Genomic DNA, 56,269 nt, shown 5'->3' on the forward strand with positions numbered 1-56,269 from the left:
GGGCAGAGCGTCGAGTGCAGGACGCACGACATGAACGTCGACGTGCTCGGGGCGGTCGGGGCCCTCAACGGGGTGCTGGGCAACGCGCTCGGTGGCGAGGGCGGCCCCGGCGCGCAGCCCACCCACCTGGGCTCCGGCATGCGCTGCGACAACACCGCGTTCTGAGCAACAGGCAGCCGCACAGCAGTCGCGACCCGAGGAGATGGCCGGACCGGAATGATTCCGGCCCGGCCATCAACCGTCTCAGAGCCCGAACGCGTCCGGGTCGCCCGCCAGCGCCCGGAAGCGCTCCTGCGGGTCGCTGATCAGCTTGCGCAGTGTGAGGTCGAGCAGTCCGCCGACCGCGGTGAGCTCCGCCGCGACCGTGCCGTCGACCTTCCGGATCGTCTGCTCGATCCGGAACGTCTTGCCCTTGCCCCAGACGAACGCGCAGCTCACATCGACCTCGTCACCCGCCACCAGCTCCCGCTTGTAGCGAATGGTCGTCTCCAGGGCGACCGGACCGATGCCCTGCTCCAGCAGATCGCTCTGGTTGATGCCCCCGGCGCGAAGCAGCGACCAGCGTGCGTGCTCCGCGTACTGCAAGTACACGCTCTGGTTGAGATGGCCCTGCGTGTCGGTCTCGTACCCGCGGACCTCGACACGTACCGAAAACGGATCTGCCACGACGTACCTCTCGACCCTCTCGACGGCGGGTGGCGCCGACCGTGCCGGCGTCTCGGCTGAGCGCTTGCTCGACCCGATCCAACCGCATCGTCCCCGGGGGGCATTCCGCAGCCCTCGGGGACGCGCCGTTCCCGCCGGTCTCAGGCCCCCGAGGCCGTCAGTTCGCGCTCCTGCGCACGGGCGGCGAAGGGGCACTGCCAGTCGGCGGGCTTGGGGCGGCCGGAGTAGCGGCGGGCTTCGGAGAGCTGCTCGTACTCGTGCAGGTTGGGGTTGATGTCACCCTGCAGTTTGATGTCCTGCTTGCGTATCTTGTCGGCCAGCCGGTCCCACATCCCGGCACCCTTGATCCGGTCGAACTGCTCGTGCGAGTTGAAGGCCAGCATCGGGAACGGCGGCCGCCGACCCCACCTGCGGTGGGTCTCGTGCAGGCCGATCACGAAGAAGGGGTGGCCGGCCACGCTGTACGCGAACTCCCCGGAGCCGGGATCCGAGGCATAGCCGTCGGCCCAGCGATGGGACTGCGCGTCCTGCTCGTGCAGCAGCTGCAACTGTTGCCAGAGGAGTTCCTCGAACCGCAGCTCATCCACCCCGCGAGGCTGCTCGAAGGTCGCGACGAAACTGGTGAACGTCCGGGCGCTCCAGTCCGCGGATCCCACGAACTCCGCAAGATCGAATGCCATGAGCCGAGCCGACTCCTCGCTCCCGAGGAGGTCGTAGTGCCGATGCGCGATACCGCCCCGGCGCCAGGCGGAGCGCCCCGCCAGACAGGAGAACCGATCCCCCAGGATGAACTCCTCGACTTCGCCGCGCGCATCCACCGTCATGGCCAGCCTTCCTTCCAACTACGTGCCTCCTCAGCAGAGAGATCGTTTCCTTCATGCCTCCGATGGCGCCCACCCCACAGCGGCGGCGCCCGGCCCCGCGGACGGCTGCGAACGTCTTGGCCGCACGCGGGCAGGACCGAGCCCGCGAAGAGACGGGGGAGGTCGCTCAGCGATTGTGACTGGCGGAAGCCGCACAACAAAAACCCGGGTCCGGTTCCGTCGCTTCCGTCACGGAGGGGTGCGTACGCGGGTGGATCGGGTGATCGGGTCGGCGTGGTGTCACGGCCGAAAACAGGTCATTACGGAAACTCGGAGCGACTCATCCGATCACTCACCGTAAGGACTCCGCTCATGATCCGTCGTCTCACCGTGGTCGCCGCGACCGCCCTCGTGGCCGCCTTCCTCGCCACCGGAGCCGCCTCCGCCGCCCCCGCCGACCACTCGCAACAGCTCACCCCGAAGGAGAAGGCCGGTCTGCGCGTTACCGAAGACGTGCTGGGCTCGCTCTTCGGCGCCGCCCCTTCCGATCTCGGCTTCTGAACGACTGCCGCGCGGCGACGGAGTTGCTGGGGGAGTAGTCGACGGTCCTGGAGTTCACCAAAACCGGAGCGGCGACCTCACGCCGGGCCCCCGCGCCGCCCGCGCTGCGGCGGCAGCGGGCGGGACGCGTGCGCCCCGGCGTTGTGGGGGATGTTGCGGGGAATACCGCACACCGTCGCATCCCACCGGCACCTGACCCAGCACCGAGCGCGGAGCCGCCCATGAGCGTCGTCATCTGGATCACCGAGGGCACCTGGCCCGCCTGCGTGGAGGCCGCACTCGCTCGCGCCGCCGCCGACGAGCAGATCGTCCTGCTGTACGTCATGGACGATGCCGTGGTCGAGACGGCGCACGGCGCGTTCGCCGGCCTCCTCGGCCGGGGCCACCCCGAACGCGACCCCGGACACCGGATCGAGGAGCTCTCCGAAGCCGCCGCGCAGGAACTGCTCACCGCAGCAGAGCAGTCGCTGGACCGGCCGGCCCACCGGGTGCTGGCACGCGGCCGGGTGGAACAGGAGGTGGTCCACGCCACCACCGGCGCGGACCTCCTCGTCTGCGCACGCGACGGCGACCTCGCCCGCCTCGGCCCGCGCAGCCTCGGTCACGCCACCCGCTTCGTCGTCGACCACGCCCCCTGCCCCGTCCTGCTGGTCTGGCCCGGCAACACCCCCAGCCCCGACCTGCCTCCCCCGCCCCCGCCCCACGGGCCTCCGCCCCCGCCGCCCGGGCCCGGCCGCCGCCCCTGAACCCAGCCTCCACCGGATCAGCCGTTGAGGTGCCTGCCCACCTCGAGGCCCGGGGAGATGAACAGGCGCCGGCCGTGGATGCCGCTGGCCATGAAGGAGCCGTACGGGTCGTTCGGGATCCACCACAGGTCGTGGTAAGAGAGTGTGGCCGGCGTGCTCGCGGGGGCTGCGGGGAAGCGGACCCGCCGGGGGTAGCCCTCCCGGATCGAGGTGCCGATGGTGGAGGCGACGGATTCCGCCACGATCTGCTGGTCGCCGACCGCGCCGCCGCAGCGAATCATCTCGCCGAGCCTCGCGATGTCGCGGGCGGTCGCGCTGAAGCCGCCGCAGGCGGACTCGGCGCCTGCGGAATCGATTTTCTGGACGCTTTGTACAGTAACTGCCTGACAGTCTGAAACGACAGGAGTGGGCGGATGACGCAGTCGGCAGAGATGTCCTCCTTGGCGGACCTCACCTGGGCCCGTGGCATCACCGATCCGGCCTTGGGTGCGACGGCACACGGTGTCGGGACGCGAGACGGTGCCGAGCCGCCGGGAGGGCGGCTCGCGGCCTACGGTGTGACGTCGAGGGCTCCCAGGGCGTCCGACGGCGCCAGTCCCGATGCCCACACCCGCCCGTATACCGACAGGTCCCGCAGGTGGCCGGTGGCCTCGGCGGCGCTGTAGCCCGTGTCGTTCTCCACCCACCACGTCAGTACGCCGATGAGCTCGCCCGTCCAGGCCCGGGCGATGATGTCGAAGGGGATGCGCGGGGTGACGCCGACCTGTTCGGCACGCTCACGAAAGACGCGCTCAACCCGGTCGCAGATGATCTCGGTGAATTCACGCAGCGCCCGGCCGTCGCCCTCGCCCCGGAGAATCACCTGGTAAACGGGCTTTTCCTGCGCCGCGTGCTGGAAGATGTAGAGCACCGGAAGGCCGGTGAACCCCTGCGCCTGGGCCTGCTCCACGGCGGGCAGCAGCCGCTCCCTGTCCGCGGCGAGTTCCCGGACGATGCCCACCAGCAGGTCTTCCTTGTCGCGGTAGTGCGCGTAGAAGGTCGCGCGGGCCACGTCGGCGCGCTCGGTGATCTCCTCCACCGTGAGGGCGTGGAATCCCTTGTCCAGGACGAGGTCCACGAGGGCCGACCGCAGGGCCTTGCGTGTGCGGCGGACGCGGCGGTCTTCGGCTGCATTCGGGGCGGGGGGCTTCATGGCCGGATCATTTCCTCTTCGTTCGAACCGTTGACCTGAGACTAGCGCCGCGTTTACGTTCCCGTACAGCAAGCTTGTTAACGAACAAGTCGTTCAGAAACTTTGCTCCCATGGAGTCGCGATGAACCTCGGACGCTACGTACGCCGGACAAGCAGCCATCAGCCCGACGCCCCAGCGGTGGTCTGCGGGCCGTCCAGGCTGACCTACGCGGAACTCGACGGGCACAGCGACCGGCTCGCGACCGCGCTGCGGGCCCTGGGCCTGCTGAAAGGCGACTGCGTGGCCACCCTCGCGGGCAATCGCGCAGAGCTGGTCGTCACCGAAGTGGCCCTCTACAAGGCCGGACTCGTGCGGGCCCCCATCAATGCCCGGCTCGGCGAGCGGGAAGTCGCGCATCTGCTGCGTGAGTCGGGGGCGCGGGCCCTGCTCGTCGACGCCGCCCACCTGGAAACCGTACGGGAGGCGCTGCCCGGCAGCGGAGTGCAGACCGTGATCGGCTACGACGGCCCGAGCGACCTCGGCTCCGGCTACACCGACCTCCTCGAAGCCGCCGCGGCCGAGATCGTGGACGTCGACTGCGCCGACGACGACATCGCCGTCCTGCACTTCACCTCCGGCTCGACGGGCAAGCTCAAGGCCGCGACCCAGACATACGGCAACCGGGCCGCTGCGATGCGCAAGATGGTCATGGGTCCGGACACCCGCGTCGGCCCTGGCGACAAGCAGATCCTGGCAGGCCCGGTGACCCATGCGTCCGGCATGCCGCTGATGGGCATCTTCTTCGCGGGCGGCTGCGCGATCGTCCTGCGCCGCTGGGATGCCGGGGAATTCCTCGACACGGTCCAACAGCACCGTGCGACACACGCGTTCGTCGTCCCGACCATGGTCAACACGGTGCTCGCGCTGCCGAACGCCCGGGACTACGACCTGTCCAGTCTGCGCCAGCTCATCTATGGCGCCGCACCCATGGCGCCGCAGCGTATCCGCGATGCCTGGGAGCTGTTCGGACCGGTGCTGTCACAGGGGTACGGCTGCGGTGAGACCACCTCGGGTGTGCTCTTCCTGTCGACCGAGGACCACCGGCGTGCCATCGAGGGCATGGACGAGGAACTGCTGCTGTCCTGCGGGCGCCCGCGGGCCGAGGCCGACGTCGCGGTCGTCGACGCCAGTGGAGCGCCGGTGCCCGACGGATCCATCGGCGAAATCGCCGTACGCGGCCCGGACGTCGTCCCCGGCTACTTCAACGAACCGGACTTCACCGCCGCGACCTTCCGCGACGGCTGGTTCCTCACCGGCGACCTCGCACGCCGCCGCAAGGACGGCTACGTCTTCATCGTCGACCGCAAGAAGGACATGATCATCTCCGGCGGTTTCAACATCTACGCCGTCGAGGTCGAGTCCGTACTCCATCAGCACCCCGACGTGTACGAAGCGGCTGTCATCGGCATCCCGGACGAGCAGTGGGGCGAGGCCGTCAAGGCCGTCGTCGTCCTGCGCGAGGGCGCCGCGCTCGGCGAGGCCGAACTCATCGATTTCTGCGCCGGCCACCTGGCTCGTATGAAGAAGCCCCGCTCGGTCGACTTCGTCGCCGCGCTGCCCCACAACCCCAACGGCAAGATCGACCGCCGTGCCCTTCGCGATCCCTACTGGGCGGGCGCCGAGCGCCGCGTCCACTGACGGCTGCCCGTCTCCTGCCGCAGGCCGCCGAAGCTCGCTGAACCTCGCCGGACATCACTGAACCTCGCTGAACGGAACACCCACACCATGTCCTTCACCCTCGAACCCTGCTACGACGACAACCCGCGCCTCCAGGGTCTCGTCGTCGACCTGCGCCGCTACCTCCACGAGGAGCTCATCCCGTACGAACGTGAACGCGGCCTCACCGCCGAGACCAAGCTGGACCGGCCGACCCTCGAGCGTGTCTGGAAACGCAGCAGTGAACTCGGCTTCTACGGCATCAGCCTGCCACCGGAGCTGGGTGGCGAAGGCCTGAGCCTTGTCGAACTCTGCGCACTGAAAGAGGAGTTGACCGCTTCCGGCGCCGTGCTGTCGCACTCCGTCCTGGGGGACATGGGCGGGCCGCTCCGTGCCGGCTCCGTCGTGAAGTACGCGACCGACTACCAGTTGGAACGCTATCTGCTGCCCGTCATCAGAGGCGAACGCGCCTGCTGCTTCTCCATCACGGAAGAGGACGCCGGCTCAGACGTGCGTCGCATGACCACCACCGCCACCCCGGACGGCGACTCGTACGTCCTCACCGGCCGCAAGGTGTTCAGCTCGGCCGCGCCCTTCGCGGACTTCGCCATCGTCGTCGCCCGCATGGCCCGGACCGGGGACGAGGAGGCCTACAGTGCGTTCCTCGTCGACCTCGACAGCCCCGGCTGCCAGGTTCTCGACGGTGCGGTACCCATGTCCGGGCAGCAGATGGAGGGCGACCTCGTCTTCGATGCATGCCGTGTCCCCGCCGCGAACCTCCTCGGCGAGATCGGCCAGGGCCTGCGTATCGGCATCGGCCGCATCACCCTCAACCGCCTGCTGCACTGCCCGTCACTCATCGGTGCCGCCCGACGCGCCTGGGACCTGTCCGTGGCGTACACCAAGAGCCGCACCGCCTTCGGACAGCCCCTGCTGGCACTCCAGGCCATCCAGCACAAGCTCGCCGACATGGCCACCGACATCTACGCCGCCCGCTCCACGGTCATGGCCACGGCCGCCCGGGCCGACCAGGGCGCGAACATCGGTGTCGAGGCGAACATGTGCAAGTTGCTCACCGCCGAGTCCTGCTTCCGCGTCGCCGACCAAGCCGTACAGATCCACGGCAAGACGGGGCTGACTCACGGCCACGAGGTCGAGCAGATCTTCCGGACCCTGCGGATGTTCCGCATCGTCACCGGCACCACCGAGATCCACAAGAACGCGATCGCCAAGTCGCTCGTGTGACGCGGCGTTCCGGGCGGTCCCCTTCCCCCTGCTCTCCCTGATCCCGCAGGAGTCACCCTTGGCACCGTCAGCATCGTCCGACCACCGCCGCGCCTGGCTGATCACAGTCATGATCGTGGCCTTCATGGTCGTCAACTACGCCGACAAATCCGTCCTGGGCCTTGCGGCTGTCCCGGTCATGGACGAACTGCACATCAGCAACAGCACGTACGGCCTGATATCCAGTTCCTTCTACTTCCTGTTCAGCCTCTCCGGCCTGGCCGTCGGATTCGTCTCCTCGCGCGTCTCCAGCCGGGCGCTGCTGTTCGCCATGACCCTGCTGTGGGCGGTGGCCCAGGTCCCGGTACTCGTCGTGGCCGCGCTTCCCACGCTCATCGCCGGCCGGGTCCTGCTCGGCGCAGCCGAGGGCCCCGCGGCTTCCATGTCCATGCACGCCCTGTACAAGTGGTTCCCACCCGAGCGGCGCGGGCTGCCCTCGGCGCTGCAGATCGGCGGAGCGGCGCTGGGCACCCTCATCGCCGCGCCGGTGGTCACCTGGCTCATCAGCTCCTTCGGCTGGCGTTCGGCCTTCGCCGCGCTCGCCGTGACGAGCGCGGTGTGGAGCGCGGTCTGGTGGAGGGTCGGACATGACGGCCCGTACGCTCCCGAACGCGAACTCCGCGCGGACGTCAAGGACGTCCCGTCCGTTGCCCGGCTACCGCTGCGCAGACTCCTGCTGACCGGCACGGTGCTGGGCAGCATAGCCAGCGCCTTCGGGGCCTCCTGGGCGCTCTCGCTCAGTCACGCATGGCTGCCCGCCTACCTCAGGACGCAGCTCGGCATGTCGGCGGAGTCCGCTGCGACCACCATCAGCGCGATCTCCGCGTTCAGTCTGGTGCTGCTGCTGACCGTCTCGCCGTTCGTCGACGCACTCAAGAGACGGGGTGTGCCCAGCCGTTGGTCGAGTGGTGCCCTGCAAGGGGCCGCGGTCTGTGTGGCGGGCACGGCCATGGCGGCCTTCCCCTTCGTCGGCGCGACCGCCCCCCGTGTCCTGCTGATCGGGCTGGCCTTCGGCGGTACGGCGGTGGCCTTCCCCCTGCACTACATGACGACGGCCGAGGTCATTCCCACCGCCCAACGCGGCGCCGTCTTCGGCATCGTGGCCGCGACCGGCACACTGCCCGGCCTCATCGCGCCCGCGCTCACCGGCCATTTCATCGACGCACTGGACAGCCCGGCCGCGGGGTACACCACGGCCTTTTTCGTCACCGCCGCCGTCATGCTCTGTGCCGGAGCGTTCGCCATCACGGCCATCCGCCCGGAACGCGACGTCCGACGACTCCGTCCCACTGCCGAAGGGCCCCTCGCATCCCCCCGTACGGACAGGGCTTCAGCGTCTGCCCGAAAACCGGCTTCGAAGCCGCCGACGTAAGCCCCGCCCGCAGCCGCGCAGCCGCGCAGCCGCTCGGTCGGCCGCCGGTCTTACAGGCCGGCTCCCTCTTCAGTGACGGAGGCCGTGGACGTGCGGGCTTCGGCTCCGAGGGCCCGGACCTCGGCCAGCAACTGGGCGTTGGTGGCGCCCTTGACGAGATATCCGGCCACACCGACCGCGGCCATCTCGGTGCGCGCCCCCTGGTCGCCGTAGGCGGAGAACACCAGGATGCGGACCCCCGGGACGGCCCGGATGATGTGCTGTGCGGTGTACGGGCCGCCGCCGGGAAAGCGCACGTCGAGCACCACGACGTGCGGCTGGTGGGCGGTGGCGAGCCGGATCGCCTCGTCGGCGTCGGTCGCGCTGCCGACCAGGGCGAGGTCGGGCTGGGCCCCGACGACCTCGGCCAGCGCCGCGCGCAGCAGGTCGTTGTCGTCGCAGATCAGCACCCGCAGGGCGCCCCCGGGCGCGGCGGGCTGGGTCATGACGGTCCCTGGAGGTCGGCCCGGGAGTCGAAGTTCCTGACGGGGGCGCCGGGCAGCGGTTCGTCCAGCAGGCTGCTCGGCAGGTCGGGCACCCAGAATTCCACGGTGGTGCCGGTGCCGGGCTCGCTGCGCAGCGTCCACCAACCGTCGGCGGTCTCGGCCCGCTCGCGCATCTCCATCAGCCCGAAGTGCTCGTGCAGCCGGTGTGTGACAGCCGGGTGCCCGGTACCGTCGTCGGCCACCCGGACCAGCAGGCCGCGGTCCTCGGTGGTGACGCTGACCCGTACGGTGCGCGCACGGGCATGCTTGCGCACGTTCAGCAGCGCCTCCTGCACGATACGGAAGATGGTGATCGCGGTCTCGGAAGCCGGTTCCTTCTCCAGGGCGTGGTCCAGGGAGAACTCGAGTCCCCAGCTCCCGACCGTGTCGTTGAGGTGCTGGGACAGCGACTCGATCAAGCCGTGCCGGTCGATGCCGGGCGGCTGGAGCCGGAAGGTGAGGTTGCGCAGCCGGCCCACCGCCTCACGTACCGACGTGTCGAGCTGGGCGAGTTCACTCCCGTAGGGCTCGCCGATCCGGTCGGCGAGGAGCTGAAGTCGCATACCGACGGCGACCATGGCCTGGATGGAGTCGTCGTGCACGTCCCAGGCGATGCGGCGGCGTTCCAGCTCCTGCGCCTGCACCAGGTGGGTGAAGAGGCGACGGCGTTCAGTGAGTGCCTGCTCGGCGGCGCGGCGCTCGGTCATGTCCCGGGTGACCTTGCCGAAGCCGCGCAGTTCGCCGGACTTGTCGAAGAGGGCGGTGATCACCACGTTGGCCCAGAAGCGGGAGCCGTCCTTGCGGATGCGCCAGCCCTCGTCCTCCAGCCGGCCGTCGGCGATGGCCGCCTCCAGCTCCAGATGGGGTTTGCGGGTGGCGATGTCCTCGGGCGGGTAGAAGACCGAGAAGTGCTTGCCGATGATGTCCTGGGCCCGGTAGCCCTTGATCCGCTCGGCGCCGGCGTTCCACGTGGACACGTAGCCCCCGGGGTCGAGCATGAAGATGCCGTAGTCCAGGACGCTCGAGACCAGCAGGGTGAACGCCGTCTCGGACGGGGCGGGGACGAAACTCTGCTCGGCGGGGCTGGTCCCGGTCACCGGAGGAGGCCTTCTCGGCGGGCCACGGCGACCGCCTCCAGTTGGGAGCGGGCGCCGAGCTTCTCCAGCACCCGCTGGACGTGGTTCCTGGCGGTGTTGAGGGCGACGCCGAGCCGCTGGCTGATCTCGGCGCTGCCCAGGCCGTCGCCGAGCAGCCCGAGGGTCTCGCGCTCGCGCGGGGTGAGGGTGCTGCCCAGGTCTGCGGTCCGGCCGGTCAGCCGGTCCAGCGCTCCGCTGAGCAGGCCCTTGCTGAAGGCCACTTCACCCGCCGCCACCAGGCGTACGCCGTCCTGGAGCTCGCCCAGTTCGCCGGCCTTGAGGATGAGCCCCGAACCACCGGCCTCAGCGACGCGGGCGGCCACCGCCGGGGTCGCCTCGCCGGTCAGCACCAGTACCCGGGTGCCGGGCGCGGCGGCCTTGAGCCGGCTGATGGCGGCGATGCCGTCACCGTCGGGCAGTCGCCGGTCCAGTACCACCACGGCGGGGCGCAGCCGGGCGGCGTCGGCCAGCGCGTCCTTCAGGGACAGGCTGCGGCCGACCACCTGCAGGTCGTCGGTGCGGTCCAGGGCGATGCGGATCGCCTCAGCCACCATGTCGTGGTCCTCGACGAGCAGGATGGTGATGCGCTCACCGGTGATGCGCTCACCGGTGATACGCGCCATCGGGCCCGGTGCGGTCTGTGATGTCGAAGGCATCAGACGGTCCTCGGTGGTAGACGGGCCACGCTGTCGGCGAACAGTTCGTCGGCGCCGGTGAGGGCGAACAGCCGGGCCACCTGCGCGCAGGCCCCCTCCACGCACAGCTCGGTGCCGATCCTATCCGCCGTGGCCTTGGCCTCCAGCAGCACGTTGCACCCCGAGCAGTCGCAGAAGCGCAGGCCCCACAGGTCGAGCACGACACGGTCGGACCGCCGTGCGAAGCAGTCGGCGAGGGCGGCTCGCAACTCCGCGGTACCGTCCAGGTCCAGCTCGCCGACGAGCCGGAGACGGGGCACGTCGCCGTCGGTTGCAGCGCTGACTTGGAACAACTGGCTTTCCACCGTTGTGTCTTCTCCCATGTTGCAACCCCCTGCCTGGTTGATGGGCACCAGCTCAGAGTAGTGAATCTGCACTAGAAGACAATCCATTCCCCGAACGGGTCACCCCACGCATGGGTGGATCAGCGCGAAAGCACGACCGCAGGGAACACGAATCCGTGAACGTCGGCTGGGTACGCTGCGGTGTAGAGCAAGGATCAGAGGACAGGCGCCCGGCAGCGCGACGTGGCCACAGGCAGCGGTGGGGCTCGGGCCGTGAAGCACTCGAGCTGTGCAGCATTCGGCGGAAGGGGAGTTGGGATGGAAATCCCGCCGTCCACTCCGCACGACGCCGGTCCTCCGGAGGTGTGCATGGACTTCGACGGTGCCCCCGGCTGCATCGCCGAAGCACGGGCAGCCGCCGTCGCCTTCCTCCGCCACCACGCCCCGCACGTCTGCCACACCTTTCACGTCGACGTCCTGCTGGTCGTCTCCGAGCTGGTGACCAATGCCGTCCGCCACGCTCCCGGTCCCCTCGTCCTGGAGCTCGGACTGCTTCCTGGCGGCATCGGGATCACCGTGCGGGACACCAGCCCCAGCCCCCCTTGCTCCCGGACCCCCGACCGGACCGGCGGACGCGGCTGGCCCATCGTCCAGAGCCTCGCCCACCGGGTGCGCGTCGTCCCCCGCCACAACGGCAAGGCGGTCCACGCGGAGCTGGCCTGGTAGCCCCCCCGCCGGGCAGGCCGTTGTCGGCTCCGGCGGATCCCGCAATACGGGTGCCCCGTAGCCAGATGCGCGGTCAGGAGAACTGTCAGCGCCGCGCTCGCGCCGACCTCGTTCATGGAGTTCCACTGCGCTTGTAGCCGACCCACAACCGGCCGCCGACCTGATCCAGCACCTCGTCCACGACTGCTGCGAGAGGCTCGATCCGCTCCGCCAGTACTTCCCGTAGGCCATCGCCCAGACGCAGGCTGAGACCCGGAGCTGTGGTCTCAAGACGGCGTGCCAGCCACTTCCCGCCGCCGCTCCAAGATCCGCCAGTGGCCAGCGCCAACTCGCCGATTCGCCGCACCAGTTCGGTGGCGATGAACAACCGTTCGCTCTGGACGGTGCTCCCCGCGAGGTCATCGAGGAGGTCGGTGATCGCGTAGCGGCAGTCATCGATCTCCTCATCCGACACAGGGGGTGGTCCGGCCGCGGTCAGCTTCCGGGCCTCAGCGGCGAGGTGCGCCCCGACTCCATCGGAGTCGAAGAGCAACAGCCCGTCGGAACACATCCACAGCAGCGGTGACCGGCGCTTGGGTACTTCTCGATCGATGTACGAGTGCCACGTCACTTCGGTTGGTGTTCTCATCTGCCGTCGGCAAGGAGCTCGACTCCACCAACGTTCGGAGAGCGTTCCGCGTAGCCATCAGGAAGGCGGCCGGAGTGGACGCGGATGAGTGGACGCCACGGGAGCTGCGGCACAGCTTCGTGTCTCTGCTGTCGGACAGTGGGGTGCCGCTCGAAGAGATCTCGCGTTTGGTCGGGCACTCCGGAACGGCTGTCACCGAGGGGTCTACCGCAAGCAGATCCGCCCAGTGATCCAGACAGGCGCGATCGCGATGGACGGCATCTTCAAGATCGATCCGGAACGGTAGACACGCAGTGAGACACTCACAACGAATCAGGGCCGGTTTCCTATGAAGGAAACCGGCCCTGACCTGGTGCTTAGCTGTCGGGGTGGCGGGATTTGAACCCACGACCTCTTCGTCCCGAACGAAGCGCGCTGCCAAGCTGCGCTACACCCCGATTGTCGCTCGCGTGGCGGCGACATCGTTTACTTTAGCGGACCCCGGGCCTGAGACGAAATCCGGTTTCGGTGGGCGGGTGCGGAGCGGCCCGGGAGAAGGGCGCTGCGACGGGCTCGCGGGCGGTGGGCTGGGTCAGTGGCGGGCTGTGAGGGTCAGGAGGGAGGCCTCAGGGGGGCAGGCGAAGCGGACCGGGGTGTAGCGGTTGGTGCCGCAGCCGGCGGATACGTGCAGGTAGGAGCGGTTGCCGTGGGACTCGTGGGCGGAGAGGCCCTTGACCCGGTCGGTGTCCAGGTCGCAGTTGGTGACCAGGGCGCCGTAGAGGGGGATGCACAGCTGGCCGCCGTGGGTGTGGCCGGCGAGGATCAGTGGGTAGCCGTCGGCGGTGAAGGCGTCCAGGGCACGGAGGTAGGGGGCGTGGACGACGGCCAGAGAGAGGTCGGTGCCCTCCTCGGGGCCGCCCGCGACCTGCGCGTAGCGGTCCCGTTTGATGTGCGGGTCGTCCAGGCCGGTGAAGGCGATCTCCATGCCGTCGATCTTGAGGCGACCGCGGGTGTTGCTGAGGTTCACCCAGCCTGCGGCGTCGAAGCCGTCGCGGATGTCCTCCCACGGGTTGTGGACGACGTTGGTCGCCGGGGCCTTGCCGTTCAGGCCGTGCTTGCCCTGGGCCTTCTCGAGGAGGTAGCGGGCCGGGTTGCGGAACGAGGGGCCGTAGTAGTCGTTCGAGCCGAAGACGTAGACCCCGGGGAACTCCAGCAGCGGGCCGAGGGCGTCCAGGACGTCGGGGACGGCCTCCGGGTCGGAGAGGTTGTCCCCCGTGTTGACCACGAAGTCGGGGCGCAGGCCCGCGAGGGACTGCAGCCAGCGCTGCTTCTTGCGCTGGCCGCGGACCATGTGGATGTCGGAGACCTGCAGGACGCGCAGCGGTCGGGCGCCGGGTGGGAGCACCGGCACGGTGACCCGCCTCAGGCGGAACGAGCGGGCCTCGAAGCCGGCGGCATAGGCGATGCCGGCCGCGCCAACGGCGGTGATTCCTGCGGTGACTTTGAGGGGGGTCCCGTAGCGTGCGCGCATGTCTCCATCGTCGCAGAAGACGGGGGAGCGCGAAATCCGCGGGCCGGGCCGGCGCCGTACCTGCGACACTTGGGCGCATGACCACGCTCAAGTCCAAGCTGCATGCAGAACTCACCGAGGCCATCAGGGCGCGCGACGAGCTGCGCTCCTCGACGCTCCGGCTGACCCTCTCCGCGATCACCAACGAAGAGGTCTCGGGGAAGTCGGCGCGCGAGCTCTCCGACGACGAGGTGATCAAGGTGATCGCCAAGGAGGCGAAGAAGCGCCGTGAGGCGGCCGAGGCGTTCGAGCAGGGTGGCCGCCCGGAGAGTGCCGCGCGGGAGAAGGCGGAGGGCGAGCTGCTCGCCACGTATCTGCCGAAGCAGCTGAGCGACGAGGAGCTGGGCGCGATCGTCGCGCAGGCCGTCGATGAGGCGAAGGCGGCGGGCGCGGAGGGGCCGAGGGCCATGGGCGCCGTGATGAAGATCGTGAACCCGAAGGTGGCGGGCCTGGCGGAGGGCGGCCGGGTGGCCGCCGAGGTGAAGAAGCGGCTCGCGGGCTGAGGCGGCGACGGCCGACGCGAGAACGGCCGACCCGATCATACGAGAGGGGCGCCCCGGTCGGACCGGGGCGCCCCTCTCGCGTACCGCCGCTCAGGTGCGGGGGAGGCGCCGGTTACCTGCCCGGCTTGCCGTTGTTCCCGCCGAAGAAGCCGGGCGGGAAGGAGATGCCGCCGGCGCCTCCGTTGCCGCCTCCGTTGTTGCCCCCGTTGGTGTTCCCGGCGGTGCCCCCGCCGCCGCCGGCGGCGCCGCCTCCGTTGTTGTTGCCGCCGTGGCCCTTGCCGCCCTTGTCGCCCTTCGTCTTGCCGCGCGGTACGTCGACGGCGTTGAAGTTCGGGGCGTCGGAGCCGAGTGAGCCGGTCATGGCGGTCCGCCAGATCGGGCCCGGCAGACAGCCACCGCACACCTTGTCGTAGTACTGCCCGCCAATGGTGATGTTGGACATCGGGATCTGGGGGCTGCCGTCGCTGCCGACCCAGACGGCGGTCGCGAGGTTCGGCGTGTAGCCGACGAACCAGGCGTTCCTGCGCTCATCGGTGGTACCGGTCTTGCCCGCGTTGTCCCGGTCGGTGAGGCCGGCCGCCTTACCGGTGCCGTCCTCGACGACACCCTTGAGCATCTGGCTGATGGTGTCCGCGGTGTGCTCGCTCATCGCCTGGTCACAGGTCGACTTCGGCACGTCGAGGGCCTTGCCGCCCGGCGCGGTCACCGACTCGATGGCGATCGGGGAGCAGTACGTACCGCGGTTGGCGAAGGTCGCGTAGACCGAGGCCATCGCCAGCGGGGTCGACTCCTGGCCGCCGAGGGTGGTGGACGCGGTGTTCAGCAGCGGCTTGTCGTCGCCGCGCTGGTAGCCGACCTTCTTCGCCATGGTGAGGGTCTCGCAGAGGCCCGTCTTCCGCTCCAGCGAAGCGAAATACGTGTTGATCGACTTGCCCAGCGCGCTGGTCATGTCGAAGGTGCCCTTCTCCGACTCCAGTTCGTTCTGCACGGACCAGGGCTTGTCGTCGGTGACCTGGCCGGAGCAGGAACGGAAACCGTCGGCCGGCAGCTTGATCGTCCGGGGCGTGGTGAAGGTCTGCGCCGGGCTGATGCCCTTCTCCAGGGCAGCCGCCGCGGTGATGGGCTTGAACGTGGAGCCCACCTGGAAGCCGTAGGAGCTGCCGCCCATCTTGTGGTCGACGGAGAGGTTCAGCACCGTCTGGTGTTTGGTCATGTCCAGGCCGTAGGGGCGGGACTGGGCCATCGCCAGGATCTTGCCGGTGCCGGGCTGGACCTGGACCACCGCGTCCGCGATCTTGTCGTCCTTGTTGACCCGGGAGGTGGCGGCCTTGTTGGAGGACGCCTGCGACTTCGGGTCGAGAGTGGTCCTTATGGTGAGTCCGCCGACCGCCCAGAGCTTCTGCCGCTCCTTCTCGGTCTTGCCGAAGGCCGGGTCGGAGAGGAAGACCTTGCGCACGTAGTCGCAGAAGAACCCCGCGCCCTGCACTGCCGTGATGCAGCCGCTCCTCGGCTGGGTGACCTTCAGCTTGATCGGGTCGGCCATCGCCTTGTCGGCTTCCGCCTGCGACACGTCATGGAGGTCGGCCATCCGCTGCAGCACCGTGTTACGGCGCTTGGTGGCCTCCTGCATGTCGTTCACCGGGTCGTAGCGGCTCGGCGACTGGACCATGCCGGCGAGCAGGGCGGACTCGCTGAGTGTCAGGTCCTTCGCGGGCTTGGAGAAGTAACGCTGGGCCGCGGCCTCGATGCCGTACGCCTGCTCGCCGAAGAAGGTGATGTTGAGGTAGTTCTCGAGGATCTTCTTCTTGCCGAGGGTCTCCTCGACCTGGATCGCGTACTTGAGCTCGCGGACCTTGCGGCCGAGGCTCTTCTGCTGCGCCTCGGCGACCTTGGTGGCGTCGTCGCCGGCCTCCTCGACGAAGACGTTCTTCACGTACTGCTGGGTGAGGGTCGACGCGCCCTGGGCGGCGCCGCCCTCCTGGGCGTTGCGGTTCAGCGCGCGCAGTACGCCCTTGAGGTCGACCGCACCGTGCTCGTAGAAGCGTGCGTCCTCGATGTCGACGATCGCCTTCTGCATGTACGGCGAGATGTCCGCGAGCTTCACGACCGTGCGGTCGCGCTCGTAGACCGTGGCGATCTGGCCGCCCTTGTTGTCGAGGATCGTGGTGCGCTGGCTCAGCGGCGGGGTCTTGAGGCTGGCGGGGATGTCGTCGAACCCCTGGACCGTGCCTTTGGCCGCGAGCCCGAACACCCCGGCTGCCGGCAGCGCGAGGCCCGCCAGTACAGCTCCGGAGAGCGCGGCGACACCGAGGAATTTGGCGGCCTGCTGGGTCGTGGAGAGACCTCCGCCGGAGCGCTTCTTTGGCATGGAGGCAGCCTACGTCGTCGAGAAGGAGCAGCCTCATTCGCCGGACACGCGTATATGTCTTGGCCTAAGCTGCACCTAACTGTCACAGCAGTGCGGTTCTGTATCAAGCCCCCCGGCATGACTTCGCTCTCCCCGAATGGGGCGAATCCGTGCCCGAATATGCCCCGATGTGTTGCCTGGCGCACCTTGTGGCGTTGATGAACTGTCCTGGATTGCCGGGATTGTTCGTAATGTCCTGCGCTCACTCCGTTGGGTGATCTGCCGCGTACGCATAGTCCGTTCGGGCCATTCAAGATTGGGCCCACCGGGGGTGTTGCGCTGTGCCTGCCTTCCGTAACGTCCTCAACTGGCAGCGGTGAATATGCCGCTACCGCCGTGGGGGAGCCTCGATTTCGGGAGAGGACGGCGCCGGCATGGGCTGGGTAACTGACTGGAGTGCGCAGGCAGCCTGCCGCACTACGGATCCGGACGAACTGTTCGTACAAGGGGCGGCGCAGAACAGGGCCAAGGCGGTGTGCACCGGATGTCCGGTACGCACCGAATGCCTGGCCGACGCGCTGGATCATCGCGTCGAGTTCGGCGTGTGGGGTGGCATGACCGAGCGGGAGCGGCGCGCACTGTTGCGCAGACGGCCCACCGTCACCTCGTGGCGCCGGCTGCTGGAGACGGCGCGCACCGAGTACGAGCGGAGCACGGGCATGCTGCCCGCGATCGTCGCGGACGACGAAGCGTTCGAGGAGACGTACGCCGCGGTGGGATAGACCGCGCGACGGGCCGGCCCGACCGGCCGTGACCAACGGGCCGCAGCGGCGGACCGTACGGGACTCAGGCCGAAGAACCACCGGTCGCGAGGCGATCACCGATGGTCCGGAGCCCTGCGAGGTCATGCACGTCGCCGGGGAGGGCGGCCACTTCGGCCACCGCTACTTCGGGGTGGAGAGCGGTGAAACGGTCGCGGGTGCGCTGCTCACGCGCGAGCACCCGCATCCGTTCGGCATGCAGGCGCAGCAGACCGGCGGTGAGGGCGTCGACGGTGGGTGCTGCGCTGACGGCGTCCACGGTGCTGTCGGGATCTGCGGTGCTGTCGGGGTCCACAGCGCTGTTGGGGTCCACAGCGCTGTCTGGATGGGCGGCGCTGACGGGGTCTGCGGTGGGTTCGGGAGGGGCGACCGTGGAGTCACGAACTGCTTCATTCCCGGCCTCCTGATCCACAATGCGATCGTCCTCAAGATTTTCTGCGGCGGCCAGTGCCCGCTCGGCCGACAGCCGGGCGGCCCCGCTGTGGTGCACCCGGTTGAGCACCAGACCGGCCAGCGGCATCTCCTCGGCGGCCAGGCGTTCCACGAAGTACGCGGCCTCGCGCAGCGCGTCCCGCTCCGGCGCGGCGACCACCAGGAACGCCGTCCCGGGTGCCTGGAGCAGCCGGTAGGTGGCGTCCGCCCGGGTGCGGAAGCCACCGAACATGGTGTCCATCGCGGTCACGAAGGTCTGCACGTCCCGCAGGAACTGCCCGCCGAGCAGCTTTCCGAGCGTGCCGGTCATCATCGACATGCCGACGTTGAGGAACTTCATCCCGGCCCGGCCGCCGACTTTCGCCGGAGCCATCAGCAGCCGGATGAACTTGCCGTCCAGGAACGACCCCAGCCGCTTCGGCGCGTCCAGGAAATCCAGTGCGGAGCGCGACGGCGGGGTGTCCACGATGATCAGGTCCCACTCGTCACGGGCCCGGAGCTGGCCGAGTTTCTCCATCGCCATGTACTCCTGGGTTCCGGCGAAGCCGGCGGAGAGCGACTGGTAGAAGGGGTTGCTCAGGATCGCGCGGGCCCGCTCGGCGTCCGCGTGCGCCTCGACGATCTCGTCGAAGGTCCGCTTCATGTCCAGCATCATGGCGTGCAGTTCACCGTCACCGGTGGCCTTGATGCCGTCCACCCGGCGCGGGATGTTGTCCAGCGAGTCGATGCCCATCGACTGGGCGAGCCTGCGCGCCGGATCGATGGTGAGCACCACCGCCCGGCGGCCGCGCTCGGCCGCCCGTACACCCAGCGCGGCCGCCGTGGTGGTCTTGCCCACGCCACCGGAGCCGCAGCACACGATGATGCGGGTCGCCGGGTCGTCGATCAGCGGGTCGATGTCGAGCAGTGGCACGGTGTCCAGAGTCATCGGCTGTCCAGGGTCATCGGCTGTCCGGAGTCATCGGCTGTCGAGAGTCATGCGCTCGTGTGCTTCCGCAGTTGCGTGGCCAGCCGGTAGAGCCCGGCCAGGTCCATGCCCTCCACGAGCAGCGGGAGCTCGTAGGTGGGCAGCTTCAGCTCGGCCAGCACCGCGCGTTGCGCGCGCTCCAGCTCCACCCGCTCGGCGTGGTCCGCGGCCTCCGCGAGCAGGGGTGCGACCAGCTTCGCCGAGCCGCTCACGCCGACCCGGGTGAGCGCCTTGGCGACGTCCCTGCGGCGGTCGCCCGACACCGTACGCACGGCCTGTTCGTCCAGCAGCGCGGGGCGCACCATGTTCACGATGACGTTTCCCACCGGGAGGTCGGCGGCGCGCAGTTCGGCGATGCCGTCGGCGGTCTCCTGCACCGGCATCTCCTCCAGCAGGGTCACCAAGTGGACGGCCGTTTCGGGGGACTTGAGCACGCGCATGACGGCCTGCGCCTGGTTGTGTATGGGTCCGATCTTGGCCAGGCCCGCCACCTCGTCGTTCACATTGAGGAAGCGGGTGATGCGGCCGGTGGGCGGCGCGTCCATCACCACGTGGTCGTACGCGTAACGCCCCTGCTTGTCCTTGCGGCGGACCGCTTCGCACGCCTTGCCGGTGAGCAGCACGTCGCGTACGCCGGGTGCGATCGTGGTGGCGAAGTCGATCGCGCCGAGCTTCTTCAGGGCGCGGCCGGCGCTGCCCAGTTTGTAGAACATCTGCAGGTAGTCCAGCAGGGCGCGTTCGGCGTCGATCGCCAGGGCGTGCACCTCTCCGCCACCCGGCGCCACGGCGATCTTCCGCTCCTCGTACGGAAACGCCTCCGTCTCGAAGAGCTGGGCGATGCCCTGTCTGCCCTCGACCTCGACGAGGAGCGTGCGCTTGCCCTCCGTCGCGAGGGCGAGCGCGAGTGCGGCGGCGACCGTGGTCTTTCCGGTCCCGCCCTTGCCGCTCACGACCTGAAGCCTGCTCACGTATGGGAGCCTAACCAGTCGGGCGGGGTACTACGCCGGAGACTGGCAGTGACAGCGGCTACAGTCGCCGTATGGCCAAATGGGAATACGCGACTGTGCCGCTTCTGGTGCACGCGACCAAGCAGATTCTGGACACCTGGGGCGAGGACGGCTGGGAGCTCGTCCAGGTGGTGCCCGGACCGAACAACCCCGAGCAGCTCGTGGCGTACCTCAAGCGGGAGAAGGCCGCATGAGCGGGGCAGTCGACGCCCGCCTCGCTGACCTGGGGCTGACGCTGCCCGAGGTGGTGCCACCGCTGGCCGCATACCAACCGGCCGTCCAGTCGGGGGTGTACGTGTACACCGCCGGCCAGCTGCCCATGGTGGACGGCAAGCTGGCCGTGGTCGGGAAGGTCGGCGCGGAGGTCACGGCCGAGGAGGCCAAGGAGCTGGCCCGCACCTGCGCGCTGAACGCACTGGCTGCGGTGAAGTCGGTCGCCGGTGACCTGGACCGCGTCGAGCGGGTCGTGAAGGTCGTGGGCTTCGTGGCCTCGGCACCGGATTTCACCGGGCAGCCGGCGGTGGTCAACGGGGCGAGCGAGCTGCTGGGTGCGGTCTTCGGCGACCGTGGGGTGCATGCGCGCAGTGCGGTCGGGGTGGCGGTGCTGCCGCTGGACGCGCCGGTCGAGGTGGAGATCCAGGTCGAGCTTCGGGACTGAGCGGCTGCGGTGGCCTACGGGGGATTACGGGGCTCGCGGGGGCGCGGGCCCCGGCGAAGCCGGTCGCGCCGCCGCTCGCCACCCGCCGACCTCGATACTCGCCGACCTCGAACATCGGCGCGAGACCGGTTAGCCTCGCGCGCATGCCCAACGGTCAGTGGTACCCCCCGGAATGGCCCGCTCGCATCCGCGCCCTGGCATCCGGCGACCTCACCCCCGCCCAGCCCCGTCGCGCAGCCACCGTCATGCTGCTGAGAGACCCGCCGCAGGGGGCCGCCGGCCCCACCGTCCACATGCTGCGCAGGCGTACCTCCATGGCCTTCGCCGGCGGCGCGTACGCCTATCCGGGCGGTGGCGTGGACCCCCGTGACGACGACCGGCTCGTCGGCTGGTCCGGGCCGAGCCGTACTGCGTGGGGCGAGCGGCTCGGGGTCGACGCGGCATCTGCTCAGGCCATCGTGTGCGCGGCCGTACGGGAGACGTACGAGGAGGCCGGCGTGCTGCTGGCCGGCCCGACCGCCGACACGGTGGTCGGCGACCTGTCCGGCGACGACTGGGAGGCCGACCGGGCGGCGCTCGTCGCCCGTGACCTCTCCTTCGCGGAGTTCCTGGACCGCCGGGGTCTGGTGTTGCGCTCCGATCTGCTGGGCGCCTGGGCCCGCTGGATCACCCCGGAGTTCGAGCCGAAGCGCTACGACACGTGGTTCTTCGTGGCCGCCCTGCCGAGCGGGCAGCGCACCCGCAACGCATCGACGGAGGCCGACCGCACCGTGTGGATCCGGACGGCGGACGCGGCCGACGGGTACGACAAGGGGGAGCTGCTGATGATGCCCCCGACGATCTCTACGCTGCGCTCGCTGCAGCCGTACGCGACCGTGGCCGAGGCGCTGGCCGGCGCGGCCGGGCAGGATCTCACTCCGGTACTGGCGCAGGCGCGACTGGAGGCGGGCGAGCTGGTGCTGAGCTGGCCGGGCCACGAGGAATTCACCCGGCGGCTGCCGGCCGCGGAGCAGGAGACCATGGATGAGTGACGCAGCGACCCTCCCCGGGCAGCCCAGGGGCACGGTCTTCTCCGGGCCGGCCACCGCGCGGGCGGTCAACGTCCTCGCACCGAACGCTTCCGCGATGACCCTCGACGGCACCAACACCTGGCTCGTTTCCGAGCCGGACTCGGAGTCGGCGGTCGTCATCGACCCCGGCCCGCTGCACGAAGGCCACCTCAGGGCCGTGATCGACACCGCTGAACGCGCCGGCAAACGGATCGCGCTGACCCTGCTCACCCACGGCCATCCGGACCACGCGGAGGGCGCGGCCCGGTTCGCGGCGCTGACGCGTACCGACGTGCGGGCGCTGGACCCGGCGCTGCGACTCGGCGAGGAGGGGCTCGCGGCGGGGGATGTGGTCACCACCGGCGGTCTGGAGCTGCGCGTCGTACCGACCCCCGGGCACACCGCGGACTCGCTCTGCTTCCACCTGCCTGCCGATCGCGCGGTCCTGACGGGCGACACGGTCCTGGGGCGGGGTACGACCATGGTCGCCCACCCGGACGGGCGGCTCGGCGACTACCTGGACTCGTTGCGCCTGCTGCGCTCGCTGACCGTGGACGACGGCGTGCATACGGTGCTGCCGGGGCACGGCCCGGTGCTCGACGACGCCCAGGGAGCGATCGACTTCTACCTGGCCCACCGGGCCCACCGACTGGCCCAGGTGGAGACCGCCGCCGAGCGGGGCCTCAGTACCGCCTCGGCGATCGTGGCCGAGGTGTACGCGGACGTCGACCGGTCGCTGTGGCCGGCGGCTGAGCTTTCGGTGCGGGCCCAGCTGGAGTACCTGCGGGGGCACGGCCTGATCTGAGCCCCGTGCGAGTGCCCGGGTGGTACGTGAAGAGGGCGCTCCCGCGGGTATGCGGGACGCCCCCTTCCACGTACGGGCAGGCAGCTGTCGGCGGCTAGCGAGACCGCTTGGCGAGGCGCTCGACGTCCAGAAGGATCACCGCGCGGGCCTCCAGACGGAGCCAGCCGCGGCCCGCGAAGTCGGCCAGGGCCTTGTTGACTGTCTCGCGGGAGGCGCCGACCAGCTGGGCCAGCTCTTCCTGGGTGAGGTCGTGCACGACGTGGATGCCCTCCTCCGACTGCACGCCGAAACGGCGCGACAGATCCAGGAGTGCGCGGGCGACCCGGCCGGGGACGTCCGAGAAGACCAGGTCGGACATCTGGTCGTTGGTCTTGCGCAGGCGGCGGGCGACGGCACGCAGCAGCGCCGTGGCCACCTCGGGGCGCACATTGAGCCAGGGCTGGAGGTCACCGTGGCCAAGGCCCAGGAGCTTGACCTCGGTGAGGGCGGAGGCGGTGGCGGTACGCGGGCCCGGGTCGAAGAGGGACAGCTCCCCGATCAGCTCGCCGGGGCCCAGGACCGCCAGCATGTTCTCCCGGCCGTCGGGGGAAGTGCGGTGCAGCTTCACCTTGCCCTCGGTGACCACATAGAGGCGGTCGCCGGGGTCGCCCTCGTGGAAGAGGGCGTCGCCACGGGCGAGCGTCACCTCACTCATCGAGGCGCGCAGCTCAGCGGCCTGCTCATCATCGAGCGCCGCGAAGAGCGGGGCGCGCCGCAGAACGTCGTCCACGAGTTCTCTCCTTGTCGACCTGCTCAGGGGACCGGCTGGACCCCATCATGCCGGACGGGTCAATCAGTGTGATCAGTCACAAGTTTGACGCACCGGCGTCGTGCCTTGTGCGGGAGGGGGCCGATTGGGTTGGTGATTGGCTGTGACCGGCGCGGATGTCGGTGGCTGGCTCTAGGCTGGCCGGGTGTCCAAAACGCCGGTGAGAGTACGGGTCAAGGGGGCTGAACGGGTGTCGGCGAACCAAAAATTCTGCTGTGGGCGAACGGTCGCCCAGCCGAGCGATGTAAGCGGCAAAAGGGACCAAACCGGCGAAGAGGGTCGAGGGAGTCGCGGTGACTGAGGTGTCCGAGCCATCGGGGGGGACGGAACGCGCGGGTGGCGCTGAGCCGTCCGAGGGAGCCGGGTCGGCGGCGAAGCCGGCCGGGCGAACCGCGAGGCGGGCTGCTGCGCCCCGTAAGACGGCACAGAGGGCGGTCCCGGCGAAGGCCGCCAAGGCGGTGCCGGCCAAGGCTGCGAAGGCCGCACAGGCGGCGGCCGGGGCGGCGAAGACGGTGCCGGCCAAGGCAGCGAAGAAGTCGCCCGCCAAGGCCGCGAAGAAGTCGCCTGCCAAGGCGGCGAAGGCGGCGCAAGCCGGGCCGGGTGCGGCCCCGTCGGTGAAGGCCGTCAAGATCCCCGCGTCCGAGTCCCATACCGCCCTGGTCCGCCGGGCGCGCCGGATCGACCGGGAGCTCGCCGAGGTCTATCCGTATGCCCACACCGAGCTCGACTTCGAGAATCCCTTCGAGCTGCTGATCGCCACCGTGCTCTCCGCCCAGACCACCGACCTCAGGGTCAACCAGACGACGCCGGCGCTCTTCGCGAAGTACCCGACGCCGGAGGACATGGCGGCCGCCGACCCCGAAGAGCTGGAGCAGATCCTGCGACCCACCGGCTTCTTCCGGGCCAAGGCCCGGTCCGCCCTCGGCCTCTCCGCCGCGCTGCGGGACAACTTCGGCGGTGCGGTGCCGGGCCGTCTGGAGGATCTGGTGACGCTGCCGGGAGTCGGTCGCAAGACGGCCAACGTGGTCCTGGGCAACGCCTTCGGCGTACCGGGGATCACCGTCGACACCCACTTCGGACGGCTGGTGCGTCGTTGGAAGCTGACCGCTCAGCAGGATCCGGAGAAGGTCGAGGCGGAGATCTGCGCGCTGTTCCCCAAGAGCGAGTGGACGATGCTGTCGCACCGGGTGGTCTTCCACGGCCGCCGGATCTGCCACGCCCGCAAGCCCGCCTGCGGCGCCTGCCCGATCGCCCCGCTCTGCCCGGCGTACGGCGAGGGTGAGACGGACCCGGAGAAGGCACGGAAGCTCCTCAAGTACGAGAAGGGCGGCTACCCGGGCCAGCGGCTGAAGCCCCCGGCCGACTATCCGGGGCAGCCGGCTCCCCCGTTAGGGGCCGGATGACGGCAGCGCGGAACGATCGGACCGGCCGTGGGCGTTGGGAAGAGCAGGCGGGAGAGAGCGGGGGTGCCGATGACGCACACCGGAGAGACAGAGACCGACCGGGCCCATGAGGGCCCGGTCGCCGTGACCGGTCGTGGGCTGCCCGGATGGCTGGCGCCGGTGGCGCAGGCGGCCGACACCGTGCGGCCCGAGCAGCTCAGCCGGTTTCTGCCACCGGCGAGCGGCGGCGGGCGGCAGTCCGCCGTGCTCATCCTCTTCGGCGAGGGCGCGTCCGGGCCGGAGCTGCTGCTGATGGAGCGGGCGGGTACTCTCCGCTCCCACCCGGGGCAGCCCTCCTTCCCCGGCGGCTCCCTCGACCCGGAGGACGGTGATCCGCTCACCACCGGGCCGCTGCGGGCGGCGCTGCGCGAAGCGCAGGAGGAGACCGGGCTCGATCCGGTAGGTGTCCAGATCTTCGGCGTGCTGCCCCGGCTCTACATCCCGGTCAGCGGGTTCGTCGTGACACCGGTGCTCGGCTGGTGGCGGGAGCCCACACCGGTCCGGGCCGTGGACAGTGCGGAGACCGCCCGGGTCTTCACCGTTCCCGTGGCGGATCTCACGGATCCGGCCAACCGCGTGACGGCCATCCACCCGAGCGGCCACCGAGGCCCGGCATTTCTGGTCGAATCGGCCCTGGTCTGGGGGTTCACCGCCGGAGTGATCGACAGAATCCTGCATTTCTCCGGCTGGGAGCGGCCATGGGACCGCACCAAGCAGGTCCCGCTCGACTGGCGCGCATGACAGGCTGGCCGACGTACTGCGCCACCCGGGGAACGCCGCGATCCACCACGGCCCGCCCGGGGGCCGCACCACAGGCCGGATGATCGTGACCGGCGAGGAAAAGCGAGGCTCACGACGGTGAACGTGCTGGACATCCTGCTGCTGTTGGCCGCCGTGTGGTTCGCCGTGATCGGTTACCGCCAGGGGTTCGTCGTCGGCATCCTCTCGGTGATCGGTTTTCTCGGCGGCGGACTCATCGCCGTGTATCTGCTGCCGATCATCTGGGACCAGCTGACGGAGAAGGCCGAGGTCTCCACGGCCGCCACCGTCGTCGCAGTGGTCGTCGTGATCGTGTGCGCCTCGGTCGGCCAGGCCTTCACCACCCACCTGGGAAACAAGCTCCGCCGTTTCATCACCTGGTCCCCGGCCCGCGCCCTGGACGCCACCGGCGGCGCGCTGGTCAATGTGCTGGCCATGCTGATGGTCGCCTGGCTGATCGGATCGGCGCTGGCCGGTACCACCCTGCCCACCCTGGGCAAGGAGGTCCGCTCCTCCAAGGTGCTGCTCGGGGTCTCCCGGGTGGTGCCGCCGGAGGCCAACGGCTGGTTCGCCGACTTCTCCTCCGTGCTCGCGCAGAACGGCTTCCCCGAGGTCTTCAGCCCGTTCGCCAACGAGCCGATCACCGAGGTCCAGCCACCCGACCCGGCGCTGGCCAACAGCCCTGTCGCGCAGACCGCGAAGAAGTCCGTGGTCAAGGTCGTCGGCACCGCGCAGAGCTGCAGCAAGGTCCTGGAGGGCTCCGGCTTCGTCTTCGCCGACCACCGGGTGATCACCAATGCCCATGTGGTCGGCGGCGTCGACGAGCCCACCGTCCAGGTCGGCGGCGAGGGCAGGCTGTACGACGCGAAGGTGGTGCTCTACGACTGGGCGCGCGACATCGCGGTCCTGGACGTGCCGGCCCTCGACGCGCCCTCGCTGAAATTCACCGACACCCACCACGACGCGCACAGCGGGGACAGCGCGATCGTCGCGGGCTTCCCGGAGAACGGCTCGTACGACGTCCGCGCCGCCCGGGTCCGCGGCCGCATCAACGCCAGCGGACCGGACATCTACCACCGCGGCACGGTCACCCGCGATGTCTACTCGCTCTTCACCACCGTCCGCCAGGGCAACTCCGGTGGCCCGCTGCTGACCCCCACCGGCAAGGTCTACGGCGTCGTCTTCGCCAAGTCGCTCGACGACACGCACACCGGATACGCCCTGTCGGCCGACGAGATCCGCGCGGACATCGCCCAGGGCCGCACCGCGAGCCAGCAGGTCGACACCCAGGGATGCGCGCTGTGAGGCTCACCGTCCTCGGCGGCGGCGGCTTCCGGGTGCCCCTGGTGTACGGGGCGCTGCTGCGGGACCACGCGGCCGGCCGGGTCACCCGGATCACCCTGCACGACGTGGACCGGGCCCGCCTCACCGCTGTCGCGCGGGTGCTCGCCGACCAGGCGGCGGGTGTGCCGGACGCGCCCGAGGTCCGTACTACCACCGACCTCGACGACGCCCTGCGCGGCGCCGACTTCGTCTTCTCGGCGATCCGGGTCGGCGGCCTGGCCGGCCGTGCCGCCGACGAGCGGGTCGCCCTGGATCACGGCGTGCTCGGCCAGGAGACCGTCGGCGCGGGCGGGATCGCGTACGGACTGCGTACGGTGCCGGTCGCCGTCGACATCGCCCGGCGGGTTGCCCGGATCGCCCCCGACGCGTGGGTCATCAACTTCACCAACCCGGCGGGCCTGGTCACCGAGGCGATGGCCGCGCATCTCGGCGGCCGGGTCATCGGCATCTGCGACTCGCCGGTCGGACTGGGCCGCCGCGTCGCCCGTACGCTGGGCGCCGACCCCGACCGGGCACGGCTCGACTACGTCGGACTCAACCACCTGGGGTGGCTGCGCGGGCTGTACGTCGCCGACGAGCGGGCGGCGGGCGGCGAGCGGGATGTGCTGCCCGCCCTGTTCGACGACGAGCGGCTGCTGACCTCGTTCGAGGAGGGCAAACTCTTCGGCGCGGAGTGGCTGCGCACCATCCGCTCGGTGCCCAACGAATATCTGCACTACTACTACTTCAACCGCGAGACGGTCGCCGCCTACCGGCAGGCCGCGCAGACCCGTGGCGCCTTCCTGCACGACCAGCAGGCACGGTTCTACGCCGAGATGGCGCACCCCGCGACACCCGCCTGGCAGGCCTGGGACCGTACTCGCGCGGAGCGCGAAGCGACCTACATGGCCGAGAACCGCGAAACCGCGGGCGCCGGGGAGCGAGCACCCGACGACCTCGAGTCGGGCGGGTACGAGCAGGTGGCACTGGCCCTGATGCGCGCGATCGCCGGGGGCTCGGCGGCCGCGAGTGAAGAGAGCAGCGCGGGGGAGGCACGGCGCGGCGAAGGCACCACGCTGATCCTCAACGTCCCGAACGGCTCGACGCTCGACGTGCTCGACCCGGCAGCGGTCATCGAGGTCCCGTGCCGGGTCGACGAGAACGGCCCGCACCCGCTGCCGGTAAGCCGGCTGACGGGCCATGAGGCCGGCCTGGTCACCGCCGTCAAGACCGTGGAGCGTTGTGTACTGGAAGCAGCGGAAAGCGGATCGGCGCGGGTGGCAGTGCAGGCCTTCGCACTGCACCCGCTGGTCGATTCCGTGAATGTGGCGAGGCGGCTGCTCGACGGATACCGGGACGTACATCCGGGCCTCGGCTACCTCAGGCGCTGAGCCTCGGAGCGGCCGTCAGGGCCTGGGATGCCGGAGCCATGCCGAGACCCAGCGGGCACGGCGGCGGAGTATGCGCGGAATGCCGAGGCGGGGATCGAGCCCCCGGACGTGCGGGCCGCCCCTCTCGTGCGTGCTCAGACCTGTGGTCGAGCGATGGTTGGGTACTGCGTCACCGTAGTCGTGCGTCCAGCCCATACCCCGACGTTTGCCCGTGTCACAAGGTCGGTAATCGCTCCGCGCGGGGCCAATTGGCCTATGCGCCAGGCAATTGGCTGTTCGTAGGACAAGCGTTCTCCGGGCCTGTCGGTTCGCCGTTCACCGGTCCGGCTCCGGGTCCCTCAGCCAGTTGATCAGCTCCGCCGAGAACGCCGCCGGGTCCTCCTCCTGGGGGAAGTGGCCCAGGCCGTCGAACAACCGCCACCGGTAGGGCGCTTCGACGTACTGCCCGGAGCCCGCCGCACTGCGCGTGCGCATCACCGGGTCGAGGGAACCGTGCAGATGCAGCGTCGGCACCCGGACGGGGCGCTTCATCCGTCGGTTGAACTGAATCCCGTCGGGGCGCGCCAGCGAGCGCACCATCCAGCGGTACGGCTCGATCGAGCAGTGCGCGGTCGAGGGGATCGACATCGCCCGCCGGTACATCTCCACCGCGTTGTCGTCGGGTCGCGCGGGACCCGACCAGTCCCGAACGAGTCGGCCCACCAAGTCGGCATCGTCGGCGACGAGTTGACGCTCCGGCACCCACGGCCGCTGGAACCCCCAGACGTACGACCCGGACCTGCTCTGCGCGAAGTCGGACAGCATCGCCGAACGCCAGCGTCGTGGATGGGGCATCGAGGAGACCGCGAGCCTGCGCACCAGCTTGGGCCGCATCACGGCGGCCGTCCAGGCCAGGTACCCGCCCAGGTCGTGTCCGACCAGCGCGGCGTCCGGCTCGCCGAGGGAACGGATCACACCGGTGATGTCGAGGGCCAGGTTCGCAGGGTCGTACCCCCTGGGCGTGCGGTCGCTGCCGCCCACCCCGCGCAGGTCCATCGCCACGGCCCGGAAACCGGCGTCGGCGAGCGCGGTCAGCTGATGCCGCCAGGTCCACCAGAACTGCGGGAAGCCGTGCAGCAACAGCACCAGCGGCCCGTCGCCGGCCTCCGTGATGTGGAAGCGGGCGCCATTGGCCGCGACATCGCGATGGTTCCAGGGCCCGTCGATCCGTACGACGGAGCCCGATTCAGCAGAAGCGGTCATGCAGATGAGCGTGCCACAGCATCAGCCTTCTCGATGACCGCCGGATTGACATCGGCGTTACCGTTCGGAGTACTGCTCGCAGCCTTGTCCAGTGCCGGGGCGGGCGACCCGCCGGATGCTTCGATGGACTCCTCGTCGGAGGACGGGCGCGGATGCGGCTTGACGCCCTGGATCACGGAGGCCGACTTCTTGACGGATGCGGCGACCTTCTGCGGCGACTTCCCCCGCTTGGCCTTCTTGGCGAAGACCATGCCGATCAACCCGAGGAAGCCGGCCACCAGCACGTTTGCGGCGAAGGAGAGCAAAAAGCAGACCGCGATGTTCCAGTGGCTCCAGGTGCGGATGCCGTAGGCGAGAGCGAAGCTCAGCATCGGCAGGGAGAAGAGCAGCACCGTACCGGCGGCCGCGAAGGCCCCGCCGCCGATCGCCCCGCGCTTGACGTCCTGGCGCAGTTCGGCCTTGGCCAGGGCGATTTCATCGTGCACCAGTGCGGACATCTCGGCGGTCGCCGAGGCGACCAGCTGACCGAGACTGCGGTCGGCGGTGCCAGCAGGCTTGCTCGGGTGGCTCATCGCTGAATCCCTCTTCTCTTCCGCTCTTCTTCCGCGGCGTGTTGCGGGGGCGTCTTGAGTTGTCGTTGTGCTGCTTGCTGATATTTCGTCTTCTCGGCCGTCGCGGTCCGCATGCATGCCACACGTGCTCGTTCCGAGGGCCGTTCCTGCGAAGGGCCGAATTTCCTGGTCCGGAGTCAGATCATGCCCGACTGTCCTCGTCCCCGCCTGCTGCACCCGTCCGTTCGGAGCGGCCGGTCTCCGCCGACAGCTCGTCGTCCGTCTCCTCGGCGAGGCAGATCGCCTGGTACTTGCGGTTCCGCAACCTGAGCAGGATCGAGGAAATCACGGCCGCGATCACCGAGCCGACGAATACCGAGGCCTTGATCTCGCCGGTCAGAGCGGTGTCGCCGGTGAAGGCGAGTTCGCCGATGAGCAGCGATACGGTGAATCCGATCCCGGCGAGTGCGGACACCGCGAACACATCGGCCCACGCCAGGTCCTTGTTGATCTCGGCCCGGGTGAAGCGGGCGGTGAGCCAGGTACCGCCGAAGATGCCGACCGCTTTGCCGACGACCAGGCCCAGCACCACGCCGAGGGTCTCCGGCCTGCTGAACACATCGCCGAGCGCGCTGCCGGAGACGGAGACCCCGGCGGCGAACAACGCGAACAGCGGCACGGCGAATCCGGCCGAGAACGGACGGACCAGGTGTTCGATGTGCTCGCCCGGGGAGTGCGACTCGCCTTCACGGCGGGTGCAGCGGAGCATCAGGCCCATGGCGACACCGGCGATGGTGGCGTGCACACCGCTGTTGTACATCAGACCCCAGTTGATCAGGGCAAGCGGGACGTAGATGTACCAGCCTCGTACGTTCATCCGCAGAAGTAGCCAGAAGACGACCAGCCCGAGTACGGCGCCGCCGAGCGCGGCGAAATGGATCTTTCCGGCGAAGAACACCGCGATGATCAGGATCGCGAACAGGTCGTCCACGACCGCCAGGGTGAGCAGGAACGCGCGCAGCGCGGACGGCAGTGAGGTGCCGATGACGGCGAGGACGGCGAGCGCGAACGCGATATCGGTGGCCGTCGGCACCGCCCAGCCGTCCATGGACCCACCGCTGACGGCGTTGACCACCGCGTACACCACGGCCGGTGCGGCCATCCCGCACAGCGCCGCGATGACAGGCAGCGCGGCGGCCCGGGGGTTCCGCAGTTCGCCCGCGACGAGCTCGCGCTTGAGCTCGATGCCTGCGACGAAGAAGAAGACGGCGATCAGCCCGTCGGCCGCCCAGTGCTCGACGGACAGGTGCAGTCCGAGCGCGCCGGGACCGAGATGGAAGTCGCTGACGGATTCGTAACTGTGACTCAGCGGGGTGTTGGCCCAGGCCAGTGCGGTGATCGCGGCGATCAGCAGGAGCATGCCGCCGACGGTCTCGGTGCGCAGAGCGTCCGCGATGTAGGCCCGCTCGGTGCGCGGCAACCGACCGAGAAAGGTCAGACCGGCGCGGGGACGGGAGCGAGGCTTCGGGTCGGGCGCGGCCACGAGGGGGACCTCCGGTTGGTTGGACAGCACAGCACACATGCCGACCAGACTTCCCGGCGCACCCTTGATCTCCTGAACAGCCTACCCGGGTTGCGGCAACGGCCCATCCGGTGATCATCACCCTACGTACAAAGCGCCGTCCGAGCACCTTCCGCAGGCCCTCCCACCGGGTCCCTTCCGCAGTGCCTCCGCCCGGATCCTTCCGCGACGACAGCTGAGGGGGCCGGGTTCGGGGTGGGGGTCCGGGGCGTCGGCGCCCCGGACCCGGCCGACCCGGGCTCAGTCCTCGCTGGAAGCGCTCGGCAGCTTCGTCTGGATCAGATCCATCACCGTGGAGTCCGTGAGCGTCGTGACATCGCCGAGTTCCCGGTTCTCCGCGACGTCCCGCAGCAGCCGGCGCATGATCTTCCCGGACCGGGTCTTCGGCAGCTCGGCAACCGGAAGCACCCGCTTCGGCTTGGCGATCGGCCCGAGCACCGCTCCGACATGGTTACGGAGCTCTGCGGAGAGGTCCTTCGACTCCGCCGCTGTACCCCGCAGGATCACAAAGGCCACGATGGCCTGGCCGGTCGTCTCGTCCGCCGCGCCGACCACCGCCGCCTCGGCGACCGCGGGATGCGAGACGAGCGCCGACTCGACCTCGGTCGTCGAGATGTTGTGCCCCGACACCAGCATCACGTCGTCCACCCGGCCCAGCAGCCAGACGTCGCCGTCGTCGTCCTTCTTCGCCCCGTCGCCTGCGAAGTACTTCCCCTCGAACCGTGACCAGTAGGTGTCGAGGAAGCGCTGGTCGTCGCCCCAGATGGTGCGGAGCATCGAGGGCCACGGCTCGGTCAGCACCAGGTAGCCGCCACCGCCGTCCGGCACCTCGTGCGCCTCGTCGTCGACGACGGTCGCCGAGATACCCGGCAGCGCGCGCTGTGCGGATCCGGGCTTGGTAGCCGTCACACCGGGCAGCGGCGAAATCATCATCGCGCCCGTCTCGGTCTGCCACCAGGTGTCCACGACCGGGCACTTGTCGGCGCCGATGTGCTTGCGGTACCACATCCATGCTTCGGGGTTGATCGGCTCACCGACCGAACCCAGCACCCGGAGCGACGAAAGGTCGAACTTGGCGGGGATGTCGTCTCCCCACTTCATGAACGTACGGATCGCGGTCGGCGCGGTGTAGAGAATCGAGACGCCGTACTTCTGGATGATTTCCCAGAACCGGCCCTGGTGCGGGGTGTCCGGCGTGCCTTCGTAGATGACCTGGGTGGCGCCGTTGGCCAGCGGCCCGTACACGATGTACGAGTGGCCGGTCACCCAGCCGATGTCGGCCGTGCACCAGTAGACGTCCGTCTCGGGCTTCAGGTCGAAGACGGCGTGATGGGTGTACGCGGTCTGGGTGAGGTAGCCGCCCGAGGTGTGCAGGATGCCCTTCGGCCGACCCGTCGTGCCCGAGGTGTAGAGGATGAAGAGCGGGTGCTCGGCCTCGAACGGCTCGGGGGCGTGCTCGACGGACTGCCGGCCGGTGATCTCGTGCCACCACACGTCCCGGCCCTCGGTCCACGCGGTGTCCTGACCGGTGCGGCGGACCACCAGTACGTGCTCGACCTGTGGGCACTTGGCCACGGCCTCGTCGATCGCCGGCTTGAGCGCGGAGGGCTTGCCACGCCGGTAGCCGCCGTCGGAGGTGATGACCAGCTTGGCGTCGGCATCCTGGATGCGGGAGGCGACGGCGTCGGCGGAGAAACCGCCGAAGACCACGGAGTGCGCGGCTCCGATCCGGGCGCAGGCGAGCATCGCCACTACCGCTTCGGGGATCATCGGCAGATAGACCGCGACCCGGTCACCCTTGACCACGCCCAGCTCGGCCAGGGCGTTCGCCGCCTGCGACACCTCGTCCTTGAGCTGTGCGTAGGTGATCGCCCGGCCGTCGCCCGGCTCGCCCTCGAAGTGGATGGCGACGCGGTCGCCGTGGCCGGCTTCGACGTGCCGGTCCACGCAGTTGTACGCGACATTGAGCTCACCGTCGGCGAACCACTTCGCGAACGGCGGGTTCGACCAGTCGAGCGTCTCGGTGGGCTCGGTGGCCCAGGTCAGCCGCCGAGCCTGTTCGGCCCAGAAGCCCAGCCGGTCCGCCGCCGCCTGTTCGTACGCCGCCGCGGTGACGTTGGCGTTCGCGGCCAGCTCGGTGGGCGGAGTGAAGCTCCGCTCCTCCTTGAGCAGATTGGCCAAGCTTTCATTGCTCACGAGATCGCCCTTTCGACAAAGCCTTGTGTCCCGGCTCTTAGCTCATCAGTCCGTGAGCCACTCTGACAAGGGGCCACAGCGAGAAATTGGTTTAGACCTATAGCTCGAGGCTATGAAGGTCGCTTCGGCGTCCGCCGGTTGCCGAAGCGTTGCCTCCCGGGCGGCCGGGAGCGACCAGGTCGAAGACATCGTCGAACTCGTGGGCCTCGGCGAGCAGATAGGCCTGGGCCTCGCCGACGTGGAAGTACATGCCGTGCAGCTCCAGCTTGCCTTCGGCGAGACGGCGTGCCACCGATTCGTGCGCTCGCAGATGTTCCAACTGCTGGATGACGTTGGTCAGACAGAGCTGCTCGACCTCGTCGGTCGGCAACCGCCCGGAAATGCGCGCCCAGGAATGATGGCGGCTCAGCATCCGGTCCCGGCTGGGCAGCCCGTGCCGCAACCAGCGCTGCAGGGGGGACCGGGAGCCTTCCGGTGCCCCGCTCAGCAGGGCCTGCATCGCGCCGCAGCCGGAGTGCCCGCACACGGTGATGGACTTCACGTCCAGGATGTCCACGGCGTACTCGATCGCGGCCGCCACCGAATCGTCCGAGGCCTCTTCGCCGGGCAGCGGAACAAAATTGCCCACATTTCGCACGGTGAACAGATCGCCGGGGCCGCTCGATGTGATCATGCTGGTGACCAGTCGCGAGTCGGAGCAGGTGAGGAACAGTTGCGAAGGCCGCTGCCCCTCACGAGCGAGCCGGGCGAGTTCCTGCCGCACCAGCGGAGCCGTGTTCCGCTGGAAGGAACTGAGCCCGCTGGTCAGCTGGAGGCTTCCCGGGCGCTTCGATGCGGCTGGGCCGGGCGCGCTGCCCGGCGCGGGTAGATGCTGTGCGGCGTGGTCGTCGCAGTGGTGGTTGCGCCAAGGCGTCCAGGGCCGGCAGCAGGTGTGTGTGGCGGACGGGGGCTCGGCGATCCTGGTCCCCGCCCTGCCCGTGACTTCGACCTGGCCGCCCTGCGTCAGATGCGTTTCCTGCCAGTGCTGAAGCGCCTCGTATGCGGCGTGGTCCATGAATGAACCGTCCAATTCCACCACCGCACGAGCCCCGCGCGGCACCTGACTGAGCGCCCGGGTCAGTCTCGGCACGGCAAGGAAGGTCAACTGGCCCCGGGCGCACAGCCGGTGCGCCCCACCTCTCTCCTCCAGGGTGATCCGGGTTCTGGCCAGCCGATGCAGGGCCAGCCCGACCGCGACCGCGATGCCGACCAGCACCCCTTGCAGGACGCCGAGGACGAGAACGCCGCCGACCGTGGCGATGTACACGAGGAACTCGCGGTGCTTGTGGACATTGCGGATGTGCGCATAGCTCACCATCTGGATGCCGACGACCATCACGAGGCCGGCGAGAGCGGCAAGCGGCATCCGTTCCAGGGCGGCGACCAGAAAGCTCGCGGCAAGCAGCATCCACAGACCGTGCAGCACGGTGGAGCTGCGACCCGTCGCGCCGGCTCGTACATTCGCCGTGCCACGCACTGCTCCGCCGGACACCGCGAGCCCGCCGAGCAGCCCGGACACCGCATTGGCGATGCCCTGCCCGCGCAACTCGCGGTCCAGGTCGGCGCGTTCGAGGGGAGATCCGGGCCGGTCGGCGGTCAGTTTGTCCACAGCCACCGCGGAGAGCAGTGATTCCAGGCTCGCCACCAGCATCACCGTGAACACCGCGGTGGCCAGCCCGAGCACCGGACCATGCGGCAGCCCGGGCAGCGCATGTGCGGACCAGGAGGGCAGGTCCACGCGGGCGATACCGGGGGCGGCGACTGCCGCCACCGCGGTGGCGGCGGCCACCGCGGCGAGTGCGGCGGGAATCCGGCGCAGTGCCCGGCCCGAGCGGCCGGGGATCCGCGGCCACAGGACAAGCACCGTCACGGTGAACCCGCCGATCAACGGCGCCGCCGGACCGACGCGCCCCCATTGGTCGGGCAGCGCCATGACGTTGGCGATGGCGGAGCTCTGGGGCGTGCCGCCGAGCACGATATGGAGCTGAGCCAGAGCGATGGCGACCCCGATGCCCGCGAGGGTGCCGTGCACGACGGCCGGGGAGACGGCGAGCGCTCCGCGTGCCATACGCAGCGACCCCAGGAGCAGTTGGAGCAGACCTGCGCCGACGGTGATCGCGCAGGTGGTGCGCCAGCCGTAGGTTTGGATGAGCTCCGCGGTCACGACGGTCAAGCCGGCGGACGGTCCGCTGACCAGGAGTGCGGAACCGCCGAGCGAGCCTGCGACGATCCCGCCGACGGCCGCGGCAAGCAGGCCTGCTTCAAGCGGGGCGCCCATGGCGACGGCGAGCCCCAGGGACATCGGGACGGCGAGCAGGAAGACCGTGATCGAAGCGGAGACATCTGCTCCCGTGACCCGGAAGCGTCGTCGGTGGTCGGTGGGTTTCGAGGTGCAGGCAGACATGAATTCCCGTCTTCTCCGGGGCGGGACTACCAACTCTTGGTAAATGGATCGTAATGCAGAGTAAAGAATCAGGTGGGATATTACGGACAAATGGGCGAGCGGTTCATTCGATCCGGTGATGCTGCTCCCCGCTCCGGCAGGGCAGCGAGAAGGGCCGGACGTCGGCTCGCCGACTGCCCGGCCCTCCACGGCGACCCCGGTGGGGCGCCGAACGCTTCATCGGGCCGCATCGGACCCGTTGATGCGGGCTGTCACGAGGCAGGGGCGACCTCGGCGCAGCGCTCACCGAGCACGTAGGAGGGATCGACCTGGGCGGCCAGGTCTGCGCCCGTCTTCTCGTTCCCCCAGCTCTCTGCGTTCTTCAGATGGAAGTGCACCATCTGGCGCGTGTATCGCTCCCAGTCGCGGTCCGGGTAGCTGTCCTCGGCCGCGTCCTGCAACGACTGCAGCGCCAGCCGGTTCTCGGCTTCGAGCAGCTCGAACCGGGGCGGGCGCCCCTTCTCCATCGCGCGGACCCAATCCGAGTGACCGACGGTGACCAGCAGGTCGTCGCCGATCTCGGTGCGCAGAAACGCCAGATCGTCCGCGTCCCGCACCTTGTTGCCGACGACTTTCAGTGCCACGCCGAAGTCCCGGGCGTACTCCTTGTACTGGCGGTAGACGGAGACGGCCTTCCGGGTGGGTTCCGCCACCAGGAAGGTGAGGTCGAACCGAGTGAACATGCCCGAGGCGAAGGAGTCGGACCCCGCCGTCATGTCGACCACAACGAATTCCTCGGGACCGTCGACGAGGTGGTTGAGACAGAGCTCCACCGCGCCGACCTTGGAGTGATAGCAGGCCACACCCAGATCCGACTCGGTGAAGGGCCCCGTCACCATCAGCCTGATCTCGCCGTCGTCCAGGGTGACCCGACGCGCACAGGCGGCGTACACCGGATTGTCCTCGTCGATCCGGAGCAGACGGGATCCTCTGCCCGGTGGTGTGGTCTTGATCATCGTCTCGGGCGAGGAGATGCGAGGGTTGCTGCCGCGCAGGTAGTCCTTGATCAACGGGAGATGTGCACCCATCGCCGGTAGGGCGGCGGATGCCTCGTCGTCGAGACCGAGTGCGGCGCTCAGATGCTGATTGATGTCCGCGTCCACGGCGAGGACAGGAGCCTCGTTGGCGGTCAGGTGGCGGATGAAGAGAGAGGACAGCGTCGTCTTGCCGCTGCCGCCCTTCCCCACGAAAGCGATCTTCATGTTCACGAAGCGTAGTCGGACGGAAGCTGTGCGTGCGCCCGGTAAGTGAAGAAGACCACTCCAACGTGGGGTGAGTGCTATGGACGCGTAGCCTCGCTTCCTATGACTGCGTTCTCCCGGAGGTCGTCCGCCGGATCCCCGGCGACCCCTCCTGATCCCTCAGATCCCCTTGCGGCACTGGGCCGGCTGCCCGGCGTCGACGGCGCCGTGGACTCCGTACGCAAAGCAGTGGACCGGGTCTACGGGCACCGTGTCATGCGCCGGCGCGGAAACGAGGTGACGGCGGAGGCGGCGTTGCGTGGTGCGCGCGGCTCGGCCGCGCTGTCCGGGGCGGACTGGGATCTGGAGGAGGTGCGCAGGCGTACCGACTTCAGCGGCGATCCCGAGGCCCGTACGGTCGGAGCCGCTCTGCGGCTGTCCGCCGAGGCCGGGCAATTGCTGTCCGTCTGGCGGCAGTCGCCGCTGCGGGTGCTGGCGCGGCTGCACCTGGTGGCCGCCGCCGACTCGACGGAATCGGTGGGCCGCCCGCGGTTGACGGGTGAAAAGGCGGACGAGCCGCTGATCGAGCTTCCACTGCCCGATGCCGACGAGGTGGCAGTGCGGCTGGAGGGCCTTTCGCAGCTCGTCTTCGCGGGCAGCTCCGCTCCGGCGCTGGTGACGGCTGCCGTGGTGCACGGTGAGTTGCTGGCCCTCCGCCCGTTCGGTTCATGCAACGGGCTGGTCGCCCGGACAGCCGAGCGCATTGTGCTGATCGGCAGCGGGCTGGACCCCAGGTCGATCTGTCCCGCTGAGGTCGGCCACGCCGAGCTGGGGCGGGCGGCGTACGTGTCGGCGCTGGACGGCTACGTATCGGGGACCCCGGAGGGTATGGCTGCCTGGATCGCGCACTGCGGCCGTGCGGTCGAGCTCGGCGTCCGGGAATCCACGGCGGTGTGTGAGGCTCTCCAGCGCGGCGCGGCCTGAGCATCGGGCCCCGGTGGCAAAAAGTGGCGGCGATACCGATTGAGCAGTACCGCCGCCGACATGGCCACTGAGTTACCAAGCGTCCTCGAAAATTGCCCATCAGGTCGGGACTTCGCCCGTGCCCTGGTGCGGCTGGCCCGTAATCGACGGGTCGACGTCGCGTGGGTGCCCAGTTTTCATGTTCGGTCCGTGGGGCCTTCATGCGGTTTCAGGTGATCCTCTCGGATGTCCTTGGTCTCGCGGGCCGTTAAAACCTTTGTACTCCTGTCGTGGAGCAAGGGGAACCCCTCGCCTCAGTTCTTTGCTTATCGGCTCAAATACGGGCAAATGCGTCGTGTCTGCGGCCTGCTCGACTGCCCCTGTTCACATACCAAACCAGGCCGGCGGTAGCGGCGGCAGCTCCGACAGCGGCGGCGGCGACCAGCGCCGGCCGAGGCGGCATGCGCAGAGCCGGCAGTCGCTGCTTCAGCCTCACCGGCCGGTTGAAGACGAGAATCGGCCAATCCCGTGCGACCGCCTCCCGCCGCAGCGCTCGGTCGGGATTGACCGCGTGGGGATGACCCACTGATTCCAGCATCGGCACGTCGGTCACCGAATCGCTGTAGGCATAGGAGCGCTCGAGGTCGTAGCCCTCGGACGCGGCGAGCTGCTTGACGGCCTCCGCCTTGGTCGGCCCGTAGGCGTAGTACCCCACCTCCCCCGTGAAACAGCCATCCGCTCCGACCACCATCCGGGTGGCAACGACCCGATCCGCGCCGAGCAACTCCCCGATCGGCTCGACCACCTCTGCGCCGGACGTGGAGACAATCACCACATCGCGGCCGGCGGTGTGGTGCTCCTCGATGAGTGAGGCGGCTTCGTCGTAAATAATCGGGTCGATCAGGTCATGCAGTGTCTCGGCGACGATCTCCTTGACCTGCTGGACGTTCCAGCCCTTGCAGAGCGCCGACAGGTACGCGCGCATCCGCTCCATCTGATCGTGGTCCGCGCCGCCCGCCAGAAATACGAACTGGGCGTAGGCGGTGCGGAGTACGGCGCGGCGGTTGATCAGGCCGCCCTGATAGAACGACTTGCTGAAGGTCAGCGTCGACGACTTGGCGATGACCGTCTTGTCGAGGTCAAAGAAGGCGGCTGTACGAGGCGACGAGTGGTTTTCCACAACGCCGAGCATAGGTGCCCGCCATTCGGCTTACGCTGCGGCGCGTGGGTTTGCCTGAGAAGGCCTTCGGGTACACCATGGAAGTCACGGATCGTTCGCGACCGTGCTATCCCCGTCCGGCTCCTCCCCCCCCGAGTCGGACGTGGGGACGACCCCAGCTCTCCCCCCCGGCTGGGGTCGTCGCATGTCCGGACCCGTTTTCGGCCGTGACTTCCGCGCTCCGGCACCTTCGATGGTCATGGACTGTCCTCCCCTTCGGGCAACGGTGATCCGCTCCCCACCTTGATACCGGTCACGGAGCGTGATGACCACGCTGCTCTCCGGAAGCCGCCGATAAGAGTGGCCGACATATTCACAATCCTTGAGTTGTCCACAGTTTTCGAGCAAGATCCACTCAATTTCCTGGATCCCTGCACGGTGATTCCGCTCGCAAAGTCCGCAGCTCGTTCGCGGCGGCTTCGCGACTCGGCGCAAATCACTGTGAGAGGGACGGAAGATCATGCCTGGATCTGTCACACCTGACCGGCCCCCGACCATCGACGGACGGCCGGGCGGACCGCTGATCCTGACTGAGGACGCGGCACTGCTGGACGATCTGCTGCGGTTGTGTGCCGCGGCCGGCGTCGAACCGGAGGTCCATCACGGAGCACCGGAACGCAGGGGCAGCTGGGAAAGTGCCCCACTGGTTCTCGTCGGGGACGACGCGGCCGGACGGGTCCGGGGAAACACGCGCAGATCAGGCGTGTATCTCGTCGGGAGGGACCAGGACGATCCGGACGTGTGGCAGCGGGCGGTCGAGATCGGCGCCGACCATGTGCTGCGCCTCCCGGACGCCGAGAACTGGTTGGTTGAGCGGATCGCCGATGTGGTCGAGGGCCTGGGGGGCCAGGCGCTCACCGTCGGTGTGATCGGTGGACGGGGCGGAGCCGGCGCTTCCACGCTGGCCTGTGCGCTGGCGGTCACTGCGGCCAGGAGCGGGCAGCGCACGGTGCTGATCGACGGAGACCCGCTGGGCGGGGGACTGGATGTGCTGCTCGGCGGCGAGCAAACGGAAGGCAGACGCTGGCCGGATTTCGCTTGCTCCAAGGGGCGAGTAGGGGGGAGCGCGCTGGAGGAATCCCTGCCGGAGCTGCACGGACTGCGGGTGCTCAGCTGGGGCCGGGCCGATGCTGTGGTGATCGCTCCCGAGGCGATGCGCGCTGTTCTGGGGGCCGCACGCCGGGGTGGCGGTGTGGTCGTCGTGGACCTGCCCCGACGGGTCGACGAAGGAGTCGCGGAGGCGCTGGCCCAACTGGACCTCGGGTTGCTGGTGGTGCCGGGAGAGCTCAGGGCCGTCGCGGCGGCAGCCCGGGTGGCCTCGATGGCAGGCATGGTCCTGCCGGATCTGCGGGCCGTCGTGCGTGGGCCCTACGCCGCGGGCCTGGACGAGGAATGGGTGGCACGCGCCCTCGATCTCCCTCTGGTCGGTGAACTGCCCGTCGAGGACGGCCTGCTCGAGGCGCAGAGCCGCGGCACACCGCCGGGCGGTCGCACGCGAGGACCGCTGGCCAGGTTCTGTTCCGCGTTCTGGGATCAGGCGCTGGCTGAGGAACGCGTCTCGTGAGCCCGAAGGCGGTGACCGGCGGATCACCGTTCACCGATCGATCACAGTTTCCCGGCGGACTCGAGTCCACCAGCACCGCATCGCCCCTGCTGGACGCTGTGCGACAGCGTCTCGCGCAGAGCGGCGCCGAGCCCACCCCGGCCCGAGTGGCTGCGGCGCTACGGGCCCAGGGGCGGTTGCTGGGCGACGCCGAGCTCCTGGGGGCAGCCCAGGAACTGCGTTCGGAGCTCGTCGGCTCCGGGCCGCTCGAAGCTCTGCTCGCCGATCCGACGGTGACCGATGTGCTGGTGGCTGCGCCGGACCGGGTCTGGGTCGACCGCGGTGGCGGGCTCGAACTGACCGATGTGGCCTTCGCGGATTCGGCCGCGGTGCGCAGACTCGCGCAGCGGCTCGCCGCGGTGGCCGGGCGGAGGCTCGACGACGCCAGGCCGTGGGTGGACGCGCGGCTGCCGGACGGCACCCGGATGCATGCGGTGCTGGAACCGGTGGCCGTCGGATCGACCTGTCTCTCGCTGCGAGTGGTACGGCCGAAGGCCTTCTCGCTGGCGGAACTGGTCGCGGCGGGGACGGTCCCGCCGGGCGGTGATCGAATGCTGCGAGCCCTGATCGACGCCCGGATGTCCTTCCTGATCAGTGGCGGTACCGGATCGGGTAAGACAACACTCCTGTCCTCCTTGCTCGGCCTGGTGGGCCCGGCCGAGCGGATTGTGCTCGCCGAGGATTCGGCGGAGCTGAAACCCGATCACCCGCATGTGGTGCGGCTGGAGTCCCGGCCGCCGAACCAGGAAGGCGCAGGGCGGGTGAGCCTGCAGGACCTGGTCCGCCAGGCGCTGCGGATGCGGCCCGACCGCCTGGTGGTGGGAGAGGTGCGCGGGGCCGAGGTGACTGAACTGCTCGCCGCGCTGAACACCGGCCATGAGGGCGGGTGCGGGACGGTGCACGCCAACGCGGCCGTGGACGTACCGGCACGTCTCGAAGCCCTGGGAACGGCTGCTGGACTCGACCGAGCGGCGCTGCACAGCCAGTTGGCGGCTGCCTTGGCCGTGGTCGTCCATCTTGTACGTGACCGTGGCGGGCGCCGCAAGGTAGCCGAGGTCCATGTGCTGGAGCGGGACGCGGCCGGTCTGGTGGTGACCGTGCCGGCGCTGCGGTGGGAAGCGGACGGCTTCGTCCAGGGGCCCGGCTGGCAGCGGCTGCGATCGATGATCGGGGACGCGCTGTGAACGCGCCGACGTCGGTGGCGGTTCTGTGTGCGGTGCTGGTTCTTTGGTCGGCGGCCTGCCGCGAGCGGGGGCTGCGCAGGGCGCGGCTGCTGTTCGCCGATGGTGTGCGATCGGCACCGTGGGTCGCTTCGGGGTGGGACCGGGCGCGCGCGAGGCTGCGGCGCGAGTGGCTGTGCATGCCCGCGGCGGCGGTGATTGCCCTGCTGGGCGGTTCGATGCTGCCGCTGCTGGTGGGGGCGCTGGCGGTACCGCTGCTGGGACGGCGGCTTCGGGCGGCCGACGCGGCGCGGAAACAACGGCAGCGGACTGACGCCGTGATCACTCTGTGCGGTGCGGTCGCCGGTGAGTTGAGAGCAGGACGGCAGCCGGGGGAGGCGCTGCTCGCGGCCGGGCGGGGTTCGGGGGCACTGGGCGAGGCAGAGGCCGCCGTGCTGGCTGCGGCGCGTTTCGGCGGTGACGTGCCCGATGCGTTGCGGCGGGCGGCGCGGGAGCCGGGAGCGGGCGGGCTGGTCGGTGTGGCCGCGTGCTGGCGCGTGTCGGTGGACGGCGGGGCGGGACTCGCTTCTGGGCTCGACGGTCTGGAAAGCGCACTGCGGGCCGAGCGGGATCAGCGGGCCGATCTACGCGCCGAGCTGGCCGGTGCCCGATCGACCGTGTTGGTTCTCGCGTTGTTGCCGGTGGGCGGGCTGCTGCTCGGCACCGCGCTGGGCGCCGACCCGCTGTGGACACTGCTGCACACCCCAGCCGGGCTCTGCTGCCTGCTGGCGGGCGGGGTGTTGGAAACAGCGGGGCTGTTCTGGGCGGGACAGATCGTCCGAGCAGGGGAGGACGCATGAGCGGGGGCTTCATGACCACCGATGTTGTCCACAGGCTGGGGGTGGCGTTGTGCGTGGTCACCGCGGTGTCCCGGCTGGGGATCGCCTGGGCTGGACGAAGACGCCGGAGGACGCTGCGCAGACGGGTCACCGCGCTGCTGCCGGTGGGTGCGGCCCAGGCCGGCTGGAGGCCGGATCTCGGGGTCTGGGTGAGGCGCTGGGGCACACCGCTGGTGGCGGTTGCCGTCGGATACGTACTGGTCGGCGGAGCGGTCGGCCTCGGTATCGGTCTTGCCGCCGGGTACGGAGTGCGCCGCCGGCAGCTTCGACGCAAGCCGTCCGGGGCCGCTGACGCGCAAGCGAAGGCCGCTGCCCGCGAACTGCCGCTCGCTGCTGAGCTGCTGGCGGCTTGTGTCGCCTCGGGAGCCGGGCCCCGGGAGGCGGCCGAAGCAGTTGGCGAATCCCTGGGCGGGTCGGTCGGCGATGCGTTGGCCCGGACTGCGGCAGAGCTCCGGCTCGGTGGCGAACCGGCGATCGCCTGGGGGCGGTTCGGCTCGGTGCCGGGTGCTGCCCGTCTGGCCCGTTGCCTGGAACGGTCGGCGTCGACGGGAGCGCCTGCGGCCGAGCCGGTGACCCGTATGGCCGAGGGGCTCAGGGCAGAGCGCACCAGGGCGGCCAAGGACCGTGCCGGCAGGGCGAGCGTGCTGATCACCGGGCCGGTGGGCCTCTGCTTCCTGCCCGCCTTCCTGGCGGTCGGAGTGGTGCCGGTGGTGATCGGACTGGCGAGCCACCTGCTGAAGGCGCACTGACTGACCCGCTCCATCCACCACATGAACCAGACCCCAGAGATCACCAGGCTCCAGAGATCAATTAGGCCACAGAGAACACCAGGCCACAGAGAACACAGGGAGATCGCGATGCAGCACACGCACCACGTATCGAAGGCGCTCGACGTACGGGGCAGCCGACACGCACGGACCGCCTGGAACACACGGCGCTGGCTCCGCCATCGCATGTATGTGCTCAGGCGCGGCTCCGGAGCCGGTGGGGATGCCGGTATGTCCACATCCGAGTACGCGGTAGGCACGATCGCAGCCTGCGCTTTTGCCGCGGTCCTCTACAAAGTCGTCACCAGCGGTCCGGTCGCCGCAGCGTTGCAGGCCGTCGTCGAGAAGGCTCTCAATGCGAAGTTCTGAACCAGCGGCAGGAACAGCGGGAGGAACAGCGGCAGGAACAGCAGGAACAGCGGGAGGAGCAAGGGGACGAGACCTGGAACGCCGGCCGCGACCCGAGTCGCGACTCGCCCTGATGAGAGGAACGGGAGCAGCGGAGAGGGGATCGGTATCGGCCGAGGCGGCCATGGTGATCCCTGCCCTGGTGCTGTTCACGATGGCGCTGGTCTGGGCCCTGACCGCGGCCTCCGCACAGATCCAGTGCATGGACGCGGCACGGGCCGGCGCACGGGCGGCCGCCAGATCGGAGCCGCGGGCGGCCACGATCGCCGCCGCCCGCTCGGCCGCTCCACGAGGCGCACGGATCACACTGGGCCGGACTGGAGACATCTGGCGGGTTCGGGTCGAGGCCCCGATGCCGGGGCCGGGCCCGCTCGCCCTGACGGTCGGCGCGGCGGCCGCGGCTTTCGCCGAGGACGAGGTGGGGGCGGCGGATCCTCCCGTGGCAGGAACGAGCCGGCAGCAGAGGCGCGGTCCGGCATGAGTGCAGCCGATGCAGCCGATGCAGGCGATCGGAGCCGATCGGGGATGAGGTCGTGAGGAGCCCGTGGGAAGGCGCCGGCGACCGGGGATTCGCGACCGTCTGGGCAGCGATGGCGACAGCTTCGCTCTGTGTGGTCTTCGCAGCTCTGCTCGCGATGGGCCAGGCCGTGGCCGCACGTCACCGGGCGGGTGCCGCTGCCGACCTCGCGGCGCTCGCTGCGGCCGATCGGGCCTTGCTCGGCCGGAAAACCGCCTGTGGGGCCGCAGCGAAGGTGGCGGGGGCACAGGGCACCAGGGTGGTGCGCTGCGCGGTGAGTGGCGAGATCGCCGACGTCACCGCGCAGGCGGGCTTCGGCCCGTATCGGCCGGAGGTCAGGGCGCGGGCCGGTCCACCGGACTCGGTGGCTTCAGCGGGCTCGGCGGATCCGACGGGTCCACCAGGTCCACCCGTTCGGCCGCATCGGCCCGTTCAGTCCCTTCGGCGGTTGAACCCGCAGATACGTGCGGAACATCCTCGGGGGCGCCCCTGAGCAGTTCGGTGAGCAGGCGTACTGCGCCTCGTTTGTGCAGCGGGTCGTTGCCGTTGCCGCATTTCGGGGACTGGATGCACGAGGGACAGCCTGCTTCGCACTCGCAGGAGGCGATGGCCGCGCGGGTCGCGGTGAGCCATGCCCGGGCCGTACGGAAGGCCCGCTCGGCGAAGCCTGCGCCGCCTGGATGGCCGTCGTACACGAAGACGGTAGGCAGCAGGGTGTCCGGGTGCAGCGGGATGGAGACGCCGCCGATGTCCCAGCGGTCACAGGTGGCGAAGAGCGGCAGCATCCCGATGGAGGCGTGCTCGGCGGCGTGCAGGGCGCCGGCCAGTTGCTCGGGGTTGACACGGGCGGCGTCCAGTTGGTCTTCCGTGACTGTCCACCAGACCGCCCGGGTGCGCAGCGTCCGGGGCGGCAGATCCAGCTTGGACTCGCCGAGCACCTCGCCGGTGATGAGCCTGCGGCGCAGGAAGGAGACGACCTGATTGGTGACTTCGACGGAGCCGTAGCAGAGCCGTCCGGACCCCCAGGGGATCTCGGTGTCGGTCTGCAGCACCGCGATGGCGGTGGTGTCCCGCGCGGTGGTCGAGTACGGCGGGCTCGCTTCCTCCACGAGAGCGGCCGAGTCCTCCAGGTCCAGCTGTTTCACTACGTAGGTGCGGCCCTGATGGAGGTGGACCGCCCCCTCGTGGACGGCGGTGTGGGCGGACGCCTCGTCGACCGTGCCGAGCAGCCGCCCGGTCCCTGCTTCGACGATCTGGACAGGGCTGCCGCCCCCGCCCCGGATGTCGGCGAGGTCGGCGGCGCGTTCTCGCCGGGTCCAGTACCAGGACCGCCCACGTCGGCGCAGCAGCTTCGCGGATTCCAGCTGTGGCATGAGGCCTGCGGCAGCTGGGCCGAACAGATGCATGTCTGCTTCGGTGAGCGGAAGTTCCGCAGCCGCCGCGCAGAGGTGAGGGGCGAGTACGTACGGGTTGTCGGGATCGAGCACGGTGGACTCCACCGGCTGCTGGAACAGCGCCTCGGGATGGTGGACGAGATAGGTGTCCAGGGGGTCGTCACGGGCCACCAGGACGGCGAGGGCGCCCCCGCCGCTCCGTCCGGCGCGGCCTGCCTGCTGCCACAGGGACGCACGGGTACCCGGGTAGCCGGCGATGACCACGGCATCGAGGCCGGACACGTCGATGCCGAGTTCCAGGGCGGTGGTGGCGGCCAGACCGAGCAGCTCACCCGAATGGAGGGCCGCCTCGAGGGCCCGCCGTTCCTCGGGCAGATAGCCGCCCCGGTAGGCCGCGACCCGGCGGGCCAGCGCACGGTCTACCTCGGCGAGACGTTCCTGGGCGATGACGGCGATGAGCTCGGCGCCACGCCGGGAACGCACGAAGGCGACCGAGCGGACCCCCTGCACGGCCAGATCGGTGAGGAGGTCGGCGGTTTCGGCAGTGGCGGTACGGCGAACGGGTGCGCCCTGCTCGCCGTGGAGTTCGGTGAGCGGCGGCTCCCACAGGGCGAAGACCAGCTCACCGCGCGGGGAGGCGTCATCGGCCACCTCGTGGACCGGGAGACCGGTGAGGCGCCCCGCGGCCACGGCAGGGTCGGCGGCGGTGGCGGAGGCCAGCAGAAAGACCGGGTCGGCGCCGTAGCGGGCGCAGAGGCGGCGCAGCCTCCGCACCACCTGGGCCACGTGCGAGCCGAAGACTCCCCGGTACGTGTGGCACTCGTCGATGACCACGAAGCGCAGCGCGCGCAGGAAGGAGGCCCAGCGTGGATGGGAGGGGAGTATCCCGCGGTGCAGCATGTCGGGGTTGGTGAGGACGTAGTTGGCGTACTGGCGCACCCATTCGCGTTCCTCGACCGGCGTGTCCCCGTCGTACACCGCGGGCCTGATTCCCTGACCGAGCGGCGCGGCGAGCTCTCCGAAGGTGCGTCGCTGGTCGGCGGCGAGGGCCTTGGTAGGAGCGAGATAGAGGGCGGTCGCCCCCCGGCCGTTGGGGGCCTCCGAACCGTCGAGGAGAGTGGAGAGCACCGGGGCCAGATAGGCGAGCGACTTGCCCGAAGCGGTGCCGGTGGCGATGATCACAGACTCGCCGTCGAGCGCGTGTTCGGCAGCTGTGGCTTGATGGACCCATGGGTGTTCGATGCCGCGTGTCCGAATGGCAGCGAGCACTTCTGGCCGGATGCGGTCCGGCCAGATGGCATGACGTCCCTCACGCGGGGGCAGGTGCTCCGTATGAGTGATGCGCGAAGCCCGGCTCTGCCCTGCGCAGAGACGGTCGAGGACGTCCTGGGGACCGGGTCGCAGACCCGTGTCCTCGGTGGGTCGCCGGTAGCGGTGATTCTTGGCCATCGGCACCGAGTGTGTCACTGGCATGACGGACAATGGACCGAAGGCGTCGTGCATGGCTGCTGGTAAGTGATTGAATGCCATCGCGGCTGGCGATCCGTTCTCTGGCTCCGCCGGGGAGACCCCAGGGGGCGGCCGCTCGATAGCAAGGTGCTGGAGGATCCGTGGACCTGTCCCTGTCGACTCGCAATGTGTCCGGACCTGGTGGCGACCGTACGGTCGTCGAGGTCGGTGGCGAGATTGATGTATATACCGCGCCCAAGCTGCGCGAGCAGTTGGTCGAGTTGGTGAACGACGGCAGTTACCACCTGGTCGTCGACATGGAGGGCGTGGATTTCCTCGACTCCACCGGACTCGGCGTGCTCGTAGGCGGCCTGAAGCGCGTGCGTGCCCATGAGGGCTCGCTGCGCCTGGTCTGCAACCAGGAGCGCATTCTCAAGATCTTCCGTATCACCGGTCTGACCAAGGTGTTTCCGATCCACACCACGGTCGACGAAGCCGTCGCCGCAACGGACTGACGGCTCCGGAGGAAGAACGAAGAGGGGTACCGGGCTCCCAGCCCGGTCCCTTCGAGAAGCACGCCCGAACGTCTGAGGGGATCGCATGGCCACCGTTGAACTCCGTTTCAGCGCCCAGCCCGAACATGTCAGAACGGCCCGTCTGGTGGCAGCCGCAGTGGCACGCAGGTCCGGGGTCGACGAGGCTGTGCTGGACGAAGTGAGACTCGCGGTCGGCGAGGCATGCTCTCGCGCGGTGGGTCTGCACCGCAGTAATGGCATCGTGGCTCCGGTCCGGGTCGTACTGACCGAGGAGGAGAAGGCCTTCTCCATCGAGGTCGGGGACGAGATGCCGAGCACGGGCGAGGCGGCTTCCGCGGTTCCGGGGGTGCGTAGCACCTCGGCCGGTGGAGACGTCGAGCCGTCCGGTGACGGCGAGGACGAGATGGGTCTCGCGGTCATCAGCGGCCTCGTCGACGACGTGGAAGTCATGTCGAGCGCGGCCGGCGGAGTCATCCGGATGACCTGGCCGACGACGCTGGCGACGACGTCGGCGACAGTTCTTCCGTGATCGCTGATCTTTCAAGTCCATTCTTGATCCCCCTTTCTTGATCCTCCTTTTGGCCCTGCTGAGCAGGGCCTTTTTATTTGCCCTAGATCTTTTATCGTCAGTCAATGCCTCTGCCCCATTACTGGCGCCGAAGGGGTTTATTCGAGCGAAGGTCAATTTCGTTTACCGCGCTCTTTTTTGATCAGGATCCGATCCCTACAATCCGTCCACATCTTGTGCTCTGAGCATCAAGGAGGACGAATGGCGGGGCTCTTCGACCCACAGCAGTCCGAACCCATCACTTCACTGGCCGCGGTGACACTCACCGACGGCAACCGGATCATCGTGATCGTCATCGCCGTGGTGGCGCTGGCGGCCCTGCTCGTCGCACAGCTGCTGGTACGCCAGGTGCTGGCGGCCGGTGAGGGTACCGACTCGATGAAGCAGATAGCCGCGGCCGTGCAGGAAGGCGCCAATGCCTACCTGGGAAGGCAGCTGCGCACCCTCGGCATCTTTGCCGTCGTCGTGTTCTTCCTGCTCTTCCTTCTCCCTGCCGACAACTGGTCACAGCGAGCCGGTCGTTCCGCGTTCTTCCTGGTCGGTGCGCTTTTCTCGGCAACCACCGGGTATATCGGCATGCGTCTCGCGGTGCGGGCGAATGTGCGCGTCGCGGCCGCCGCGCGGGAAGCGACTCCGGCAATGGGCGAGCCGGAAAAGGATCTCACCGCTGTATCGCACCGAGCTATGAAGATCGCTTTCCGTACGGGTGGCGTGGTCGGCATGTTCACGGTGGGTCTCGGCCTGCTCGGCGCCTCCTGCGTCGTACTCGTCTACGCCGCGAACGCACCCAAGGTGCTGGAAGGCTTCGGCCTGGGCGCCGCGCTGATCGCCATGTTCATGCGGGTCGGCGGGGGCATCTTCACCAAGGCCGCGGACGTCGGCGCCGACCTGGTCGGAAAGGTCGAGCAGGGCATCCCGGAGGACGACCCGCGCAATGCGGCGACCATCGCCGACAACGTGGGCGACAACGTGGGCGACTGTGCCGGCATGGCGGCCGATCTCTTCGAGTCGTACGCCGTGACCCTCGTCGCCGCGCTGATCCTGGGCAAGGCCGCCTTCGGGGACTTCGGGCTCGCTTTCCCGCTGATCGTCCCGGCGATCGGGGTGGTCACGGCGATGGTCGGTATCTTCGCTGTCGCACCGCGGCGCGCCGACCGCAGCGGCATGTCGGCCATCAACCGAGGCTTCTTCATCTCGGCGGTGATCTCGCTGATCCTGGTGGCCGTGGCGGTTTATATGTATCTGCCATCGACGTACCACGGGCTGGACGGTGTCACCGACACCGCGATCACCGGTCGCGGCGGCGATCCGCGGGTCCTGGCGCTGGTCGCGGTGGCCATCGGCATCGTGCTCGCGGCGCTCATCCAGCAACTGACCGGGTATTTCACCGAGACCAGTCGCCGACCGGTCAGAGACATCGGAAAGTCCTCACTGACCGGGGCCGCGACCGTGGTGCTCGCCGGCGTGTCCATCGGACTGGAATCCGCCGTCTATACCGCCTTGCTGATCGGACTCGGTGTGTACGGGGCTTTCCTGCTCGGCGGCACCTCGGTGATGCTCGCTCTGTTCGCGGTGGCGTTGGCCGGCACCGGACTCCTGACGACCGTCGGTGTCATCGTCGCGATGGACACCTTCGGCCCGGTCTCCGACAACGCTCAGGGCATCGCCGAGATGTCCGGCGACGTCGAAGGAGCGGGCGCCCAGGTGCTCACCGACCTGGACGCCGTCGGCAACACCACCAAGGCCATCACCAAGGGCATCGCCATCGCCACAGCGGTCCTCGCTGCGTCGGCGCTCTTCGGCTCGTACCGCGACGCCATCGCCACCGCCGTCGACGACGTCCATGCCAAGGCGGGCGAACTGGGACTCAGCATGGACATATCCCAGCCCAACAATCTGGTGGGCCTGGTGTTCGGAGCCGCCGTCGTCTTTCTCTTCTCGGGGCTCGCGATCAATTCGGTGTCCCGATCGGCGGGCGCCGTGGTCTACGAGGTGCGCAGGCAGTTCCGCGACCATCCCGGCATCATGGACCGCACCGAAAAACCGGAATACGGCCGGGTGGTCGACATCTGTACGAAAGATGCGCTGCGCGAACTCACCACCCCGGGCCTGCTCGCCGTCATGGCGCCGATCGCGGTCGGCTTCACCCTCGGGGTCGGCGCCCTCGGTTCGTTCCTCGCGGGGGCGATCGGGGCAGGCACCCTGATGGCCGTCTTCCTGGCCAACTCCGGGGGCGCGTGGGACAACGCCAAGAAGCTCGTCGAGGACGGCCGTCACGGCGGCAAGGGCAGTGACGCCCACGCCGCCACGGTCATCGGCGACACCGTGGGCGATCCGTTCAAGGACACCGCGGGACCCGCGATCAACCCGCTGCTGAAGGTGATGAACCTGGTGGCGCTGCTGATCGCACCGGCGGTGGTGAAGTTCAGCTATGGAGACGACGCGAGCGTCGGGATACGTGCGGTGGTGGCCGCGGTCGCCGTCGTGGTGATCGTCGCTGCGGTGTACGTGTCCAAACGGCGCGGCATCGCCGTCGGGGAGGACAGCGAGGACAGCGACGGCGGCGCGGGGGACCGGGTCCCGGGACAGGCCGATCCCGCGGTGGCATCGTGAGGCGGTATCCGTAACACCCCATCAGCGCGGGGGCGGACGACGTCGGCTGACGCCTCGTCCGTCCCCGCTCAGGTGCTTCCCCGGCGCGCTCGTGAGCCTTGTCTCGCCAGTAGCTCCTTGGTGCAAATGGCTGCAATACGGAGTAAGCCGGACGCATGACGCGCGAGCGTCGCCCGCTTGGCGTGTATGTTCCGGGGCCGAGAGCCTTGGAAGGGACCAATCCGGTGAACAAGAAGCTTGCAGCCGCACTGTCCGGCGGCGCGGTACTGGTACTGGCGTTGTCGGGCTGCAGTGACGACAGCAGCGACAAGATGAACGACTGGGCCAAGTCGCTCTGCGGTGACATCGGGCCTCAACTGAAAAAGATCAACAAGGCCAACCAGCAGATCACCGCCGTCGCGGCGGACGGCAAACCGGCGGACATCCAGAAGGCCGACTCGGCGGCGTTCCAGGATCTGTCCCAGGCCGACGCCGCTATCGCCGCCGACCTCAAGAAGGCGGGACCGCCGCCGGGCGATGACGGCAAGAAGATCCAGCAGGACGCCATCACCGAACTGACCGCCAACTCGAAGGCGTACGCCGACCTGCAGAAGCAGGTCGACGCTCTGAACGTCAAGGATCAGCAGAAGTTCTCCGAGGGCCTCAAGAGCGTCGGCGACAATATGAAGAAGATCAACGAAACCGCGTACAAGCGGCTCTTCTCGGGGGATACCGGCAAGGCGCTGCTCAGCCAGGACGCCTGCAAGGTCGCCGCTGTGAGCCCCTCGCCCACCGCCACCCCCAGCAAGACCTGACCCACCGCACGCGGCCGGTGCGCGCCCACGGCTGCCCCATCAGGAGCGGCCGGCCCGGGGCGAGCGCCGGCCCGGCGCACCGCGCATGCCGGACCACGAATGCCGGGCCGCGTTGATGCCGTTGTCAGTGCGAGCAGCCACAATGGGCGGGTGAGTACGACCAGTCTTCCCGCGCCCGATCGTTCGCCCCTGCTCCGCGACGCTCTGCTCGCCGCGGACTTCACCGTGGACGGTCTGCTCGACCTGCTCGGTGCGCCCGCCTACGCCGCGCTGGCACGCAGCGAAACGGTGCCCGCGTTGCGCGTCACCCGTGGTGGGACGCCGCTGGAGACGTTGGTGCGGCTGTTCCTGCTGCAGCGGCCGGTGCCATCGGAGCGCGCCGCCGCCGTGCTGCCGCTGGCGGACTGCCTTGCGGACGGCTGGCTGGCGTCGGACGGCGACGACGTACGCGCGACGGTGGACGTCCGGCCGTACGGCGGACCGGAGGGTCAGGACTGGTTCATCGTCTCGGACCTGGGGTGCGCGGTCGGTGGGGCGGGCGGCATCGGCAGCCATGACGAAGGGGTGGTGCTGGGGGTCGGCGGAGCGTCCACCACGCTCGCCGGAATCACCGTTCGCACACCTGTCGCAAGAGCGCTCGACGTCGGCGCCGGGTCGGGCATCCAAGCCCTGCACGCCGCTCAGTACGCCACGGCGGTGACCGCCACCGATCTCAACCCACGGGCGCTCGCCTTCACCCGGCTCACCCTTGCGCTGTCCGGCGCCCCGGCGGCCGATCTGCGAGAGGGCTCGCTCTTCGGGCCGGTCGAGGGGGAGCGCTACGACCTGATCGTCTCGAACCCGCCGTTCGTCATCTCCCCCGGAGCTCGGCTGACCTACCGGGACGGCGGAATGGGTGGCGACGACCTCAGCCGTTCACTGGTGCAGCGGGCGGGTGAGCATCTGAATCCGGGGGGTTACGCCCAGTTCCTCGCCAACTGGCAGCATGTGGAGGGCGAGGAGTGGCAGGACCGCCTGCGGTCCTGGGTGCCACGTGGCTGCGATGCCTGGATCATCCAGCGCGAGGTGCAGGACGTCACGCAGTACGCCGAGTTGTGGCTCCGTGACAGCGGCGACCACCGCGCGGATCCGGACACCTACGCCGCGCGGTACGAGGCGTGGCTGGATGAGTTCGAGTCCCGTAAGACAAAGGCCGTCGGCTTCGGCTGGATCACGCTGTACAAATCCGGCTCGGACCGTCCGTCGATCGTGGCGGAGGAGTGGCCGCACCCCGTCGAGCAGCCGCTCGGCGAGACCGTACGTGCGCATTTCGAGCGGCAGGATCATCTGCGCAGCCACGACGACGCCGCACTGCTGGCCGGCCGCTTCAAGCTGGCCGAAGAAGTGGTGCAGGAGCAGGTGGGGCTGCCCGGCGCCGAGGACCCCGAGCATGTGATCCTCCGGCAGAACCGCGGCATGCGGCGCGCCACGAAGGTCGACACCGTGGGCGCGGGCTTCGCCGGAGCCTGCAACGGGACACTCACCGCCGGGCAGATCCTGGACGCCATCGCACAGCTGCTCGGCGAAGATCCGGTGGTGCTCAGGGATCGCACCCCGCAGTCCATTCGCCTGCTGGTGGAGGAGGGCTTCCTGGAACCGGTGGAAGCGACGGAATCGATGGAGCCGATAGAACCGATGTAGCCGGTGGGCGCCCCGGCACCTGACCGCTGTCCCCCGGAGCGTGATTTCGGCCGCCGTTTCCCGGAAGGTTATGCGTGAGGCCGTCCGACCCCGCGCCTGGTGCTCATCCGGGCCTGAGGTGCGGAGTTCTTCGCAGCGGTAGGTCCGGTGGCGTGTAGCGCCGCAAGGGGTGGGACGGCCGGGGAAGGGGGCGGCAGGAGGCCAGTGAACCGATCCGGGCGGCAGGAATGGCGGTAGTCGGGTTACCGTTCCAGTGGCCGTTGCGGGCTTTCGCCGTTTGACACGGGGGCGGGATGTACCGTCACACTCCGCAGCGAGCATGACCACGAGTGCCGACCGGAGAGAAGAGCAACGTTGTCCCCGACCAGCGAGACCGCACACGGCGGCCGCCGACTCGTCATTGTCGAGTCGCCCGCCAAGGCGAAGACGATCAAGGGCTACCTCGGCCCGGGTTACATCGTCGAGGCGAGCGTCGGGCACATCCGCGACCTCCCGAACGGCGCCGCCGAGGTGCCGGACAAGTACACGGGTGAGGTGCGCCGTCTCGGGGTGGACGTCGAAAACGACTTCCAGCCCGTCTACGTCGTCAACTCGGACAAGAAGTCCCAGGTCAGGAAGTTGAAGGAGCTCCTCGCAGAGTCCGACGAACTCTTCCTCGCCACCGATGAGGACCGCGAGGGCGAAGCCATCGCGTGGCACCTGCAGGAAGTCCTGAAGCCCAAGGTCCCGGTGCACCGGATGGTGTTCCACGAGATCACCAAGGAAGCCATCCGGGCTGCCGTCGCCAGCCCGCGCGAGCTCAACAAGCGCATGGTCGACGCCCAGGAAACCCGCCGCATCCTCGACCGTCTCTACGGCTACGAGGTCTCGCCGGTCCTGTGGAAGAAGGTCATGCCGCGCCTGTCGGCGGGCCGTGTGCAGTCCGTCGCCACCCGCCTGGTCGTCGAGCGTGAGCGCGAGCGCATCGCCTTCCGCTCCGCCGAGTACTGGGACCTGACCGGCACCTTCTCCACCGGCCGCCAGGGCGACAGCTCCGACCCTTCGACCCTGCTCGCCCGGCTGAATTCGGTGGACGGCCGCCGGATCGCCCAGGGCCGCGACTTCAACTCGACGGGGCAGCTCAAGAGCGACGTGCTGCATCTCGACGAGACGAATGCCCGGGCGCTCGCCGCCGCTCTCGCCGACACGGCCTTCGCCGTCCGTTCGGTCGAGTCGAAGCCGTACCGCCGCTCGCCGTATGCCCCGTTCCGCACGACGACGCTCCAGCAGGAGGCCAGCCGGAAGCTGGGATTCGGCGCGAAGTCGACCATGCAGGTGGCGCAGAAGCTGTACGAGAACGGCTTCATCACCTATATGCGTACGGACTCCACGACTCTCTCGGACACCGCGATCTCCGCGGCCCGCGCCCAGGTCACGCAGTTGTACGGCAGTGACTACCTGCCGGAGAAGCCGCGCACGTACGCGGCCAAGGTCAAGAACGCGCAGGAGGCGCACGAGGCGATCCGTCCCTCGGGCGACCGGTTCCGCACCCCCGCGGAGACCGGTCTTTCCGGCGACCAGTTCCGGCTCTACGAGCTGATCTGGAAGCGGACCGTCGCCTCCCAGATGAAGGACGCAGTCGGCAACTCGGTCACCGTCAAGATCGCGGGCACCGCGTCGGACGGCCGGGTCGCCGAGTTCTCCGCGTCCGGCAAGACGATCACCTTCCACGGCTTCATGAAGGCGTACGTCGAAGGCGCCGACGACCCGAACGCCGAGCTCGACGACCGCGAGCGCAGGCTCCCGCAGGTCGCCGAGGGGGACGCGCTCTCCGCCCAGGAGATCTCCGTCGACGGCCACGCCACCAAGCCGCCGGCCCGCTACACCGAGGCTTCGCTGGTCAAGGAACTGGAGGAGCGGGAGATCGGCCGCCCTTCGACCTACGCCTCGATCATCGGCACGATCCTCGACCGCGGCTACGTCTTCAAGAAGGGCACCGCGCTGGTTCCGTCCTTCCTGTCCTTCGCCGTGGTCAATCTGCTGGAGACGCACTTCGGGCATCTCGTCGACTACGACTTCACCGCGCGGATGGAGGACGACCTCGATCGCATCGCGCGGGGCGAGGCGCAGTCCGTGCCGTGGCTGAAGAGCTTCTACTTCGGTGAGGGCGACGCGGTGGGCGCGGCCTCGGAAGGCGGCGGCGACGACCATCTCGGCGGACTCAAGGAACTCGTCACCGACCTGGGCGCCATCGACGCCCGGGAGATCTCGTCCTTCCCGGTCGGCGAAGGCATCGTGCTGCGCGTCGGTCG

Annotated in this window: 52 protein-coding genes, 1 tRNA gene and 3 pseudogenes (2 of these 56 cut by a window edge); 32 read left to right on the plus strand and 24 right to left on the minus strand. The window is 69.4% G+C overall.

Annotated features, from left to right (window positions below):
- Positions 1-165, plus strand: the 3' portion of a protein-coding gene (locus tag AB0436_RS10860; protein ID WP_366467423.1) for a hypothetical protein. Its footprint begins 111 nt before the window's first position; only the last 165 of its 276 coding nucleotides appear in the window; its start codon lies beyond the left edge, outside the window; it ends in the stop codon at positions 163-165.
- 78 nt (positions 166-243) lie between these two features.
- Here the strand turns inward: AB0436_RS10860 and AB0436_RS10865 are convergent, their stop codons facing one another.
- Together AB0436_RS10865 and gntA are read right to left on the minus strand one after the other, a co-directional pair.
- On the minus strand, positions 244-666 hold the full coding sequence (locus tag AB0436_RS10865; protein WP_366467424.1) for a thioesterase family protein: 423 nt from the start codon (positions 664-666) through the stop codon (positions 244-246).
- Between the two features lie 140 nt (positions 667-806).
- A complete protein-coding gene (gene gntA / locus AB0436_RS10870; protein ID WP_366467425.1) occupies positions 807-1,490 on the minus strand; it encodes a guanitoxin biosynthesis heme-dependent pre-guanitoxin N-hydroxylase GntA in 684 nt (227 codons plus the stop codon).
- A 351-nt stretch (positions 1,491-1,841) separates the two neighbouring features.
- On the opposite strand from gntA, the gene AB0436_RS10875 reads away from it, so the two are divergent.
- A complete protein-coding gene (locus tag AB0436_RS10875; RefSeq protein ID WP_366467426.1) occupies positions 1,842-2,030 on the plus strand; it encodes a hypothetical protein in 189 nt (62 codons plus the stop codon).
- A gap of 221 nt (positions 2,031-2,251) precedes the next feature.
- Entirely contained in the window at positions 2,252-2,776 is a 525-nt protein-coding gene (locus AB0436_RS10880; RefSeq protein ID WP_366467427.1) for a universal stress protein, read from the plus strand.
- Between the two features lie 17 nt (positions 2,777-2,793).
- Here the strand turns inward: AB0436_RS10880 and AB0436_RS10885 are convergent, their stop codons facing one another.
- Entirely contained in the window at positions 2,794-3,057 is a 264-nt protein-coding gene (locus AB0436_RS10885; protein WP_366467428.1) for a hypothetical protein, read from the minus strand.
- Between the two features lie 269 nt (positions 3,058-3,326).
- A complete protein-coding gene (locus tag AB0436_RS10890; RefSeq protein WP_366467429.1) occupies positions 3,327-3,968 on the minus strand; it encodes a TetR/AcrR family transcriptional regulator in 642 nt (213 codons plus the stop codon).
- A gap of 121 nt (positions 3,969-4,089) precedes the next feature.
- Between AB0436_RS10890 and AB0436_RS10895 the strand changes: the two genes are divergently transcribed.
- The 3 genes from AB0436_RS10895 to AB0436_RS10905 all read left to right on the plus strand — a co-directional run bounded on the left by AB0436_RS10895 (position 4,090) and on the right by AB0436_RS10905 (position 8,320).
- Positions 4,090-5,646: a long-chain fatty acid--CoA ligase gene (locus tag AB0436_RS10895; RefSeq protein ID WP_366467430.1), complete on the plus strand. Its 1,557-nt coding sequence runs from the start codon at positions 4,090-4,092 to the stop codon at positions 5,644-5,646.
- Positions 5,647-5,733: 87 nt separating this feature from the next.
- Complete coding sequence (locus tag AB0436_RS10900; RefSeq protein WP_366467431.1) at positions 5,734-6,909, plus strand: acyl-CoA dehydrogenase family protein; 1,176 nt, start codon at positions 5,734-5,736, stop codon at positions 6,907-6,909.
- 109 nt (positions 6,910-7,018) lie between these two features.
- Positions 7,019-8,320: an MFS transporter gene (locus AB0436_RS10905; protein ID WP_366467502.1), complete on the plus strand. Its 1,302-nt coding sequence runs from the start codon at positions 7,019-7,021 to the stop codon at positions 8,318-8,320.
- Positions 8,321-8,370: 50 nt separating this feature from the next.
- Here the strand turns inward: AB0436_RS10905 and AB0436_RS10910 are convergent, their stop codons facing one another.
- The 4 genes from AB0436_RS10910 to AB0436_RS10925 are packed head-to-tail and all read right to left on the minus strand — an operon-like array spanning position 8,371 to position 10,998.
- Positions 8,371-8,805, minus strand: coding sequence for a response regulator transcription factor (locus AB0436_RS10910; protein ID WP_366467432.1), 435 nt, complete (start codon positions 8,803-8,805; stop codon positions 8,371-8,373).
- The gene (locus AB0436_RS10915; protein WP_366467433.1) at positions 8,802-9,941 is read right to left on the minus strand and encodes a PAS domain-containing sensor histidine kinase; all 1,140 of its coding nucleotides are present in this window, start codon (positions 9,939-9,941) and stop codon (positions 8,802-8,804) included. The genes AB0436_RS10910 and AB0436_RS10915 overlap by 4 nt, the downstream gene beginning before the upstream one ends.
- A complete protein-coding gene (locus AB0436_RS10920; RefSeq protein ID WP_366467434.1) occupies positions 9,938-10,636 on the minus strand; it encodes a response regulator transcription factor in 699 nt (232 codons plus the stop codon). The genes AB0436_RS10915 and AB0436_RS10920 overlap by 4 nt, the downstream gene beginning before the upstream one ends.
- Positions 10,636-10,998 carry an STAS domain-containing protein gene (locus AB0436_RS10925; RefSeq protein WP_366467435.1) on the minus strand — a complete coding sequence of 121 codons (363 nt, stop codon included), beginning with the start codon at positions 10,996-10,998 and terminating at the stop codon, positions 10,636-10,638. The genes AB0436_RS10920 and AB0436_RS10925 overlap by 1 nt, the downstream gene beginning before the upstream one ends.
- A 279-nt stretch (positions 10,999-11,277) precedes the next feature.
- Between AB0436_RS10925 and AB0436_RS10930 the strand changes: the two genes are divergently transcribed.
- The gene (locus AB0436_RS10930; RefSeq protein ID WP_366467436.1) at positions 11,278-11,685 is read left to right on the plus strand and encodes an ATP-binding protein; all 408 of its coding nucleotides are present in this window, start codon (positions 11,278-11,280) and stop codon (positions 11,683-11,685) included.
- 112 nt (positions 11,686-11,797) lie between these two features.
- On the opposite strand, the pseudogene AB0436_RS10935 reads toward AB0436_RS10930, so the two are convergent.
- Positions 11,798-12,301, minus strand: a pseudogene (locus AB0436_RS10935) (nucleotidyltransferase domain-containing protein); the annotation flags it as partial.
- Here AB0436_RS10935 and AB0436_RS10940 point away from each other — a divergent pair.
- Positions 12,301-12,599, plus strand: a pseudogene (locus tag AB0436_RS10940) (tyrosine-type recombinase/integrase); the annotation flags it as partial. The pseudogenes AB0436_RS10935 and AB0436_RS10940 overlap by 1 nt on opposite strands.
- Positions 12,600-12,676: 77 nt before the next feature.
- Here AB0436_RS10940 and AB0436_RS10945 read toward each other — a convergent pair.
- A tRNA-Pro gene (locus AB0436_RS10945) sits at positions 12,677-12,750 on the minus strand.
- 134 nt (positions 12,751-12,884) lie between these two features.
- Positions 12,885-13,823 (minus strand): metallophosphoesterase, encoded by a 939-nt coding sequence (locus tag AB0436_RS10950; protein WP_366467437.1) that lies wholly within the window; start codon positions 13,821-13,823, stop codon positions 12,885-12,887.
- Positions 13,824-13,900: 77 nt separating this feature from the next.
- Between AB0436_RS10950 and AB0436_RS10955 the strand changes: the two genes are divergently transcribed.
- Positions 13,901-14,365, plus strand: a complete 465-nt coding sequence (locus AB0436_RS10955; RefSeq protein WP_365856688.1) for a GatB/YqeY domain-containing protein — start codon at positions 13,901-13,903, stop codon at positions 14,363-14,365.
- A 112-nt stretch (positions 14,366-14,477) separates the two neighbouring features.
- On the opposite strand, the gene AB0436_RS10960 is transcribed toward AB0436_RS10955, so the two are convergent.
- Positions 14,478-16,733 (minus strand): transglycosylase domain-containing protein, encoded by a 2,256-nt coding sequence (locus AB0436_RS10960; RefSeq protein WP_366467438.1) that lies wholly within the window; start codon positions 16,731-16,733, stop codon positions 14,478-14,480.
- 413 nt (positions 16,734-17,146) lie between these two features.
- Here AB0436_RS10960 and AB0436_RS10965 point away from each other — a divergent pair, with 413 nt between their 5' ends.
- Positions 17,147-17,494, plus strand: a complete 348-nt coding sequence (locus AB0436_RS10965) for a WhiB family transcriptional regulator (RefSeq protein ID WP_366467439.1) — start codon at positions 17,147-17,149, stop codon at positions 17,492-17,494.
- 64 nt (positions 17,495-17,558) lie between these two features.
- Here AB0436_RS10965 and AB0436_RS10970 read toward each other — a convergent pair whose 3' ends face one another.
- Both AB0436_RS10970 and AB0436_RS10975 read right to left on the minus strand, forming a co-directional pair.
- Positions 17,559-18,893, minus strand: a complete 1,335-nt coding sequence (locus AB0436_RS10970; protein WP_366467441.1) for an ArsA family ATPase — start codon at positions 18,891-18,893, stop codon at positions 17,559-17,561.
- 47 nt (positions 18,894-18,940) lie between these two features.
- On the minus strand, positions 18,941-19,900 hold the full coding sequence (locus AB0436_RS10975; RefSeq protein ID WP_366467442.1) for an ArsA-related P-loop ATPase: 960 nt from the start codon (positions 19,898-19,900) through the stop codon (positions 18,941-18,943).
- 71 nt (positions 19,901-19,971) lie between these two features.
- On the opposite strand from AB0436_RS10975, the gene AB0436_RS10980 reads away from it, so the two are divergent.
- From AB0436_RS10980 to AB0436_RS10995, 4 genes are all read left to right on the plus strand, one after another.
- The gene (locus tag AB0436_RS10980; protein ID WP_365856698.1) at positions 19,972-20,133 is read left to right on the plus strand and encodes a DUF4177 domain-containing protein; all 162 of its coding nucleotides are present in this window, start codon (positions 19,972-19,974) and stop codon (positions 20,131-20,133) included.
- Positions 20,130-20,597 (plus strand): RidA family protein, encoded by a 468-nt coding sequence (locus AB0436_RS10985; protein WP_366467443.1) that lies wholly within the window; start codon positions 20,130-20,132, stop codon positions 20,595-20,597. Before AB0436_RS10980 ends, AB0436_RS10985 begins: the two co-directional genes overlap by 4 nt.
- A gap of 143 nt (positions 20,598-20,740) precedes the next feature.
- A complete protein-coding gene (locus tag AB0436_RS10990; RefSeq protein WP_366467444.1) occupies positions 20,741-21,628 on the plus strand; it encodes an NUDIX hydrolase in 888 nt (295 codons plus the stop codon).
- Positions 21,621-22,451 carry an MBL fold metallo-hydrolase gene (locus AB0436_RS10995; protein ID WP_366467445.1) on the plus strand — a complete coding sequence of 277 codons (831 nt, stop codon included), beginning with the start codon at positions 21,621-21,623 and terminating at the stop codon, positions 22,449-22,451. The genes AB0436_RS10990 and AB0436_RS10995 overlap by 8 nt, the downstream gene beginning before the upstream one ends.
- Before the next feature lie 94 nt (positions 22,452-22,545).
- Here the strand turns inward: AB0436_RS10995 and AB0436_RS11000 are convergent, their stop codons facing one another.
- Positions 22,546-23,220 carry a Crp/Fnr family transcriptional regulator gene (locus AB0436_RS11000; protein ID WP_164258843.1) on the minus strand — a complete coding sequence of 225 codons (675 nt, stop codon included), beginning with the start codon at positions 23,218-23,220 and terminating at the stop codon, positions 22,546-22,548.
- A gap of 551 nt (positions 23,221-23,771) precedes the next feature.
- Here AB0436_RS11000 and nth point away from each other — a divergent pair.
- From nth to AB0436_RS11020, 4 genes are all read left to right on the plus strand, one after another.
- The gene (gene nth / locus AB0436_RS11005; RefSeq protein ID WP_366467503.1) at positions 23,772-24,662 is read left to right on the plus strand and encodes an endonuclease III; all 891 of its coding nucleotides are present in this window, start codon (positions 23,772-23,774) and stop codon (positions 24,660-24,662) included.
- Between the two features lie 69 nt (positions 24,663-24,731).
- Positions 24,732-25,442 (plus strand): CoA pyrophosphatase, encoded by a 711-nt coding sequence (locus AB0436_RS11010; RefSeq protein ID WP_366467446.1) that lies wholly within the window; start codon positions 24,732-24,734, stop codon positions 25,440-25,442.
- Positions 25,443-25,559: 117 nt separating this feature from the next.
- Positions 25,560-26,765: a MarP family serine protease gene (locus AB0436_RS11015; RefSeq protein ID WP_366467447.1), complete on the plus strand. Its 1,206-nt coding sequence runs from the start codon at positions 25,560-25,562 to the stop codon at positions 26,763-26,765.
- The gene (locus tag AB0436_RS11020; RefSeq protein ID WP_366467449.1) at positions 26,762-28,174 is read left to right on the plus strand and encodes a 6-phospho-beta-glucosidase; all 1,413 of its coding nucleotides are present in this window, start codon (positions 26,762-26,764) and stop codon (positions 28,172-28,174) included. The genes AB0436_RS11015 and AB0436_RS11020 overlap by 4 nt, the downstream gene beginning before the upstream one ends.
- 15 nt (positions 28,175-28,189) lie before the next feature.
- On the opposite strand, the gene AB0436_RS11025 is transcribed toward AB0436_RS11020, so the two are convergent.
- The 7 genes from AB0436_RS11025 to AB0436_RS11055 form a co-directional block, all read right to left on the minus strand.
- Positions 28,190-28,369 carry a hypothetical protein gene (locus AB0436_RS11025; RefSeq protein ID WP_366467450.1) on the minus strand — a complete coding sequence of 60 codons (180 nt, stop codon included), beginning with the start codon at positions 28,367-28,369 and terminating at the stop codon, positions 28,190-28,192.
- A gap of 120 nt (positions 28,370-28,489) precedes the next feature.
- Complete coding sequence (locus AB0436_RS11030) at positions 28,490-29,416, minus strand: alpha/beta hydrolase (RefSeq protein ID WP_366467451.1); 927 nt, start codon at positions 29,414-29,416, stop codon at positions 28,490-28,492.
- The gene (locus AB0436_RS11035; RefSeq protein WP_366467453.1) at positions 29,413-29,988 is read right to left on the minus strand and encodes a phage holin family protein; all 576 of its coding nucleotides are present in this window, start codon (positions 29,986-29,988) and stop codon (positions 29,413-29,415) included. The genes AB0436_RS11030 and AB0436_RS11035 overlap by 4 nt, the downstream gene beginning before the upstream one ends.
- 181 nt (positions 29,989-30,169) lie before the next feature.
- On the minus strand, positions 30,170-31,549 hold the full coding sequence (nhaA, locus tag AB0436_RS11040; RefSeq protein ID WP_366467454.1) for a Na+/H+ antiporter NhaA: 1,380 nt from the start codon (positions 31,547-31,549) through the stop codon (positions 30,170-30,172).
- 240 nt (positions 31,550-31,789) lie between these two features.
- Positions 31,790-33,745 carry an acetate--CoA ligase gene (gene acs, locus AB0436_RS11045; protein WP_366467455.1) on the minus strand — a complete coding sequence of 652 codons (1,956 nt, stop codon included), beginning with the start codon at positions 33,743-33,745 and terminating at the stop codon, positions 31,790-31,792.
- Positions 33,746-33,842: 97 nt separating this feature from the next.
- Positions 33,843-36,188 (minus strand): SulP family inorganic anion transporter, encoded by a 2,346-nt coding sequence (locus AB0436_RS11050; RefSeq protein WP_366467456.1) that lies wholly within the window; start codon positions 36,186-36,188, stop codon positions 33,843-33,845.
- Between the two features lie 251 nt (positions 36,189-36,439).
- The gene (locus AB0436_RS11055; protein ID WP_366467457.1) at positions 36,440-37,429 is read right to left on the minus strand and encodes an ATP-binding protein; all 990 of its coding nucleotides are present in this window, start codon (positions 37,427-37,429) and stop codon (positions 36,440-36,442) included.
- A 102-nt stretch (positions 37,430-37,531) separates the two neighbouring features.
- Here AB0436_RS11055 and AB0436_RS11060 point away from each other — a divergent pair, with 102 nt between their 5' ends.
- Positions 37,532-38,392, plus strand: coding sequence for an oxidoreductase (locus AB0436_RS11060; protein ID WP_366467458.1), 861 nt, complete (start codon positions 37,532-37,534; stop codon positions 38,390-38,392).
- 313 nt (positions 38,393-38,705) lie between these two features.
- Here the strand turns inward: AB0436_RS11060 and AB0436_RS11065 are convergent, their stop codons facing one another.
- Entirely contained in the window at positions 38,706-39,563 is an 858-nt protein-coding gene (locus tag AB0436_RS11065) for an HAD-IB family hydrolase (RefSeq protein ID WP_366467459.1), read from the minus strand.
- 487 nt (positions 39,564-40,050) lie between these two features.
- On the opposite strand from AB0436_RS11065, the gene ssd reads away from it, so the two are divergent.
- The 7 genes and pseudogenes from ssd to AB0436_RS11100 form a co-directional block, all read left to right on the plus strand.
- On the plus strand, positions 40,051-41,154 hold the full coding sequence (ssd, locus tag AB0436_RS11070; RefSeq protein WP_366467460.1) for a septum site-determining protein Ssd: 1,104 nt from the start codon (positions 40,051-40,053) through the stop codon (positions 41,152-41,154).
- An 86-nt stretch (positions 41,155-41,240) separates the two neighbouring features.
- Positions 41,241-42,377 carry a TadA family conjugal transfer-associated ATPase gene (locus AB0436_RS11075; protein ID WP_366467504.1) on the plus strand — a complete coding sequence of 379 codons (1,137 nt, stop codon included), beginning with the start codon at positions 41,241-41,243 and terminating at the stop codon, positions 42,375-42,377.
- Positions 42,378-42,391: 14 nt separating this feature from the next.
- Entirely contained in the window at positions 42,392-43,213 is an 822-nt protein-coding gene (locus AB0436_RS11080) for a type II secretion system F family protein (protein WP_366467505.1), read from the plus strand.
- An 11-nt stretch (positions 43,214-43,224) separates the two neighbouring features.
- Positions 43,225-44,001, plus strand: a complete 777-nt coding sequence (locus AB0436_RS11085; RefSeq protein WP_366467462.1) for a type II secretion system F family protein — start codon at positions 43,225-43,227, stop codon at positions 43,999-44,001.
- A 204-nt stretch (positions 44,002-44,205) separates the two neighbouring features.
- The gene (locus tag AB0436_RS11090; RefSeq protein ID WP_366467506.1) at positions 44,206-44,388 is read left to right on the plus strand and encodes a DUF4244 domain-containing protein; all 183 of its coding nucleotides are present in this window, start codon (positions 44,206-44,208) and stop codon (positions 44,386-44,388) included.
- 112 nt (positions 44,389-44,500) lie between these two features.
- Positions 44,501-44,908 carry a TadE family type IV pilus minor pilin gene (locus tag AB0436_RS11095; RefSeq protein ID WP_366467463.1) on the plus strand — a complete coding sequence of 136 codons (408 nt, stop codon included), beginning with the start codon at positions 44,501-44,503 and terminating at the stop codon, positions 44,906-44,908.
- A 109-nt stretch (positions 44,909-45,017) separates the two neighbouring features.
- Positions 45,018-45,239 (plus strand): annotated as a pseudogene (locus AB0436_RS11100) (Rv3654c family TadE-like protein); the annotation flags it as partial.
- 40 nt (positions 45,240-45,279) lie between these two features.
- Here AB0436_RS11100 and AB0436_RS11105 read toward each other — a convergent pair.
- Positions 45,280-47,868 carry a DEAD/DEAH box helicase gene (locus AB0436_RS11105; RefSeq protein ID WP_366467464.1) on the minus strand — a complete coding sequence of 863 codons (2,589 nt, stop codon included), beginning with the start codon at positions 47,866-47,868 and terminating at the stop codon, positions 45,280-45,282.
- An 80-nt stretch (positions 47,869-47,948) separates the two neighbouring features.
- On the opposite strand from AB0436_RS11105, the gene AB0436_RS11110 reads away from it, so the two are divergent.
- From AB0436_RS11110 to topA, 6 genes are all read left to right on the plus strand, one after another.
- On the plus strand, positions 47,949-48,302 hold the full coding sequence (locus AB0436_RS11110) for an STAS domain-containing protein (protein WP_003967428.1): 354 nt from the start codon (positions 47,949-47,951) through the stop codon (positions 48,300-48,302).
- An 85-nt stretch (positions 48,303-48,387) separates the two neighbouring features.
- A complete protein-coding gene (locus tag AB0436_RS11115; RefSeq protein WP_366467465.1) occupies positions 48,388-48,852 on the plus strand; it encodes an ATP-binding protein in 465 nt (154 codons plus the stop codon).
- Between the two features lie 240 nt (positions 48,853-49,092).
- On the plus strand, positions 49,093-51,504 hold the full coding sequence (locus AB0436_RS11120) for a sodium-translocating pyrophosphatase (protein ID WP_366467466.1): 2,412 nt from the start codon (positions 49,093-49,095) through the stop codon (positions 51,502-51,504).
- Positions 51,505-51,728: 224 nt separating this feature from the next.
- A complete protein-coding gene (locus AB0436_RS11125) occupies positions 51,729-52,298 on the plus strand; it encodes a small secreted protein (protein WP_366467467.1) in 570 nt (189 codons plus the stop codon).
- Between the two features lie 99 nt (positions 52,299-52,397).
- Positions 52,398-53,978, plus strand: coding sequence for a methyltransferase (locus tag AB0436_RS11130; RefSeq protein ID WP_366467468.1), 1,581 nt, complete (start codon positions 52,398-52,400; stop codon positions 53,976-53,978).
- Positions 53,979-54,332: 354 nt separating this feature from the next.
- Positions 54,333-56,269, plus strand: the 5' portion of a protein-coding gene (gene topA / locus AB0436_RS11135) for a type I DNA topoisomerase (RefSeq protein WP_366467469.1). The gene runs 922 nt beyond the window's last position; the window shows 1,937 of its 2,859 coding nt (coding positions 1-1,937); its start codon is at positions 54,333-54,335; its stop codon lies off the right edge, out of view.

Source organism: Streptomyces sp. NPDC051322, assembly GCF_040689485.1.
In the GTDB taxonomy this organism is placed as follows: domain Bacteria; phylum Actinomycetota; class Actinomycetes; order Streptomycetales; family Streptomycetaceae; genus Streptomyces.

Coding starts and splice junctions, on each gene's coding strand:
- AB0436_RS11095 (WP_366467463.1), top strand. CDS start 44,501: ATGAGAGGAACGGGAGCAGCGGAGAGGGGATCGGTATCGGCCGAGGCG.
- AB0436_RS10875 (WP_366467426.1), top strand. CDS start 1,842: ATGATCCGTCGTCTCACCGTGGTCGCCGCGACCGCCCTCGTGGCCGCC.
- AB0436_RS10990 (WP_366467444.1), top strand. CDS start 20,741: ATGCCCAACGGTCAGTGGTACCCCCCGGAATGGCCCGCTCGCATCCGC.
- AB0436_RS10900 (WP_366467431.1), top strand. CDS start 5,734: ATGTCCTTCACCCTCGAACCCTGCTACGACGACAACCCGCGCCTCCAG.
- AB0436_RS10885 (WP_366467428.1), bottom strand. CDS start 3,057: ATGATTCGCTGCGGCGGCGCGGTCGGCGACCAGCAGATCGTGGCGGAA.
- AB0436_RS10910 (WP_366467432.1), bottom strand. CDS start 8,805: ATGACCCAGCCCGCCGCGCCCGGGGGCGCCCTGCGGGTGCTGATCTGC.
- AB0436_RS10980 (WP_365856698.1), top strand. CDS start 19,972: ATGGCCAAATGGGAATACGCGACTGTGCCGCTTCTGGTGCACGCGACC.
- AB0436_RS11050 (WP_366467456.1), bottom strand. CDS start 36,188: ATGTCTGCCTGCACCTCGAAACCCACCGACCACCGACGACGCTTCCGG.
- AB0436_RS10965 (WP_366467439.1), top strand. CDS start 17,147: ATGGGCTGGGTAACTGACTGGAGTGCGCAGGCAGCCTGCCGCACTACG.
- AB0436_RS11065 (WP_366467459.1), bottom strand. CDS start 39,563: ATGCTCGGCGTTGTGGAAAACCACTCGTCGCCTCGTACAGCCGCCTTC.
- AB0436_RS10880 (WP_366467427.1), top strand. CDS start 2,252: ATGAGCGTCGTCATCTGGATCACCGAGGGCACCTGGCCCGCCTGCGTG.
- AB0436_RS10970 (WP_366467441.1), bottom strand. CDS start 18,893: ATGACTCTGGACACCGTGCCACTGCTCGACATCGACCCGCTGATCGAC.
- AB0436_RS10890 (WP_366467429.1), bottom strand. CDS start 3,968: ATGAAGCCCCCCGCCCCGAATGCAGCCGAAGACCGCCGCGTCCGCCGC.
- AB0436_RS11060 (WP_366467458.1), top strand. CDS start 37,532: ATGACTGCGTTCTCCCGGAGGTCGTCCGCCGGATCCCCGGCGACCCCT.
- AB0436_RS11025 (WP_366467450.1), bottom strand. CDS start 28,369: ATGGGCTGGACGCACGACTACGGTGACGCAGTACCCAACCATCGCTCG.
- AB0436_RS10895 (WP_366467430.1), top strand. CDS start 4,090: ATGAACCTCGGACGCTACGTACGCCGGACAAGCAGCCATCAGCCCGAC.
- AB0436_RS11120 (WP_366467466.1), top strand. CDS start 49,093: ATGGCGGGGCTCTTCGACCCACAGCAGTCCGAACCCATCACTTCACTG.
- AB0436_RS10985 (WP_366467443.1), top strand. CDS start 20,130: ATGAGCGGGGCAGTCGACGCCCGCCTCGCTGACCTGGGGCTGACGCTG.
- ssd (WP_366467460.1), top strand. CDS start 40,051: ATGCCTGGATCTGTCACACCTGACCGGCCCCCGACCATCGACGGACGG.
- AB0436_RS10950 (WP_366467437.1), bottom strand. CDS start 13,823: ATGCGCGCACGCTACGGGACCCCCCTCAAAGTCACCGCAGGAATCACC.
- AB0436_RS10960 (WP_366467438.1), bottom strand. CDS start 16,733: ATGCCAAAGAAGCGCTCCGGCGGAGGTCTCTCCACGACCCAGCAGGCC.
- AB0436_RS11035 (WP_366467453.1), bottom strand. CDS start 29,988: ATGAGCCACCCGAGCAAGCCTGCTGGCACCGCCGACCGCAGTCTCGGT.
- AB0436_RS11030 (WP_366467451.1), bottom strand. CDS start 29,416: ATGACCGCTTCTGCTGAATCGGGCTCCGTCGTACGGATCGACGGGCCC.
- AB0436_RS11115 (WP_366467465.1), top strand. CDS start 48,388: ATGGCCACCGTTGAACTCCGTTTCAGCGCCCAGCCCGAACATGTCAGA.
- AB0436_RS11130 (WP_366467468.1), top strand. CDS start 52,398: ATGCCGGGCCGCGTTGATGCCGTTGTCAGTGCGAGCAGCCACAATGGG.
- AB0436_RS10930 (WP_366467436.1), top strand. CDS start 11,278: ATGGAAATCCCGCCGTCCACTCCGCACGACGCCGGTCCTCCGGAGGTG.
- AB0436_RS11090 (WP_366467506.1), top strand. CDS start 44,206: ATGTATGTGCTCAGGCGCGGCTCCGGAGCCGGTGGGGATGCCGGTATG.
- AB0436_RS11010 (WP_366467446.1), top strand. CDS start 24,732: ATGACGCACACCGGAGAGACAGAGACCGACCGGGCCCATGAGGGCCCG.
- AB0436_RS10925 (WP_366467435.1), bottom strand. CDS start 10,998: ATGGGAGAAGACACAACGGTGGAAAGCCAGTTGTTCCAAGTCAGCGCT.
- AB0436_RS10995 (WP_366467445.1), top strand. CDS start 21,621: ATGAGTGACGCAGCGACCCTCCCCGGGCAGCCCAGGGGCACGGTCTTC.
- AB0436_RS11085 (WP_366467462.1), top strand. CDS start 43,225: ATGACCACCGATGTTGTCCACAGGCTGGGGGTGGCGTTGTGCGTGGTC.
- AB0436_RS10955 (WP_365856688.1), top strand. CDS start 13,901: ATGACCACGCTCAAGTCCAAGCTGCATGCAGAACTCACCGAGGCCATC.
- gntA (WP_366467425.1), bottom strand. CDS start 1,490: ATGACGGTGGATGCGCGCGGCGAAGTCGAGGAGTTCATCCTGGGGGAT.
- AB0436_RS10920 (WP_366467434.1), bottom strand. CDS start 10,636: ATGCCTTCGACATCACAGACCGCACCGGGCCCGATGGCGCGTATCACC.
- AB0436_RS11055 (WP_366467457.1), bottom strand. CDS start 37,429: ATGAAGATCGCTTTCGTGGGGAAGGGCGGCAGCGGCAAGACGACGCTG.
- AB0436_RS10905 (WP_366467502.1), top strand. CDS start 7,019: ATGATCGTGGCCTTCATGGTCGTCAACTACGCCGACAAATCCGTCCTG.
- nhaA (WP_366467454.1), bottom strand. CDS start 31,549: ATGTGTGCTGTGCTGTCCAACCAACCGGAGGTCCCCCTCGTGGCCGCG.
- AB0436_RS11105 (WP_366467464.1), bottom strand. CDS start 47,868: ATGGCATTCAATCACTTACCAGCAGCCATGCACGACGCCTTCGGTCCA.